The sequence below is a fragment of the uncultured Oscillibacter sp. genome (assembly GCF_950073225.1).
Taxonomy (GTDB): domain Bacteria; phylum Bacillota; class Clostridia; order Oscillospirales; family Oscillospiraceae; genus Oscillibacter.
The window spans coordinates 1-54,052 of record NZ_CATMPS010000012.1 but is presented as its reverse complement, the minus strand read 5'-3'; the positions used below and the strand labels follow the sequence as shown (position 1 = coordinate 54,052).

The following is a 54,052-nucleotide window of genomic DNA, read 5'->3' as shown; positions in this document are numbered from 1 at the left end:
CTCCGGGGCCTATGCCGGGAGGGGTATACGGAGCGTTACCAGGGGGAGACCTCCGGCGGCCCGGCGAGGAAGTACTACCGCCTGACGGAGGCGGGCAAAGCCCGCCATGCCGCCCTGTTGGAGACCTGGCGGGAGACCCGGGACGCTTTGACGGCCCTGGGCATCGAATAGGAAAAGCCCGCCCATATGGGCGGGCTTTTTAATCATGGGGGAAATACTTCTCTTGAAATGGCACATCCTCAACCATAAACTCCCGTCCCCGGAGATAGTTCAGCGCCCCCGCGTCCGTGGGGAACGGGAACCCCAGCTTATAGGCGTACAGCGCCTGCCGGGTCTCCAGGTACTTCCGGTTCACGGCCCCGTTTCCATATTTCCCGTCTCCCAGCAGCGGGCAGCCGATTTCCGCCATAGACGCCCGAATCTGGTGGGTCCGCCCCGTCAGCAGACGGCACTCCACCAGGGACAGCTCTCCCCGGGTTTCCAGGGTCCGGTACAGCGTGGCGGCGGACTTCCCCCCGGGGACGGGACGGCGGTAGAAGGCCACCTGCTTTTTCGCCTCGTCTTTTAATAGAAAGCCCTCGATCTTCCCCTCCGCCGGACGGGGGCGGCCCACCGTCACGCAGAGATAGGATTTCTCCAGCTCGTGGGCCCGGATTTTCTCGTTGAGTATCCGCAGGGTTTCCGCGTTTTTGGCGGCAATGACCATGCCTCCGGTGTTCCGGTCGATGCGGTTGCACAGGGCCGGAGCGAAGGCATGCTCGTCCCGGGGGCTCCACTCCCGCTTTTGATAGAGGTACGCCTGGATGTGGTTGATGAGGGTGTTGACCTTTTCCGTCTCGTCGGCGTGGACCACCAGGCCGGGGCGCTTGTCCACCAGGAGGAGGTTTTCATCCTCATAGACGATGCTCAGCCGGGGCTGGAAGATGGAGAGGAAGAGATTTTCCTCTTTGGGCTTGTCAAAGAACTCGTCGTTGATGTATAATTGCAGAATATCCCCCGCCTGGAGGCGGGCGTCCCTCTTGGAGCCCTTGCCGTTGACCTTCACCCGCTTGAGGCGGATGTATTTTTGCAGCAGGGCAGGGGGGAGGAGGGGCAGATTCTTGGCGACAAAACGGTCCAAACGCTGCCCGGCGTCGTTTTTTCCGATGGTGAGCTCCCGCATGGCGGACCTCCTGAAAGCGTTTTGTCCATCATACCCGTTTTGCGGGAAAATGTAAAGAATATTAAAGAGGAAAGCGGAGACGGAGAACCTGGGCGCGGCCCTTCCATGGCTTGCGCTGGGCTTGCCGGCGGGATGAGATAATCGATAGAAGACGGTAAGGCGGCGGGGGTCCCCGCCGGAGAAGGAGGAAGAACCATGAGGGAAGTGAGCGCGGAAACCCTGCTGGCCGCCATTCAGGATGGGAAGCCTTGGCTGGCCCGGTTTACCGGGAAGGAATTTGACAAGGCGTATCAGGAGTACCGGGAGCGGTACGCCGCCCTCTTCCGGGAGGCGGCGCTGGCGGACGGAGAGGAGGGCATCGAGGCTCTGGCGGAGGTTCTGCTGGACGGCCTGGCGGAGGGCTGGAAACGGCAGAAGCCCTGGAACCGCTCCTTGGCCATGCTGAACGACAAGCAGATGATTGTCTGCTTCCTGGGCCCCATGCTGATGGAGGACCCGGTCTGCGCCCCGCTGGAGGAAAAGCTCCGGGAGGGCTGGGCCGCCCGGTGGCCTAAGGAGGCGTATAAGACCCCCTCCCTGGCGAAGCTCCGCAAGGGCTTTCGGCCCACGTTCCTGGGGATCACCCTGCCCTTTGGGGGCAGAGACGAGGAAGAATAAAAAAGAGGGCAAAAAACGAAAAAATTGTTTGACATTGGCGGGACCATCCTTTATAATACGTAAGGTATCGTTGCGAGGTAGCTTATGGTAATTGATGTAAGACCCATACTCCACACCCCTGGCAAGCGGCTGGACTTCCGGTTTGAGCTGGACCTGTCCGGCCTGGAGTTCGACGGACGAAGGCCCGTTTCCCGTCCGGTGGCGGTGGAGGGAGAGATCCGCAACACGGCGGACCTGCTGGAGCTGGAGCTGACGGCCCGGACCACGCTGGACGCGGTCTGCGACCGCTGTGGGAAGGAGTTTTCCCTGGAAAAGGAGATCTCCTATGGCTGTATGCTGGCAGAGGAGCTCCAGAACGAGGAGAGCGACGAGATCGTCCTGCTGGAGGACGGAAAGACGGACGCGGGCGACCTGGCCCGGACGGCCTTCATCCTCGGCATGGACAGCAAAATTTTGTGTTCGGAAGATTGCAAGGGACTGTGCCCCCGGTGCGGCGCCGATTTGAATCTCGGCCCCTGCTCCTGTAAGAGGGAACCGGACCCCCGGCTGGCGGCCCTGGCAAGCCTTTTGGATAAGAAATAACGAGAAGCGCTCCGCGCCTTTTTGTATGAGTAGGAGGTGTCACAATGGCAGTACCCAAGGGTAAAGTATCCAAAGCGAGAAGGGACAAGCGGCGCAGCTCCACCTGGAAGCTGACGGCCCCCAATCTGGTCGTGTGCCCGAAATGCGGTGCGATGCACCTGCCCCACAGAATGTGCCAGGAGTGCGGTACTTACAACGGCCGGGAGATCAAGGTCGTGAAGTCCGTCGTCTCGAAGTAAGTTCTGTTGGATCAAGAGAGAGGAGTTTGTCTCCCCTCTCTTTTTTCTTAAAGGAGAAAGGAGAATGCCCTATGCGTTCCACCAAGCGTCCCCGGCGGCCGGTCCGCCGTTACCGCTCTTTGCTGTTCCCCGGCATCGCCCTGCTGGCGGTGTTCCTGTTTTGGGCGGCTTTCCTGCCGCCGGGGATTTGAACCCGGCATCCGGAGTGGAAAGGGGGGAAAGGCCCGCCCCGCGCAAGAATGCCGCTAAAAATGACCGTTCAGAGCGTTTAAAAACCATGATCTTCATTATTTGAGCCGCTTTTTTAGAGCCTGCCGGGCATGAGGGGAATATCTGAAGTCCAAAGAAGGACCGCCTCGGAACGATGTTCCGAGACGGTCCTTCCTGCTTGAAGAGAGGCGGGGAGACTGCGGCGGGATGAAGCCCTTCACGCCATCTGGGACACCGCCACGAATACATTGGAGATCTCATACCAGACGGCGAAGTCCACACTTCCCGTCTGGGGCAGGTGGAAGATTTTCTGGAACTCCGTCACCGCCGCCTGGGTGGCGGGGCCATAGACGCCGTCCGCCGGGATCTTGGGAATGGCGGGGAAATTGTCCGCGATGCGGTTGAGCTGGACTTGAATGGTCCGCACCGCTTCCCCCTCGCTGCCCAGGGTCAGCACCTCCCCGCCGTAGGACAGGGGGACGCCCTCCACCTTCTCCGCGCTTTTGAGGTAGATTTCCGAGCCGTAGTACTTTTTCAGGATGCTCACCGCGTCCCAGCCCTGCTCCCCAAGCGCTTGAGAGCCCCACTGGCTCAGACCGCTGCACTGTGTCCGCCGCCCGTCGCAGTACTGGGTGAACAGGGGCTGGGCGATGCCCTCCTTGGTGACGTAGGTGGTGAAGAGATCGTCCACCACCACGCCGATCTCCTCGAAGATGGTCCGCCCGTGGGAGTAGGACTGGTCGAAAGCCGTGGAGCTGGTGACGGTGAAGTCATAGCCTTTTCCCCGGTACCACTCTGTGTAGACCCGGTTTAGAGTAAAGGAAGTAATGGCCAGCACGTTGGCCTTAATGGCCTCCGTCCGCCAGGTGGAGTAGATTTCACTGCACGCCACGTTTTTCACGTAGTCCTTGAACCGGACCCAGTAATTCCGGGCGGACGCGTCCTCGGGCCGCCCGTCGTGGACCACCACAAACTCCGGGATCACCGGCTCCGGCAGGACGACCAGTCCCTCCGGCTCCGGCAGGGGCTTGACCTCTGCCTCCTCCGGGCGGCTGGAGGGCTCCCCCCACAGGGCGTGAGGGGCTAAGAGCACATTGTGTACATTGAAGCCCCCGGACCGGGCCGGGGCTAGGGGGGCCCGCTGGATGGACCGCCCGGCGGGCAGCAGTTCCACCCCGCCCAGGTGGAGGGTCTCCCGCTCCGGGGCGAAGACGGTGACGTTGTAGACGGCGTAGGGCCGCTGCTCCGCTGCCCCCTCCTCCACAGACCACTCCATGGGGGGCGCGGGCAGCTCGATAAAGGGCGTCTGGCCCGAGGCGTCGGTGGCCGCTTCCTCCAGCACCCTGCCGTCCGTGGGGTCCGTAATGCGGACCCGGGCCTCTGGGATAGGGTCCGGGGTCTCCCCGGCCGTGACAAAGATCTGCAAGCTGCCCTTGTCCGTATAAGTTGGATTCATAAGGCTGCTCCTCCTTTCCGTATACTATCCTATGCGGGCGGGGCATTCCGGACACCGCCCAAAGCATCGGGACAGGAGGGCTGTATGGAATACATCATCAAATACACGGGGGATATCCTCTCCCTGGGCTATCCCACGGAGCTGCTGGACGCCCAGTTTGCCATCATGGAGCTGGAGGAGGAGTCCCCGGAGCGGCTGCTGGCCCACTGGCAGGTCACCTGCTATGAGCCCGCCCGGCGGCTCAGCAGCCTGGCGGATCGGAGTCTGGAGGCATCCTGCATCCCTCCGGTCCAGCGGGAGACCGGCCTGGGGCTGACGGGGCAGGGGGTGCTCATCGGCTTTGTGGACTCCGGACTGGATCTGCGGCACCCGGAATTTCTGGCAGACGACGGCTCCAGCCGCATTGTGGGCCTCTGGGACATGACGGCCCAGGGCACGCCACCCAGAGGCTTCCTCCACGGAGCGGCCTATACCAAGGCGGAAATCGCCACCGGCTTGGTGGACTCCCCCGACGAGACCGGCCACGGCACCGCCGTCGCCGCCATTGCCGCCGGGCGGAGCGGAGCGGCCCCGGGGGCCTCCATCGCCGCCGTGAAGCTTTCAAGCTCCCGGACCACGGACATCATGCGGGCGGTGAAGTACCTGCTGGACCAGGCGGAGGAGCGGCGGATGCCCTGCGTGGTGAACCTGAGCTACGGCACCAACTGCGGTTCCCACCAGGGGCAGTCCCTCTTTGAGGCTTACATCGACCAATCTTCCCAGCGGGGGCGGAGCGTGGTGGTCTGCGCCGCCGGGAACGAGGGCAGCGGGGCCCACCACTTCCGGGGGCGGCTGGTGGAAAACGAGACCCTGGACGCGGAATTCACCGTCTCCACCCAGCGGCCCCAGATTTACCTCTCCCTTTGGAAGAACTTCGCCGACGAGGCGGTGTTCGAGCTGGTCCTTCCCAACGGCCAGACCACCGGCCCCCTGACGGAGGGGACCCGCTTCCTCCGCTTCGGCCCCATCCGGGCGGCGATTTTCTACGGCGTGCCTACCCACTACACCGCCACGCAGGAGGCCCTGTTCCTTCTGGACGCGCCGCCGGGAGGGCTGGACGGCCTCTGGAAGCTCCGGTGCCACGGCAAGAAGGTGGCCGACGGCCGCTTCGACGTGTGGCTGCCCACCATTGAGGAGGTCAGCGACCGCACCGCCTTCCTCCAGCCGGAGCCGGATCTGACCATCACCCTTCCCGCCACGGCGCTGTACCCCATCTCCGTGGGGGGCTTCCGGCCGGAGACGGAGACGGTGAGCCCCTTCTCCGGCCGGGGGGACCAGGACTGCGCGGGCCGGGTGCTCCTGGATCTGACGGCCCCGGCGGAGGCGGTCCGCTCCGCCAAGCCGGGGGGCGGCTACGACGTCTTCACCGGCACCAGCATGGCGGCCCCCTTTGTCTCCGGGTCGGCAGCGCTGATGATGGAGTGGGGCATCGTCCAGGGAAACGACCCGTTTCTCTACGGCCAGCGGGTGAAGGCGTTTTTATGCAAGGGGGCCCTCCGCAGCCCCTTCCTGTCGTACCCAAATCCTCTTTGGGGCTATGGGCGGCTGAACCTCTGCGGAACCATGAACGAACTGGTCAGTCATTTGGAAAGGGGGCTTTAACCATGGCCTTATCTCCCGAGGCGATGGCTTTCATTCAAGCGCCGGACACCGTGGACTTCGTCACCCGTGCTACGGACGCTTTTTTTGCCTACGTTCAGCGATCAAACGAGGTGGTCATCGGGCAGTTTCTCTCCGGGCGCTATGTCCTGGGCTACATCAAGCAGGAGAATTTCCACCACCTGGAGGAGGCCCTGGGCACCGCCTTCGTCAGCTCCGTCTCCGTGGTGCTGGGGCTTTTGGACCGTCCCGCCCTGGAGGCGGCGGGGATCTCCCAGGTCCAGAGCCAGCCCTACCTGAACCTGAAGGGGCGGGGGGTGCTCATCGGCTTCCTGGATACCGGCATCGACTACACCCAAAGCGTCTTCCGCTATGAGGACGGCAGCAGCCGGATTCAATCTATCTACGACCAGACCGTGGACGGTCCTCCGCCGGAGGGCTTCCTCCTGGGCCGGGAGTACTCCAACGCGGAGATCAACGCCGCCCTGGCCTCTCAGGACCCCTACGCCATCGTGCCCCAGCGGGACGAGGACGGCCACGGCACCTTCCTGGCCTCCGTGGCGGCGGGGCGGCAGACGGAGGACTTCTCCGGTGCGGCCCCGGACGCGGAGATCATCGCCGTGAAGCTGAAAAAGGCCCGGCCCTTTTACCGGGAGCGCTACTGCGTCCCGGTGGACCAGGAGCACGCCTATGAGTCCAGCGCCGTCATGGTGGGCGTGGAGTACATTCTCCACAAGGCCCGGCAGCTGGGCCGCCCGGTGGTCATCTGCATCGGCCTTGGCACCAACGCCGGGGGCCACGACGGGGTCAGCGTTTTTGAGGAGTACCTGGGTGGCGCGTCCCTTCAGGCGGGGGTGTGCCTCTGCGCCGCGGCGGGAAACGAGGCCGAGGCCCGGCACCACACCGGCGGCGTCCTCCTGCCCGGGGAGGCGCCGGGCACCGTGGATTTGAAGGTGGGGGAAAACGCCGGGGATGTGTATATGGCGGTGTGGAACACCGTGGCGGACCGGCTGTCCGTCTCCGTCCGGTCCCCCTCCGGGGAGCTGGTGGGCCGGGTGCCCGCCAAGCCGGGCATCGGCCCCGCCGCCGACGTGAAGCTGGTGCTGGAGGCGGCCCGGGTCCAGATCGAGTACCACTTCCCCGTGGAGGGCAGCGGGGGACAGCTGACGGTGATCCGCATTCTGGGGGCCACTCCGGGGGTGTGGACCATCCAGCTCCACGGGGATATTCTGCTCAACGGCAGATATCAGGTGTGGCTGCCCATGACGGGCTTCGTCTCCCCGACGGTAGAGTTCCTGGCGGCCACGCCGGACTACACCGTCACCAGCCCCGCCTCCGCCGTGGGGGTGATCTGCTGCGGGGCCTATGACAGCAACAACAAAAGCCTCTACGCCAAGAGCTCCCGGGGCCCCGCCTGGGACGGACGGATTCTTCCGGACCTGACAGCCCCCGGCGTGGGAGTCGGAGGCATCTACCCCTATGGGCCGGGCCTTATGAGCGGCACCAGCGCGGCGGCGGCGGTGCTGGCGGGGACCTGCGCCCTGCTGCTCCAGTGGGGCGTCCGGGAGGGAAACGAACCGGCCATGGGGACCTATCAGATTCGGGCGTATCTCATCCGGGGCTGTCTCCGGCGGCCGGATATGGAGTATCCCAACAACCAGTGGGGCTATGGGTCCATTCAATTGATGCAGACCTTCCATTTGATGCGGGAGCTGTGAGAGGAGGCACCGGCGGGAAATCTCAGTGTGATTCCCGCCGGGTGCTTTTCCAAATCATAGACGCCTCTATTAAGCCTTGTTTGGAAAATGGCAAAACGCCGTCTTGGGCACCTTTTTCCGCCAATTTTCAAACAAGGCCTAAGTGGAGGCCAAATTTTTTCTCTTTTTTCATATTCCCTCTTGACAAACGGCCTTCATGCGTCTATAGTGTACTTAACGAACCAGTACGCAAGGTACGGACAATACAAGGAGGCGATCCTATCGACATTCTCATCAGCAACAGCAGCGGCAAACCGATTTATGAGCAGATTTGCCAGCAGATCAAAACGCAGATTATGGACGGAACCTTAACCGCCGGGGAGGCCCTGCCCTCTATGCGGGCCCTGGCGAAGGAGCTCCACCTCAGCGTTATCACGGTCCAGCGGGCCTATGAGGACCTGACCCGGGACGGCTTCATCGAGACGGTCTCCGGCAAGGGCAGCTTTGTGGCGGCGCAAAATCAGGAGTTTATCCGGGAGGAGCGGCTCCGGGAGGCGGAGGGCCTGCTGCAAAGGGCGGCGGAGCTGGGCCGCTCCCACGGCATCCCGCTGGAGAAACTGACGGGCATCCTGACATTGTTTTATGAAGAAGGAGATTGAGCATGGAAAACAGCATTTTGGTCCGGGACCTCACCAAGCGCTTCCCGGGCTTCACCCTGGACCGCGTGTCTTTTCAGGTGCCCAAGGGCCGCATAGTGGGCTTTATCGGGGAAAACGGCGCGGGGAAGAGCACCACCATCCGCCTGATTTTAAACGACCTGAAAAAAGACGGCGGGACCGTGGAGCTTCTGGGCCGGGATCATACTGACCCCGCCGTGAAAAACGACCTGGGCGTGGTGTTCGACGCCTGTAATTTCCCGGAGGCCTTCACGCCTCTGGACGTGGAAAAAGTCCTCTCCGGGGTGTATTCCGTCTGGGACGGCCAGGCGTACCGAGGCTATTTGAAGCGCTTCGCCCTGCCGGAGCGGAAGCGGGTCAAAACCTTCTCCAAGGGCATGAAGATGAAGCTGTCCATTGCTGCCGCCTTGGCCCACCGGCCCCGGCTGCTGATTCTGGACGAGGCCACGGCGGGCCTGGACCCGGTGATCCGGGACGAGATTCTGGACATCCTGCTGGATTTTATCCAGGACGAGGAGCATTCCGTGTTCTTCTCCTCCCATATCACCTCGGATATCCAGAAGATCGCCGACTATGCGGTGCTGATCCACCAGGGGAAGATCGTCTTCGAGGAGGAGAAGGACGTGCTTCTGGACCAATACGGCATCCTCCGCTGCGGCAAGGGCACGGAGGTGGAGCGGCCGGACTACATTGTCCGCCGGGAGACGGGAGTCAGCGCGGAGTACCTGGTCCGGGACCGGGCCGAAGCCGGGAGGAAGTATCCCAAGGCCGTGGCGGACGCCGCGTCCCTGGAGGACATCATGCTGTTTTATATCAAGGGGGAAGCGTCATGCGAGGAATGATTTACAAGGACCTGTGCCTGTTTTTCAAGGGGTTCGACAAAGTGGTCCTGGCGGTGCTGGGGGGAATCCTGGCCGTGTTTTGGTTCGAGAGCGGCGTTTACGCCGGGATGCTGTTCTCGTTCGCCCTGGATATGATGGTGGGCGTACTGCACCTCACAGCCCTGGAGAAGGAGGAGAAGACGGCCTGGAGGAGCTATCAGCGGACCATGCCGGTGGGTGTGGGGAAGGTGATGGCGGGGAAGTACGCCGCCGTGCTGCTGACGGTGCCGGTCAGCGTGGCGGGGGCCGTGGTATCGAATCTGGCGTCCTTCGCCGTGTATGGGACCTTTTTGCCGGAGGCGCTGGAACTGTCCGTAGCGGCGGCTGTCATCGTTCCCCCGGTCTTCGCAATGTTCAGCCTGCCTTTTTACTACTGGTTTGGAAACCAGATTGCCCAGTTTACCAGTTTTCCCCTGGCCTTCCTGCTGTTTTTCGCCATCAAGAATTTTGAGGACGGCAAGTGGGCCGTGGCAGACCTGGAGGGCCTGGTGAGCCTGGCGGGGGACCCCGGCTTCCTCCTGCTGATGGGGGCGCTGGCCCTAGCGGGGATGTTCCTTCTCTCCCTGGCCCTCAGCGCTGCCGGGTACCGCTGGGGGAGGCGTTGAGATTAGGCGGAGGCGCTTGCCTCCGCCTTTTCCCATTCCCGGAAAGATTTTCCTTGCGCCTTTGGCCCATCCCGGTTATAATGAAACTGGATTTATATGTTTCAAAAAAACAAGGCGGCGCGCGCCGCCGGGAGGGAGCCCCCTTATGCCAAAGCCTATCATCGCCATCGTGGGCCGCCCCAACGTGGGCAAGTCCATGCTGTTCAATAAAATCATCGGGAAACGCCTGTCCATCGTGGAGGACACCCCCGGCGTCACCCGGGACCGCATCTACGGGGAGTCCGACTGGTGCGGGCGGGCCTTCACCCTGGTGGACACCGGCGGCATCGAGCCCCGGACGGACAGCCAGATTCTGGAGTTCATGCGGGACCAGGCCCAAACCGCCATCGAGACCGCCACGGTGATTGTCTTTTTGACGGATATTCGGACAGGCCTGACCGCCTCGGACCAGGAGGTGGCCGCCATGCTGCTGCGCAGCGGGAAGCCCATCGTCCTGGCGGTGAACAAAATGGACTCCACCGGGGCCCCGGACCCGGATTTCTATGAGTTCTATAACCTGGGGCTGGGGGACCCCATCGCCGTCTCCGCCGTCCACGGACACGGCACCGGGGACCTGCTGGACGCCTGCCTCCAGTACTTCCCGCCGGAGGACGGGGAGGAAGAGGAGGACGACGCCATCAAGGTGGCGGTTATCGGAAAGCCCAACGCGGGAAAGTCCTCCCTGGTGAACAAAATCCTGGGGGAGGAGCGGGTGATTGTCTCCGACATGGCAGGCACCACCAGGGACGCTATCGACTCCCAGTTTGAAAACGACAAGGGCAAATTCGTCTTCATCGACACGGCGGGCCTCCGGCGGAAGAGCAAGGTGGAGGAGGCCATTGAAAAGTACAGCGTCCTCCGGGCCACTATGGCCATTGAGCGCTCGGACGTGTGCCTGATTCTGATTGACGCCACGGAGGGAGTCACGGAGCAGGACACCAAGGTGGCGGGCCTGGCCCACGAGGCAGGGAAAGCCAGCATCATCGTGGTGAACAAGTGGGACCTGGTGGAGAAGGACGGCAAGACCATGGACCGCATGCGCAAGGAGGTCCAGGAGGGCCTGAGCTTCATGGCCTACGCCCCCATCCTCTTCATCTCCGCCAAGACGGGCCAGCGGGTGGACCGGCTTTTTGAGCTCATCGACTACGTCAGCAACCAGGCGGCCACCCGGATTACCACGGGTATGCTGAACGACGTGCTGGCGGACGCCCAGACCCGGGTTCAGCCCCCCACGGATAAGGGGCGGCGGCTGAAAATCTACTATATGACCCAGGTGGGGGTGAAGCCGCCCCACTACGTGATTTTCTGCAACGACACGAAGCTGTTCCACTTTTCCTATCAGCGGTATCTGGAGAACTGCATCCGCAATACCTTCGGCCTGGAGGGAACGCCCATCAAGATTTCCGTCCGGCAGCGAGGCGACAAGGAGGTTTGAGTATGGAGAACCTGTGGCTGGCGATGTTCCTGATCTATGGCGGAACGGCCGTAGCGTCCTATTTTCTGGGCTGTTTCAACGGCGCGGTGATTGTGTCCAAGTATATCCTCCGGGACGACATCCGGAACCACGGCAGCGGGAACGCGGGCTTGACGAATTTTCACCGTACCTTTGGCGGCGGGCTGACCTTTGTGGTGATACTCTGCGATGTGCTGAAAGCGGTGCTTGCCGTGCTGCTGGCCAGTACCGTGTTCGGCGGGGCCGTAACGGCCAAATACTGGGCGGGCCTGTTCTGCCTGCTGGGCCACATGTTCCCCTGCATGTTCCATTTCAAGGGCGGCAAGGGCATCCTCTCCGGCGGTACGATTGCGCTGATGATCGACTGGCGCGTTGCCCTGGTGGTCTGGGGCGGCTTCCTGATTTTGGTAATTGTTACACGGTATGTCTCCCTGGGCTCCCTGTGGGCCGGGGCCAGCTTCCCCTTTATCAGCTGGTACTGCTATCCGGAGATTCGAATCGTAGTGCTGGCCTTCCTCCTGGGGGGGCTGGTGGTCTGGCAGCACCGGGGCAACGCCCAGCGGCTGATCCACGGCAAGGAACGGAAGCTGAGCTTCCATAAGGAAAAGGAGGGCGGATCATGAAAGCGGCGGTAGTGGGCAGCGGCAGCTGGGGCACGGCCCTGGCGCTGGTGCTGTGCGGCAACGGGCACGATGTGACCCTCTGGTCCCGGACCCCCGCCGGAGCGGAGGAAATGGCCCGGACCCGGGAAAATCCCCGGCTGAAAGGCGTCCCCCTGCCGGAGGCGCTGCGCATCACCGGGGACCTGAGCTGCCTGGAGGGGGCGGATCTGGTGGTCAGCGCGCCGCCCTCCTTCGCGGTTCGGGAGACGGGGAAGAAAATGGCCCCCTACCTGCGGCCCGAGACCGTTCTGGTGACGGTTTCCAAGGGCATCGAGCGGGACACGAACCTGCGGCTGAGCCAGGTCCTCCGGGAGACCACCGGGGATGTCTGCCGGGGAATCGTGGCCCTTTCCGGCCCCTCCCACGCGGAGGAGGTGGGCCTTCGGCTGCCCACGGCCTGTGTGGCGGCGTGTCCGGAGCTGGAGGAGGCCCGCTTTGTCCAGGACGCCTTTATGAGCGATTATTTCCGGGTTTACACCAGCTACGACATTGTGGGCGTGGAGCTGGCGGCGGCGCTGAAAAACGTGATTGCGCTGAGCTGCGGCATCTGCGCGGGCCTGGGCTTCCAGGACAACACAAAGGCCCTGCTGATGACCCGGGCCATGGCGGAAATCACCCGGCTGGGGGAGCACCTGGGGGGCGTCCGGCGGACCTTCGGAGGGCTTGCGGGCATGGGGGATCTGATTGTCACCTGCACCTCCATGCACTCCCGGAACAACCGGGCGGGCATCCTCATCGGCCAGGGGAAAAGCGTTCAGGAGGCCATGGAGGAAGTGGGCGCGGTGGTGGAGGGTTATTATGCCGCCGAGAGCGTCCGCCAGCTGGCAGACCGGGAGGGTGTGGAAATGCCCATCTGCCGGTGCGCCTATGAGGTGCTGTACCAGGGCAAACAGGCCCGGGACGTGGTCCCGGAGCTGATGGGCCGTCCCGGGAAGGATGAGCTTCTGGGCACCGCGTGGCTGTGAGAAAAGACGGATCAAAAGGATTTGAGGACCCGCGTAAGGCGGGTCCTCTTCGTTTGCAGCAAAATTTTTGCGAGAAGCACAAAAATTTTGTTTGACAAAGGTCGACCTTTGTGCATATAATGAAAGCCAAGGGCCCGGCGCCTGTCCGGGCAAGTATGCGGAGAAAGGAAGCGATCACGATGAACCGGACAAAACAGGCCCCGGAATGCAGCATCAACAACATTTACCAATTGGATGGGAGGGTCCCCCTGGGGAAGGCCATCCCCTTCGGCCTCCAGCACATCCTGGCGATGTTCGTCTCCAACCTGGCCCCCATCACCCTCATCGCCGCCTCCGCCCAGCCGGCCCTCAGCCAGGCTGAGGTGGCCATCCTGCTGCAAAACGCCATGTTCGTGGCGGGCATCGCCACGCTGATCCAGCTCTATCCCATCTGGAAGGTAGGGTCCAAGCTGCCGGTAGTCATGGGCGTCAGCTTCACCTTCGTGGCGGTGCTCAGCTCCATCGCCGCCAACTACGGCTACCCTTCCCTGGTGGGCGCGGTCATCGTGGGCGGCCTGATGGAGGGCACCCTGGGCCTTTTGGCGAAGTACTGGCGGAAGATTATCACCCCCATCGTGGCGGCCTCCGTGGTGACGGCCATCGGCTTCTCCCTCTTCACCGTGGGCACCCGGTCCTTCGGCGGCGGCTACGCCGAGGACTTTGGTTCCGCCCAGAATCTGCTGCTGGGTGTTGTTACCCTGGCGGCGTGCCTCCTCTGGAACACCCTGGCCAAGGGCTACCTCAAGCAGCTCAGCGTTCTGGCGGGCTTGGTGGTGGGTTACATCGTGGCCATCTTCATGGGCAAGGTGGACCTGGGGACGCTGATGTCCGGCGGGCTTATAGCCCTGCCCCGGTTCCTTCCCTACATGCCGCAGTTCCATCCCGGCGCCGTGGCCTCCGCCTGCATCATCTTCCTGGTTTCCGCGGCGGAAACCATCGGGGACACCTCCGCCCTGGTTTCCGGCGGCCTGGGCCGGGAGATTACCAGCGAGGAAATCTCCGGCTCTCTGGCCTGCGATGGTTACGCCTCCACCATTGCCGCCCTGTTCGGCTGCCCGCCGGTAACCTCCTTCTCGCAGAACGTGGGCCTGGTGGCCATGACCAAGGTGGTGAACCGCTTCACCATCATGACCGGCGCGGCGTGCATGCTGCTGGCAGGCCTTCTGCCGCCGGTGGGCAACTTCTTTGCCTCCCTGCCGGAGTCCGTGCTGGGCGGATGCACCATCATGATGTTCGGCTCCATCGTTATTTCGGGCATGCAGATGATCGCCAACTGCGGCTTCTCCCAGCGGAACGTGACCATCGCGTCGCTGTCCCTGGCCATCGGCATCGGCTTTACCGCCACCAGCGAGGCGGATATCTGGCACATCTTCCCGGAGACCATCCAGTCCGTCTTCGCCTCCAACGTGGTGGCCGTGGTCTTCGTGGTCTCCATCATCCTGAGCCTGGTCCTGCCCAAGGACATGGACATCAAGAAGGTTGTGTCGGAGTAGTAAGTACATCGCCTGACGGAAAAAAGGGGTCCCCCTCCAGCGGAGGGGGACCCTTTCATTTTGGAAAATTTGCGGGTTATTTCGCGGCAATGGCCTCGATCTCGCAGAGGACGCCCTTGGGCAGGTCCTTCACGGCCACGCAGGAGCGGGCGGGCTTAGAGGTGAAGTACTTGGCGTAGACCTCGTTGAAGGCGGCGAAGTCGCCCATGTCCGCCAGGAAGCAGGTGGTCTTGAAGACCTTGTCGAAGCCGGCTCCGGCAGCCTCCAGAATGGCGCCCACGTTCTTGCAGCTCTGCTCCGCCTGGGCGGCGATGCCGGCGGGCACCTCGCCTGTGGCGGGGTCCACGGGGATCTGGCCGGAGGTGTAGACAAAGCCGTTCACTTCAAAACCCTGGGAGTAGGGGCCGATGGCGCCGGGGGCGTTCTTGGTTTCCAAAACTTTCATGATGACAGTCTCCTTTTTTGTATTTGATGCTTCTACTCTAATACAAGTACCGGAGAAAAGCAAGGGGCGGCGTGAGAAAATTTTGGAAAAGTGAAAAACTTTTTTTAGCGCCGGGGACAGGCGCTCATTTGAGGGCAGTGGTGTTGGACCGAATGCGGGCCTGGTCCTCTTCCGAAAACTCCGCCAGGGCGGCGGTGAAAGCGCCGGGGTCCGCCTGGGCCTGGGTCTGGAGAATTTCGTCCAAGGGAGTGCGGAAGTCCGTTCGGGCGTCTTTCGTTGCCAAAAGGAAGGACATGACCGCCCGGTTCCGGGTTTGCTGGTCCCCGCCCACGGCGGCTTCCGCCACGGCGTCCATCAGGGGATTGAACCAGTCAGAGCCGTACATGAACCGGCCCAGCGCACCCCAGTTGTCCCCCGTGGCCTCGCCCACGCAGTTTAGAAGGTCCATATCGCCCACGTCCTCCGGCCGGAATTCCAGATCCAGCACCAGCTGCTGGAGGCGCTGGTTCCGCTCCATGTAGCCCTGGTCCACCTCCGGGACCCGCTCAAAGCTGCCCTCGGCGGTCTCGTGGCCGGAGTAGTCTTTCACAAAGGCCTCCGCCGCCCCAACGGGGGTCAGCAGCTCGGGATGCTCCCCGGCGTCGCACGCCGCCTGGAGGTCCGCGTAATGCTCGGCGGCGGGCTTGCCGCTGTCGGGGAAGTAGAGGTACTGAGTGCCCCGCGCGTCCAGCCACTGCTCTACGGCCCACAGGCCCCCCTCGCCCTGCCGGGCGGGCTGGCGGAGGAGGAGCTGATTGTAGATGCGGGTATCGCCGTCCTTTAGGAAATAGGGGTAGTATTTCAGGACCACATGGCCCCCGCTTTCGTCCAGCCGGCACAGGAAGTCCTGAACGGAGAAGGACTGGAGGTTGTTTCGGGTGAGGAAGTCCTCCCGGACCTGGGGGCCCAGCTTGCAGAGCTTCTCCCACACAGGCCAGTCCGGGTGGTCCGGGACGCTTTCGGCATCCGGGCGGTAGAACTGCACGTCGGTGGGGTAGGTGTAGGCGTAGTACCGCTCCCCGTCGGTGGCGAAGACCTCGATGCCGGAGCCGTCGGAGCTGATGTGCTGCTCAAAGGCCGCCTGGTCCATCGCCAGAAAGCCGAAGAGGAAGCCCCCCTCGCCGCCGAAGTCCTCCATGGCCGCCTCGTAGGAGGCTTTTTCGTAAACGGAGATCAGGGGCCTCCAGCTCTCCTCAGCGTCGGGGAAGTCCGTATCTACCCGCAGGAGGTCCAGGTGTTCGGTGGGCAGGGCTACGCTCAGCCCGCCGCAGTCATAGACGGTCATATCCTCGCCGCCGTCCGGGGGAAGCGGGTCCCGCCTGGCGTCCGGCGCCTCCGCCCCGCCGCCGCAGGCGGTGAGCGTGAGCAGACAGGCCAGCGCCAGGGTGAAGACTTCTAATCGGCGCATGGACAGAACTCCTTTCCTTATATCAAATGCTTATTATAAAGTATGACAGCTTCCCTTCGGGAAGAAGTTACAAAAGAAAAACAAAAAGCGACAAACCGGAAACGAAAAAACAGGAGCTTCCGCTGTTGTGAATCCGGTTTAGACGTGGTATAATCATCCAGACTGTAATTTTTCCTTTTTGACAGGAGGTCTCCCTTATGAAGCTCATGGTCATCGACGGAAACAGCATCATCAACCGGGCCTACTACGGCATCCGGCCTCTGACGACCCGGGACGGGCTCTATACCCACGCCGTCTTCGGCTTTCTGACGACGCTGCTGCGCCTGGAGGGGGAGGAGTCCCCGGACGCGGTCTGCGTCACCTTCGACCTCCACGCCCCCACCTTCCGCCACAAGGCGGACGCGGCTTATAAAGCCACCCGGAAGCCCATGCCGGAGGAGCTGCGAGTGCAGGTGCCGGTCCTCAAGGAGGTGCTGGACGCGCTGAACATCCCCCGCTATGAGCTGGAGGGCTGGGAGGCGGACGATCTCCTGGGCACCATTTCCCGGAAATGCGCCAGGGCGGGCTGGGAGTGCGTCGTTGTCACCGGAGACAAGGACAGTCTCCAGCTGATTGATGAACACACGAAGGTGAAGCTGGTCTCCACCCGCATGGGCCAGACCACGACGAAGGACATGACGGAGGAGGCCTTTCGGGAGGAGTACGGCTTCGCCCCCGTCCACATGATTGATTTGAAGGCCCTGATGGGGGACAGCTCCGACAACATCCCCGGCGTGAAGGGCGTGGGGGAGAAGACCGCCATGGGCCTGGTTCAAATGTATGGCTCGATTGAACATCTCTATGCCCACATGCCGGAAATCGTGACCGCCCCGGACACCCCCGCCAAGCCCGGCATTATCAAAAAGCTGGCGGAGGGAGAGGCGGACGCCCGGCATTCTTACTGGCTGGCCACCATCGTCACCGACGCGCCCCTGGACTTCCGCCCGGAGGACAACCGGAGAAAAGCTCCGGGCCCCGGAGCATACCCCCTGTTTTTGAAGCTGGAGTTCACCAAGCTCATTGAGAAATTCGGCCTCAGCCCGGACAGCGCCCCGGTCCCGGAGGCCCGGGAGGCCGCTGCCGCCGTGGTGGAGACAGTGACGGACCCCGCCCGGGGAGAGGAGCTGCTGGCCCTCTGGAAAGAGGCGGATCACGTATCCCTGCTGGCCCGGCCGGACTGCTCCGCCGTGGGAGTCTATTGCGAGACGGGGGAGGGCCCCGCCGTCATGGCGGAGCTGTTTTTTGAACGGTATCAGGGGGACTGGAACCGCCTTCTCTCCGCCCTGTTTTCAGAGGAGATCAAGAAGGTTTCCCACAACGTCAAGGACCTGACCCGGATGCTGCTGGAGAGCGGCTTCCCGGCGGAGGACTTTGTTTTCGACACCGCCCTGGGGGCCTACCTGCTGGACGCGACGGCGGGGAGCTACGACCTCCAGAGGCTGTTTGTCGCCTATTTTAACGAGGAGTTGCCAAAGCCCCTCTATCTGGAGCCGGACGCTTTCTCCCTCCTGGGGGACGGAGAGGCCGCCGCTTCCCTGGACAGCTGCGTCACGGCGGTGGAGGCGATCTATGAGGCGCTGGTCCCCAGGCTCCGGGAGCGGGGCCAGTGGGGGTTGTTCCAGACCGCCGAGCTGCCCCTGTGCCGGGTGCTGGCGGAGATGGAGCGGACGGGCTGCGGCGTGGACGCCCGGGCTCTGGCGGAATTCGGCGAGAGCCTCTCCGCCCGGATGGCGGAGCGGGAGGCCGCCATTTACGAGATGGCCGGGGGCAAGTTCAACATCAACTCTCCCAAGCAGCTGGGGGAAGTGCTGTTCGATCGCCTGGGCCTGCCCCACGGGAAAAAGACGAAAACCGGCTGGTCCACCAATGCCGACGTGCTGGAAAAGCTCCAGCACCCCATTGTGGACGCGGTGCTGGAATACCGGCAGTACGCCAAGCTGAAATCCACATACGCCGACGGGCTTTTAAAGGCCATGGACCCCGACGGGCGGGTGCGGACAAACTTCCAGATGACCGTTACCGCCACGGGCCGCCTCAGTTCCACGGAGCCGAATTTGCAGAACATCCCCACAAGGACGGACCTTGGCAGCGAGTTTCGCCGGATGTTCACGGCGGCGGAGGGCTGCGTCCTGGTGGACGCGGACTATTCCCAGATTGAGCTGCGCATTCTGGCCCACATCGCCGGGGACGAGGCTATGCGGGAGGCCTTCCTGGCGGGAGGCGACTTCCACGCCGAGACGGCGGCTAAGGTCTTTCATGTGGCCCGGGAGGACGTGACCCACGAAATGCGCCGCCGGGCCAAGGCGGTGAACTTCGGCATTGTCTACGGCATCTCCGCTTTTTCCTTAAGCCAGGACCTGGGGGTCACCGTGGCGGAGGCCAGGGAATATATGGACGGCTACTTTGCCGCTTTCCCCGGCGTGCGCCATTATATGGATGAGGTGGTCAAAAAGGCCCGGGAGACGGGCTATGTGGAAACCCTCTTCCACCGCCGCCGGGACCTGCCGGAGCTGATTTCATCCAATAAAAATATGCAGTCCTTCGGCGAGCGGGTGGCGCTGAACATGCCCATCCAGGGAACGGCGGCGGACGTGATGAAGCTGGCCATGGCGGCGGTGTGGAAGCGCCTCCGGGCGGAGAAGCCCCAGGCCCGGCTGGTCCTCCAGGTTCACGACGAGCTGATTGTGGAGTGCTTCGAGGACGAGGCGGCGGACGTGGCGAGGCTGCTGGAAGAAGAGATGGAGAACGTGGTCCGCCTCAGCGTCCCCCTGACGGCGGAGGCCCACTGGGGAAAGAACTGGCTGGAGGCGAAGGGATGACGGAAGAAATCGGTTTTTCCTGGCTGGCGGGAGCCAGCCTGCCGGCAGCAGCCTTTTTTCTGCTGGGAATTTACGGCCGGGCGTGGCGGATGCTGCCGGGGAGCGCGGTTTTGGGCATTGGGCATACCGGCGTCCACCTGGGCTATAGAAGGGAGGCACCGGCATGAAGCGCCTCATCGTTCTTTTGGGCGTGGCGGGGGTGTCCCTCTCCGCCGTCTTTGTCCGTTGGTCCACAGCGCCGTCCCTGGTGCTGGCCTTTTACCGCATGGCCTTTTCCGTCCTGCTGCTGCTTCCCCTGGCCTTTGCCCGGCGGGGGGAGTTTCGGGCCCTCCGGCGGCGGGAGCTCTCTCTGAGCCTTCTCAGCGGGGCCTTTCTGGGGGTCCACTTCGCCTGTTACTTCGAGTCCCTCCGCTGGACCTCCATCGCCGCGGCGGTGGTGCTGGTGGACACGGAAGTGCTGTTTGTGGCCCTGGCCTCGGTGCTGGTTTTGCGGAAAAAGCTCAGCCGCCGGGCGTGGACGGCGGTGCTGCTGGCCTTCGGCGGCAGCGTGGCGGTGGCTCTGGCGGACTCCGGGGGAGGGGGGACGGCCCTCCGGGGGAACCTGTTCGCCCTGACGGGGTCCGTGTGCATGGCGGTCTATACCATGCTGGGGGCCGTCTGCCGGAGGACCCTCTCCACCACGGTGTACACAACCTTGGTCTATACCTCGGCGGCGGGGACGGTGCTGGCCGCTGCCCTGGCGGGAGGACAGGCCCTCATAGGCTGGGGCCCGGTCAATCTGCTGGCGGGCCTGGGGATGGCGGTATTCTGCACGCTGCTGGGCCACAGCGTATTCAGCTGGGGCCTGAAGTACCTGCCCCCGGCCTTTATTTCCACGGCGAATCTGCTGGAGCCGGTGCTGGCCTCCGTGTGGGGGCTGCTCCTCTTCGGGGAGCGGCCCGGCGTTCTGGTGGTGTTCGGCGGGACGCTGATTCTGCTGGGCATCGGGCTCTACAGCCGGGAGGAAGCGTAGGAAGGAGCGTTTATGGAACAGAGTATGAAGGTTCAAATCGTCCCCATGAACGGGGACCATCTGGACGAGGTGGCGGAGCTGGAACGGGTCTGCTTCCCGGACCCCTGGTCCCGGAACATGCTGAAAGAGGAGCTGGAAAACGACCTGGCGGCTTTCCTGGTGGCCCTGGACGGGCAGGGGGCCGTAGCGGGCTACGCGGGGCTCCAGGTGGTGCTGGACGAGGGCTATATCCTCAACGTGGCGGTCCGGCCGGACTGCCGCCGCCAGGGGGTGGCGGGACAGCTTTTGCAGGTCTTCCTGGACTTTGCCAAGGGCAATCAATTGGCCTTTTTGACCCTGGAGGTCCGGGCCTCCAACTATCCTGCCATCGCCCTGTACGGAAGCCGGGGCTTTCGGGGTGTGGGGCGGCGGAAGAATTACTATGAGCACCCAAAGGAGGACGCGGTCATCATGACCCTGGACCTGACGGGGGAAGAGGAGACGGACGAATGAAACTGAAACTGGCCTCGCCGGAGCAGGTGGCGATGGTTTACGAGCGGGACTTGAAGCCCTCCTTCCCCCCGTCGGAGCTGAAACCCCTGGCCAACATCCAGGCCATGTGCCGGGATGGCTGCTACCAGCCCTGGTGCCTCTTTGACGGGGAGGAGATCGCGGGGGAGTGCTTCCTCTGGCTGGGCCGCCCCGGCTGGGCGCTGCTGGACTACCTCTGCGTGGCGGAGGACCGCCGGAACAGCGGCGCGGGGGCCTTGATGCTGAAGCTTTTGCGCCAGGCGGAGGGGGACACGGTCATTTTGGTGGAGAGCGAGGCCCCCGTCCACGCCCCGGACCCGGCGATGGCGGAGCACCGCCTGGGGTTTTACGCCCGGAACGGGCTGCGCACCGCTGGGTACGACACGGACGTGTTCGGCGCCCACTACAAGACCCTGTACCTCTCCGAGGGGCCCGTGCCGGACGGGCGGCTGATGGAGGAGAACTGCTTTATCTACCGGGACCGCTTCCCCAAGGAGAAGTATGAGCGCTACGTCCGCATCCCCCGGGACCCGGCGGCGGGACCCATTCGCCAGGTTCCCTGGAATGAAGACTGAGGGAGGGACATGATGAAAATTCTTGGTTTTGAGTCCTCCTGTGACGAAACCGCCGTGGCGGTGGTGGAGGACGGACGGACCGTGCTGTCCGACGCCATCGCCTCCCAGGTGGAGATTCACGCCCTGTACGGCGGCGTGGTGCCGGAGATTGCCTCCCGGAAGCATGTGGAGGCCATCGCCGCCCTGACGGAAAAGGCCCTGGCGGACGCGGGCTGTACCCGCGGCGATATCGACGCGGTGGCGGTGACTTACGCGCCGGGGCTTATCGGCGCGGTGCTGGTGGGGCTGAGCTTTGCCAAGTCCGCCGCCCTGGGGCTGGGGGTTCCGTTGATTCCCGTTCACCATATCCGGGGCCATATTGCCGCCAACTACCTGGCCTTCCCTGAGCTGGAGCCCCCCTTTCTGGCCCTGGCCATCTCCGGGGGGAACACCCTGCTCATCGACGTGGCGGGCTATACGGATATGAAAATATTGGGAGGCACCCGGGACGACGCAGCGGGGGAGTGCTTTGACAAGGCGGCCCGGGTGCTGGGGCTGTCCTATCCTGGGGGGAAGCCCATCGATGAGCTGGCCCGGCAGTCGGCGGGCGGCGTGTATCACCTGCCCCACGCCCAGGTGGACGGCGCGCCCCTGGACATGAGCTTTTCCGGCCTGAAAACAGCGGTGGTGAACCTGGCCCACCACGCGGAGCAGGTGGGAGAGCCCCTGGACCGGGGGGCCCTGGCCCGGGACTTCACCCAGGCCGTCAGCGATACCCTGGTGCCCCGGGCCATGGAGGCGGTCCGGCTGGCGGGGCGGGGAACCCTTGTGGCCGCCGGAGGCGTAGCCGCCAATTCCATCGTGCGGGCGGATCTGGAGCGGGCCTGCCGGGAGGCGGGGATCAAGCTGTACCTGCCGCCCCTGCGCCTCTGCGGGGACAACGGGGCCATGATTGCCGCCCAGGGCTATTACGAGTTCCTGGCGGGCCATACGGCAGGAATGGAGCTGAACGCCTACGCCACCCGGGACATTTCCGAGGAGCTGAAAAACGCGTGAGGGGATACTCCCTTCACGCGCTTTTTCTACCCCTCCAGGGGGTCCCATTGGCACAGCGCCAAGTCCACCGTGCCGTCCGGCCGGAAGGCCGCGCCCTCCGCCTCCAGCAGGGCCCGCTGGGTTCCGGGGGCGTACAGGTCAAAGGCGGCCTTGGTGCCTCCCAGGCGGTCCACCACCCGGTGGCAGGGGACGGAGGGGTCCTGACAGCCCGCCATGGCGCAGCCCACCGCCCGGGCACAGCGTGGCCTCCCCGCCAGATGGGCAATCTGCCCATAGGTAGCCACCTTCCCGGCGGGAATCCGGCGGACAATCTCCCGGAAGGCGGCAAAGGTTTCCCCCCTCACCGCTCCCGCACCTCGTAGAGGTCCGTCCGCCGGGCGGAGAGAATGGGGAGCTGGCGGCGGACGGACTCCACCCGGCGGAGGTTCAGGTCGGCGTACAGCGTGGCCTCCCCGGACCCGGCCTGGCAGAGAATGCTGCCCCAGGGGTCCACGGCGATGGAATGCCCGTAGGCCACATAAGAGGCCGTCTCGTCCCGGGCGGGGGAGACCCCCACGGTGAAGCACTGGTTGTCCACCGCCCGCTGGCGGAAAAGGAGCTCCCAGTGGGCGGGGCCGGTGGTCATATTGAAGGCGGCGGGGACGAAGATGCACCTGGCCCCCCGGAGGCACATGCACCGGGCCAGCTCCGCAAACCGGAAGTCGAAGCAGACGCAAAGGCCCATGGGGCCGAACTCCGTCTCGAAGGTGGTGACGGCATTTCCCGGGGAAAGGACGTCGGACTCCCGGAAGCGCTGGCCCCCCTCCACGTCGATGTCGAAGAGGTGGGCCTTCCGGTGCTTTGCCAGAAGCTCTCCCTTCCGCCCGTAGACAAAGCTGGTGTTGTAAACCCGGTCCCCCTCCAGCTCCGGCAGGGAGCCGCCCACCACGTACAGCTCCAGCTCCGCCGCCAGGGCGGACAGGGCCCGCTGAACTTCTCCGCCCTCCGTTTCTCCGTAGGAGCGGAAGCAGGCGTTGTCATAGGGGCAGCAGAACATCTCCGGCAGGACGGCGATGTCCGCCCCCCGGGCCTTGGCCTCACGGAGGCGGAGGCAGGCGGTTTCCAGGTTTTCCGATTTGTCCGCCGTGACGGGCATTTGAATCAGCGCGGCGCGCATGGACAGCCCTCCCTTTCGGATTGATACAATATGGATTGTATCACAGGCCGAACCGTGATACAATACGAAAAACGAACAAGGAGGCCAAACCATGGCAGTCTATACGGAGAAGAAAACCTACCAGACCAAGGCCCACATGGGCATGATCGACGTGACGGAGGATTTCCAGCACGCGGTTTCGGCGGCGTGCCGGGAGCACGGCATTTCCGCCGGGACGGTGACGGGCTTCACCACCGGGGGCGTGGCGGGGCTGACCACCCTGGAGTTTGAGCCGGGGATGGTAAACCACGATTTGAAGGCGGCGCTGGATGTGTTTTCCCCTTACCTGGACGAGAAGGGACATGTGGTGCCCTACTGGCACCATGAGACCTGGCACGATGACAACGGCTCTTCCCATATCAAGGCGGCTCTGCTGTCCCCCTTCATCACCGTGCCCTTCGTGGACGGGAAGATCACCGTGGGGCCCTGGCAGAATTTAACCCTGGTGGAGTGCGACACGAGAAACCGGGTCCGGGACATCGTGTTTCAGGTGATGGGGGAGTAGGCCGTGGGACGGGAGAATCGTGGGCGGATTCCTTTGGCAATACGGTAAAGAGCGGCGGCGGGAATATTCCCGCCGCCGTCTTTTTTACAGTTCAGTCCGCCGCTTCATACCATTCGTACACGAAGTCATAGATAGAAGGGCCGTCCACTTTGGGCTGGACCCGGAACCAGAAGGTTTGGTTGTTCTGCCGGAGCCCTACAAGCGTATTGTGAGGGTTGAAAGTGAAACTCTGTCGGCGGTCCGAGGAGGACAGCTCCAGACCATCGGGGGAATGGGAGTAATAGCCCGGAGCCAGAGCCCATTCATAGTTTTCCGTAAAGGCTGCTGCATGGTCAAGCTGGTCGGCATTCACCGTGCGGGTCTTTACGTTTTCCTCCCCTTGGGTGAAGAGGGAAAAGAGCGCAGCGCCATCAGATAATATCTCATCCAGCGTCTCTTGAATGGGGATGCTCTGGCCCTCCGCGATCTCATACCAGGACTGCGCCAGATGGAAAATGGACGGCGTTCCAGGCGTGGGCTCCGCCCGAAGCCAGGCGTCCCTGTCCCAGGTGTGAAGCAGGACCAAATCGTTCTCCGGCCAGAAGCGGAGGCTCAGGTCCCCGCTCATCATCAGCAGGGACCCGGCGGGCATGCTGCCGGGGTCTTCGGCATAGCTCCAGTTGTAGCCGTCCGTAAATTCCCCGATCCAGTCCGCCAGGGCCTGGGGGGCTACGTCGTACCGCCCGCCCCCTTCGGAGGCCAGCAGGGTCATGTTGATGGTATCCCCCTCCATGAGACGGTCCATCACCGCCTGGGCTAGATTGGCGGCAGAGGCGATGGAAGTCTCCGCCTGGAGCGTGGCGGTGCCCAAGTAGATGATGTCCGAGGGCGGCATCTCCCGGAGCTTTTCCCGGACCAGCTCCTCGGAGAGGGTGAACCTGCCCTCATGCTGGAAGCTGTGGAGATACACGAAGTCCGCGTACGAAACCGTGTCCCCGGAGTGCCAGGAGGGAACATAGAACATCAGCCAGAGGTCCTGGGAGGAGGGGGCGGTCCAGTGGTCCTGTACCCCCTCGCCCAGCGCCGGGGCGTCCTGGAGCTCCGGCGTGTGGAACTCGTAGGAGACCTGCCGGAAGACATAGTATTTCCCGTCCACCTCCACCCCGTAGCCCGCGCCGATGCTGGTGATCCGCCAGTCGTCGTAGAAAAGGGCGCTGTCCAGGCGGGAGGCGTGGAACCGCTCCTCCACCGCCGTCAGGGCGGCGTCTATGATTGGGCTGGGCTCGTCCGGCCACTCGACAAAGTGACCGCTGAAATGCCGCTGGTCGTTGTAAATCAGAAGGTTTTCCCCGTCGAAGTACAGCGTCCGGTATTGGAAGACCGGGGTGGGGAAGTCCGCGTCGGAGGGATAGGAGTCGTCGGCCCGGAAGGGCATGGAGCGGGTGGCGGGGTCCCAGTTGTCAAAGCGGAAGAAGGTTCCCTCGGGCCAGACGGTCCACAGCAGGGACGGAAGGTCTGCCTTGTAATGCTTCCCGTCCCGGCGGAAGTAGAAGGTGTCGTTCTGGAAGCCCTGGGAGACCAGCTCGTTTTCCCCGTCCCCGTCCAGGTCCATGTGCTGGGTATCGTACTTCACTTGGGCCAGGAGAACGGGCCAGCCCTCCTCGTTCAAATAGTAGTATTCATTGGTGAGGGGCCATTCCCTGTCATTTGCGTTGTAGGTGATGCAAAAGCCGTCGTGGCCCAGAAGGTTGCGGAACAGGGAGGCGCTGTAGTTCCCGCCCGCCCCGGGGAGGAAGGACCAGAAGGGCGTGGGGAATGAGCTTCTGGCTATGTGCTGGACCCCGGCATAGACCCTGCCGCCGCCCTCGAAGAACATCAATCCGTACTCACCCAGAACGTGGTCCGGGTCGTCCAGGCCCCCCAGCATATTTGGGGAGCCGTGGGGGAAGGGAAGCGCCTCCGCCTCTTGGGGCTCATAGGGCTCCAGGCCGTCCAGGGGGATGGTGACGGCGGCGTTCCAGCCGGGGCGGTCCGCCGGTTTCAGGCTCTCGCAGGAAAGGACCGTCTCCCGGACACGGTCGATTACCTGATTCATCAGGGACATGCCGGTGGTCTCGCCCCGCTTCATCTCCGGGGCCCAGTCGGGGCGGCTGATGCCATATTGATACTGCCCGTCGCTGCCCAGAATCTCCATGTTTCTGGACAGATAATCCGGCTCCAAATCGAGCTGGTAGAGGGAACAGAGCCAGCCCATGGGGTCCGAGAGGCTGGCGGACAGGGAGTAGGACATCCCCCAGTAGACCCGCAGCAGCTCGCCGTCCTCCAGGTCGAAATGCTCCGGCGGGTTCTCCGGGGTGTAAACAATCAGCTTGGACATAATGCCGCCGTCCGGTCCGCCGTAGTTTTCCAGCTCCTCTGCCAGAGTGGACACGGCCTCGTCCACGTCGTGGAAGCGGGCCGGTTCGGGGGCCGGGGTTTTGGCCCCGGTGAAGGTGACGGCACACACCAGCGCCGCCAGGGTCACGGCGGCGAAGAGGGCCCGGCCCAGATAGACCGGGTTTTCCGCCACGCGGGTGATCCGGTCCTTGAGCTGGCGCTTTCCCGCCGTCATGGTGGTGGCGGAGAGAAGGGGATTCGCCGGGGCTTTCCGCACGGGGATGAGGGAGAGAAGCGTCCGGCCATAGGGCACCCGCTCCGCCTCCCCCAGCCGCCGGAGGGCCCCCTCGTCACAGGCCAGCTCGCAGTCCGTCCGGGAGGCCAGCGCCGCCCACCAGACCAGGGGGTCGAACCAGTAGACCGTCAGGCACACGGCCCGGAGCAGGGACCAGAGGGGGTCCAGGTGCCGGGCGTGGGTCTCCTCGTGGGCCAGGACGTGCCGGAGGCGGTCCGGGCTTTGGAGGGCGGCGGGGGTCAGGTAGATGGCGGGGCGGAACAGCCCGAAGAGGCAGGGGGAGGGGAGGCCCTCCTCCACCAGATAGACCCGGCGGGGGGAGCCCTCCACGGGATAGGGCCTCCGGGCCCTGCGGAGCTTTCTCCAGAACAGCAGATTGGAGAGGACCAGCCAGCAGGCCATGACCGCCATACCGCCGTACCAGATGGGGGGCAGCTGGTCCGCCAGGACGATCTGCCAGGCGTATTCCACCTCATGGACCACCTGCTGGCTGTTGGTATAGCTGTAAACGCTGTTTTCCGAGGGCGGGCCCAGCACGATTTTGGGGTCCTCTTCGGAACGGTACGAGGGAAGGGGCCCCTCTGGAGCGGTCAGAGTGACCCGGGAGGGGGACAGGTAGAGTGCCTGTCCCTCCAGGCCGGACACCACCGGCTCCGCCGCCGTCAGCAAGCTGAAATCTGCCGCCGGAAGGCTGGCCGGAACCAGCAGCCGCAGCAGCACCAGTCCCCAGAGGGTGTACTGGGCCCGGCGAGAGAGGACCTTCCGAAACAGCCGCCGGAGGGCCAGCAGCGCCAGGATCAGCGCCGAGGAGGTCAGAAGAATTTCCTTCATGTGTCGTCACCTCCCGCCTTATCCAGGATGGCGGACAGCTCGGCGATGTCCGATTCGGACAGCCGGCGGCTTTCCACCATGGCGCTCATCATCAGCCCCAGGCTGCCGCCGTAGACCTTGGAGAGGAAGCTCTCCGTCTCGTCCCTGGCGGCATCCTCCCGCCGGAGGGCGGGGTAGTAGCGCTTGGCCTTTCCGCCCTCCTCGTGGCGGACGGCCCCCTTGGCCTCCAGCCGGGAGAGCATGGTGATGACGGTGTTTTTGCTCCACCCGGTCTCCTCCCGGAGGGCCGCCGTCAGCTCTGTGATGGTGCTGGGAGCGCGGTCCCACAGGCGGCGCATCAGCTTCCACTCGCTGTTGGAAAGTTCAATTTTCATGAAAACACCTCCCTTGGTCAGGTATACGTCTGTCTACCTAAAGCGTAACAGGAAGGTAGACGTTTGTCAACCTCAAATTGGTTACAAAATGGAAACGCCTGCCGTCCAGGGACAGCGGGCGCCGATGCTTCAAGGGCCAGAGAAACTATTTCCACTTTTTGCCGAAATTTCCAGAGTTTTCTTATGGATTTCGACAAAAAGCCGAAGCGGGACGTGCTATCATCAAATTTGAAAAGCCCGTCCCATCCGGGGCCGGGGGCAAAAAATGGCGAATCAGATTTATTTTTGACAAAAGAGGGGAACGCTATGGAAATCCTGGCAAAGAGCGCGGACCGGAATCTGCTGCTGGAGCTCAGCGGGGAGCTGGACCACCACGGGGCCCGGACCGCCCTCCGGGAGATGGAGGAGGCCCTGGACGCGGCCCTGCCCCGGAAGCTGGTGCTGGACCTGTCGGGAGTGACCTTTATGGACAGCTCCGGCATCGCGGTAATTCTCCGGGCCCGGCAGAAGATGCAGCTTCTGGACGGGGGGCTGCTGGTGCGGGGGGTGCCGCCCCAGGCCCGGCGGGTGCTGGAGGCCGCCGGGGTGAACCGGCTGGTGACGATCAAATAAGGAGGTTTTACATACATGAGGACCAAGGCAGTCAATGAGGTCACGATGGACTTTCCCAGCCAGAGCCGGAACGAGAGCTTCGCCCGCTCCGCCGCGGCCTGCTTCGCCGCCCAGATGGACCCTACCCTCAACGAGCTGGAGGACATCAAAACCGCCGTCAGCGAGGCGGTGACCAACGCCATCGTCCACGGCTACCCGGACGCCATCGGCGGCGTGACGCTGAAGCTGCGGGTGCTGGCGGGGAACGTGCTGGAGCTGACGGTAAAGGACCACGGCCGGGGCATCCCCGATGTGGACAAGGCCCGCCAGCCCATGTTTACCACCGGCGGGGAGGAGCGCAGCGGCATGGGCTTTACCATCATGGAGAGCTTCATGGATAAGGTGACGGTGCGGTCCGCCGTGAACAAGGGGACCACGGTGGTGATGCGGAAAAAGCTGGTCCCCCGCGTGAAGAAATGAGCGCCGCGCTGGAGCTCCTCCGGGCGGCCCAGCAGGGGGACCGGGACGCCTGTGAACAGGCGGTCATTGAGAACAACGGCCTGATCTGGAGCGTGGTCCGGCGGTACTATGGCCGGGGCGTGGAGCCGGACGATTTATATCAACTGGGCTGCCTGGGTTTTTTGAAGGCGGTCCAGGGTTTCGACTTCGATTACGGCACCTGCTTTTCCACCTACGCCGTGCCGAAAATCGCAGGGGAGATCCGCCGCTTCCTGCGGGACGACGGGGCCGTGAAGGTGGGGCGGAGCATCCGGGAACAGGCCCAGACCCTCTACGCCGCCCGGGAACGTCTCCGCCACCAGCTGGGCCGGGAGCCGGCCCTGTCGGAGCTGTCGGAGGCCACGGGCCTGACGCCGGAGGAGATCGCCCGGACGGACCTGGCCACCGACGCGCCGGAGTCCCTCCAGCAGGAGACGGCGGACGGGCTGACCCTGGAGGGGGCCCTGGGCACCGAGGCCCCGGAGGAGGGACTGGTGGAGCGCATCGCCCTTCGGGAGGCCATCGACCGTCTGCCGGAAAAGGAGCGCATGACCATTCTCCTCCGCTATTTCAAGGGCCTGACCCAGGAGCAGACGGCCCGGGTGGTGGGGGTGTCCCAGGTGCAGATATCCCGGCTGGAGCGCCGGGGCCTGAAACGGCTCCGGGAGACGTTCGAGGAATGAAGTGCTCCGCCCCCTGGAACTCCGTCATGGTGCCCCAGTAGCGCTTGGGCATGTTGCTCATCCTCAGGCGGGGGTTCTCCCGCTCCTTGATGGCGATGGTGTCGTAGAACCGCTTCCACAGGAGGCGGTAGCGGGCTTCCGTTTTATCCGGCGGGGCCATCTGGAAATCCGCCAGGGGCCGGATGACCGACTGGCCGGGGACATGGAACAGGGCCTCTTTGTGGGTGCGGTCATAGAGGAAAAAGCGCTCGTTGTGAAACCGGGCGGAAAAGTGCCCGCCCAGCACGGGGAGCACTCGGTTTTTCGGCTCGATCTCGCCTCCCAGTACGCCCCCCAGGTCCGAAAAGCGGACGAAGCCCTTTAATAGATGGACCTCCCCGTTCAGGTGCTGAACGGCCCGGATGACCGGGTACAAGGTCTCGTCGGAGCGGTTGCGGAGGAAGCCGGGGCCCTCCCGGAGCAGCTTGGCGACCACCTGGAACAAATGCAGCTCCTTCTCCGAAAGGCAGGTGAGGAAGCCCCGCCGCAGCAGCACGGCGGCCTCCGGGGACAGGGCGGTGACCTTTTGCAGCACCCGGGCGGCGTGGTCCGGGTCCGTGAGTACCGTCCGGGAATTGAATAAGCTGAAAACACCATCCTCGCCGGAGCAGAATCCGGCGGGGATTTCCTTATGTGCGTAGCTGTCGAAGACGCAGGAGAGGAAGCCCTCGAAGCTGCCGTCGTAATGGTAGATCACGTCCATGGAACACCTCCGGGTGCGCCGTCACGCCGTCTCCGCCGGGTCGAAGAGGGACAACTGCACCGCCTCCTGCTGGGGCAGCAGGGGGCGCTCGGCGGCGATGAGCCCCCGGAGAACGCTGTCCGGCGTAAAGCGCAGTCCCTCCGCCATTTTGCCGGAGGCGGTGAGGAAGTACTGGGCCCGCTTCATGACCACACCCAGTTTTTTCAGATTGTCGATGTGGAGGGGCCCCACCCGCCGGGCGCTGAGAATCCGCCGGGCGGAGGTGACCCCCACGCCGGGAATCCGCAGCAGGGTCTCATAGGCGGCGGTGTTGACCTCCACCGGGAAGAAGTCCAAGTGGGCCAGGGCCCAGCTGCACTTGGGGTCCACCCGGGTGTCGAAGTCCTGGGTTCCCTCGTCCAGCAGCTCCTCCGCCCGGAAGCCATAGAACCGCAGCAGCCAGTCCGCCTGATAGAGCCGGTGCTCCCGCAGAAGAGGCGGCTTCACGTCCTTGGCGGGGAGGAGGGCGTGCTCCACCACGGGGACGTAGGCGGAATAGAACACACGTTTTAGACTGTAGCGGTCATAGAGCCCCTGGGTCAGCCGGAGGATGTGGAAATCCGTGTCCCGGGTGGCCCCCACGATGAGCTGTGTGCTCTGCCCGGCGGGGGCGAAGCGGGGGGCGTGCCGGTACTTTACCAGCTCTTCCCGGCTCTGCCGGTTCCGGGTCTGAATCTGCCGCATGGGGGCCAGGATGGCCCCCTTTGTCTTGTCCGGGGCCAGGGAATTCAGCCCCGCCTCCGAGGGCAGCTCAATGTTCACGCTGAGCCGGTCCGCCAGAAAGCCCAGCCGCTCCACCAGCTCCGGCGCCGTGCCGGGAATGGCCTTGGCGTGGATATAGCCGTTGAAGCGGTACTGCTCCCGAAGGAGGGCCAGGCAGCGGATCATCAGCTCCGTGGTGTAGTCCGGGCTGCGGAAGACCCCGGAGGAGAGAAAGAGCCCCTCGATATAATTCCGGCGGTAGAACTGGATGGTGAGGTCCGCCAGCTCCTCCGGGGTAAAGGCCGCCCGCCGGGTATCGTTGCTCCGGCGGTTGACGCAGTATTTGCAGTCGTACACGCAGCGGTTGGTCAGCAGCACCTTCAGCAGCGTGACGCAGCGCCCATCGGCGGAGAAGGTGTGGCAGCAGCCCGCCGAGGCGGTGGAGGTGTTGCCGATATACCCCTTTTTCGCGGTCCGGGTCCCGCCGCTGGAGGTACAGGCGGCGTCATACTTGGCGGCGTCGGTGAGGACGGTCAGCTTCTCCAGGACATCCATGTCTTCTTGCTCAGGCTGGCCCAAAGCCGCACATTCCAGGCCGCCGGGAGGCAGACCGCCTTGCGGGAGCGCCGGGCGGGCCGCTCGATCAAATCGATGAAGCGGAAAAGCTGGGCGGTGAGGATGGCGGCGCCCAAGAGCGTAAAGAATAAAGTCCAGCCGGTCATAGGAAACCCTCCGTATAGAAATTTTGTTCGATTGTTATTGTAACTCGAACAACCGTTCCTGTCAAGAGGGAAAACAAAAAACGGCCCGAATAAATGGGCCGTTTTCAAAAGGCGTATGGAGGTTGTCTCACGTTTAAGGAGCCGTCCAGGTAGACCGCCCCGCCGAAACCCAGGATGGGGAAGAAGAGGAAGGGCAGCAGGGTCAGCCCCAGGCCGAACCAGGCGCTCCGGTTGAAGGCGAGGGCCAGGTCGGCGCCGCATCGAAAGAGAATGTATACATTGTAAACGGGCAGGAGCAGCCGGAGTATCCGCCGCCCGCTGCCATAGAGCTCGTGGAAGAGCAGCCAAGTCCGGTAGACCGGCAACACCGCCTCCCAGCCCCGGCAGCCCATCTTCTGAAAGCAGCGCCACCGCCCCGCCGTCCCGGCCAGCCAGAGCACCGCCGCCGCGGTAAGCATTCCGGCCATGTTCGCCTCCCGTCTATTCTCATGGTGAATCCAAGATATTCCTGGGGAAAATAGTAACACATAAGTATTCAAATGTCAACATATGCGTTCGGAGGCCGTCCCGTTTTCGGATACACTTTTTAAGAGGTGATGAACATGAGCGAGATGCGCCTGGACCCTGTGGTGGTGGGCGAGGTGATTGCCGCCTACCGGCTTCGGAAGGGCGTGACCCAGGAGGTGCTGAGCGGCCTGGCGGACATCGGCAGAACCCACCTCAGCGCCATTGAGCGGGGCGGGCGGAAGCCCACGCTGGAAACGCTCTACCGGATCAGCCTGGCGCTGGACGTAAAAATGAGCGACATCGTCCTGGACATTGAACGGGCCCTGAAGACGCCCCGCTGAAAGGACTGGCGTTTTTCCGGCGGAGATGGTATGATGAGAACATGAAAAACGCCGCAAGGAGAGCTGAACATGAGACGCTGTTTTATCTTTGCCGCCGGGAGCTTTTATGGATTGCGGGAGCGCCCCGTTCCCGGCGACCTCGTCATCGCCGCCGACGCGGGCTATCGGATCTGCCGGGGGGAGGGAATTGTGCCGGACCTGCTCCTGGGGGATTTCGACTCCATGGAGCCCCCGGCGGGCTTCGCCCAGGTCCGCCGCCTGCCGGTGGAGAAGGACGACACGGATACCCTGGCGGCCCTCCGGGCGGGACTGGAACAAACGTGCGATATTTTTCATATTTACGGTGGCACCGGCGGCAAGCGGCTGGATCATACGCTGGCAAATCTCCAGTCTTTGCTGTTCCTCCGCCGGAGGGGGGCCAGGGGCTTCCTGTATGACGACGATTTCGTCTGGACCGTTCTGGAGGACGAGGCGCTGGTCATTCGGAAAACGGTGGAGTGGGGCCTGTTCTCCGCTTTCTGCCTGGGGGACCGGGCGGAGGGCGTGGACGAGGAGGGCTTCCAGTACCCCTTGAAAGACGCCGTCCTGACCCCGGAGTTTCCCCTGGGGGTCAGCAATCACATCCTGGAGCCATCGGCCTGCGTCAGCGTCCGAAAGGGAGCCCTGGCGGTGGGCTGGGAATTAGCGCCGTTAGACTAAACATAGAATAACGAAATGACAAAAGTGTCCTTGATTATGGGTTGACCTTCATGTATAATAGACAATAACGGAAAGGTCGACCTTTCCGAATACGACATAGCCGTGGGACCGGGATCGGGCACGGAAGCAAGGAGTTTTTTATGGCGGCATTTACCGTAAACGGCAAACTAGTCACCGTGGAGAAAAACCAGAAGCTGATCCGCTTCCTGCGGGACGATTTGGGGCTGACCTCCGTGAAGGACGGATGCAGCGAAGGGGCCTGCGGCACCTGCACGGTGCTGATCGACGGCAAGCCCACCCGGGCGTGCATTCCCCAGACGGACAAGCTGGAGGGGAAGAGCGTCCTCACCGTGGAGGGCCTGACGGACTTTGAAAAGCGGGTCTATACATACGCCTTCGGCCAGGCCGGGGCGGTTCAGTGCGGCTTCTGCATCCCGGGCATGGTGATGTGCGCCAAGGCCCTTCTGGACGGGAATCCAAACCCCGCCCGGGAGGAGGCGGCCTTCGCCATCCGGAACAACATCTGCCGTTGTACCGGCTATGTGAAGATCATCGACGCCATCCTGCTGGCGGCGGAGCTGCTCCGGGCCGGAGAGGTGCCGGAGATCCCCTCCGATTGGTCGCTGGGGGCCCGGGTGCCCCGGGTGGACGTGGAGGAGAAGGTCACCGGCACGGGGGTGTACCCTGACGATATTTATATGGACGGCATGCTTTACGCCTCCGCCGTCCGCTCTCAGTACCCCAGGGCCCGGGTGCTGGCGATTCATACGGAAGAGGCCAAGGCCCTGCCCGGCGTGGCGGGGATCTTCACCGCCGCCGATATTCCCGGGAGCAACAAGGTGGGGCACCTGAAAAAGGACTGGGACACCATGATCGCCGTGGGGGATATCACCCACTATTTAGGCGACGCCGTGTGCATTGTGGCCGCCGAGGACGCGGAGATACTGGCCAAGGCCAAGGCCCTGGTGAAGGTGGACTATGAGGAGCTGCCCATGGTGCGGAATCCCCAGGAGGCCATGGCGGAGAACGCCCCCCTGGTCCACCGGGAGGGAAACCTCCTGGCCCACAAGCACATCCAGCGGGGGGACCCGGCGGCGGCTATCGCGAAAGCCAAGCATGTGCTGACGGAGAAATTCTCCACCCCCTGGACGGAACACGCCTTCCTGGAGCCGGAGTGTGCCGTGGCCTATCCCGACGGGGACGGGGTCATGGTCCTCTCCACGGACCAGGGAACCTACGACACCCAGCACGAGACCATGGGGATGCTGGGCCTTCCGGCGGAGAAGGTGAAGGTCCAAAACTGCCTGGTGGGTGGCGGCTTCGGCGGCAAGGAGGACGTGACGGTCCAGCACCACGCCGCGTTGGTAGCCTACCTGACGAAGCGCCCGGTGAAGGTGAAGCTCAGCCGGGCGGAGAGCCTGCTGATTCACCCCAAGCGGCACCCCATGGAGATGGAGTTTACCCTGGGCTGTGACGAAAACGGCATCATCCAGGGCGTGAAGGCCAGTGTGGTGGCCGACACCGGGGCCTATGCCTCCCTGGGCGGGCCGGTGCTGGAGCGGGCCTGCACCCACGCCGCCGGGCCCTATAACTACCAGAACTTCGAGATTGACGGCTGGGCCTGGTACACCAACAATCCTCCCGCCGGGGCCTTCCGGGGCTTTGGCGTCACCCAGACCTGCTTTTGCATTGAGAGCCTTTTGAACCAGATGGCGGACCTGGTGGGCATCAGCCCCTGGGAAATCCGCTACCGCAACGCCATCCGCCCCGGCCAGGAGCTGCCAAACGGCCAGATTGTGGATGAGTCCACCGGCCTGGTGGAGACTCTGGAGGCGGTGAAGCCCTACTACGAAAAGGCCAAATACGCGGGCCTCGCCTGTGCCATGAAGAACGCGGGCGTGGGCGTGGGCATCCCGGACACGGGCCGGGTGCGGCTGACGGTGGAGGACGGCAAGGTCCACATCTTCGCCGGGGCCTCCTGCATCGGCCAGGGCCTGGGCACGGTGCTGACCCAGATGATCTGCGACCAGACGGGCCTTCCCCATGAGGACGTGGTCTATGAGAGGTCGAACACCTATTTCGCGCCGGATTCCGGCACCACCTCCGGCTCCCGGCAGACCCTGTTTACCGGCGAGGCGTGCCGCCGGGCCTGCGAGGGATTGAAAGCCGCCCTGGAAGAGGGGGGCCTTGGCTCCTTGAACGGCAAGGAGTATTACGGCGAGTACCTGGGCAAAACGGACCCCCTGGGGGCCGATGTGCCCAACCCCGTCAGCCATATCGCCTACGGCTACGCCACCCAGGTGTGCGTCCTGGACGAGGACGGGAAGCTGAAGCAGATCGTCGCCGCCCACGACGTGGGCAAGGCGGTAAATCCCCTCTCGGTGGAGGGCCAGATCGAGGGCGGCGTGGTCATGTCCATGGGCTACGCCCTGACAGAGCGCTATCCCCTGGAGGACTGCAAGCCCAATGTGAAGTTCGGCACCCTGGGCCTGTTCCGGGCCAGCCAGATCCCTGAAATCGTCCCCATTATCGTGGAGAAGCCGGGGCTGAATGTGGCCTGCGGGGCCATCGGCATCGGGGAGATTACCTCCATTCCCACCGCCCCCGCCATTGCCGGCGCCTTTTACCGCTACGACGGAAAGCGCCGCACGGCCCTGCCCCTGGAAGGGACCCCCTACAGCAAAAAATAAAGCTGATGGATGCAGAGCACCCCAAGAAGAGCAGGGAGTTCCATTGTGGGGCCTGAGCCCCCGCTCAGGCCATTTCCCCTCAAGCTGCCGGCCTCTTAAGGATTCAATCCTTTCAGGGCCTCCGGCGTGTCCACATCCGTCAGCTCCTCCTCCGGCACTTCCAGCAAAACAAGGTCTTCCTCGTGCCGCCGGATGACGGTGTTTCCCCCGTGGTCCTCCCGGAGCTCCAGCAGCTCCGGGAAGAACCGGGCGGGGAAGACGCAGGGATTCCCCCGGACCCCGCCGTGAGCCAGGGCGGCGATCTTCTCCGGCTGGGAGCGCCAGAGCTCCACCAGGGCCTTGACGCTCTCCCGCTTCAAAAGAGGCTGATCGCTGACCAGGAACATGGCGGCGGCGCAGCCTCCCAGGGATTCCAGTCCCAGGCGGATGGTGTGGCTGATACCCCAATCCGGGTGCTCGTTCCGGACGGCGGAGAAGCGAAACCGCTCCGCCAGGTCCAAAACCTCCGGGTATTGGGTTACCACCGCGACCTGTTCAAATTCCTCCCCGGGCACCGCCTCCAGCGCCCGGAGAATCAGGCTCCGGCCCCCCACTCCGGCGGCCAGCTTGTTCTCCCCAAACCGGCGGGCGTTTCCCGCCGCCATCACCACACAGCCCAATGTCTGTACCATATTCTGCAACCCCCATATTTAGCAAGTGTTTATAAAAGTAGTATATCCTCTTTTCTCCCGTCCAGTCAAGGGTCCCGTTTCCCCGGGAGCGAAGTTGTAATAGAAAAGGAGGGCACCCTATGAGCAAAAGCGTCGGCAAGAGCGTGATCCGGGTGGACGCCTACGAGAAGGCCACAGGCCGGGCCAAATACATGGACGACCTTTGTGACCGCAGCGCCCTGATCGCGAAAATCTGCCATTCCACCATCGCCCACGGCTTTGTGAAGTCCGTGGATACCTCGGCGGCGGAGGCCGTCCCGGGCGTGGTGAAGGTCCTGACCTGCTTCGACGCGCCGGACATCGAGTTTCCCACGGCGGGCCATCCCTGGTCCACGGACCCCCATCACCAGGACGTGGCGGACCGGAAGCTTTTAAACCGGCACGTCCGCTACTACGGCGACGAGGTAGCGGTGGTCATCGCTGAGGACGAGGTGGCCGCCGCCCAGGCTGTCCGGGCTTTGAAGGTGGAGTATGAGGAGCTGCCCTTTGTTCTGGATGCGCAGGAAGCCATGAAGGACGGCGCGCCTCAGATTCAGGAGCGGGCCCAAAACAACATCCTGGCCCACTCCGACGTCCGCCGGGGAGATTATGAAACCGCCCGGCGGGAGCCCGGCCTCATCAAGGTGGAGGGCTGGTACGACACCCCCACCGTCCAGCACTGCCACATTGAAAACCACGGCTGCTTCGCCTATGAGGAGGCGGGCCGGGTGGTGGTGGTCAGCTCCACCCAGATTCCCCACATCGTCCGCCGGGTGGTGGGCCAGGCCCTGGGCCTTCCCTGGGGCAAGGTCCGGATCATCAAGCCCTACATCGGCGGCGGCTTTGGCAATAAGCAGGACGCGCTGTACGAGCCCCTGTGCGCCTGGTGCTCCACGAAGGTCGGAGGACGCCTGGTGAAGCTGGAGTGCAGCCGGGAGGAGACCTTTGTCTCCAACCGGGTCCGCCACGCCATCCGCACCCACATTATTTCCTATGTCCGGCCCGACGGCACATTGGTCGCCCGGAAGCTGGAGGCGTTTTCCAACCAGGGGGCCTACGCCTCCCACGGCCACGGCATCGTGGCCAAGGGCATGAACGCCTTCCCTCAGCTCTACCCCTGCCCCAATGTGGAGTGCGACAGCTGGACGGTGTACACGAACCGGCCCTCCGCCGGGGCCATGCGGGGCTACGGCATCCCCCAGGCCATGTTCGCCGGGGAGAGCCACATCGACGACATCTGCAAGGCGATTCACATGTCCCCTCTGGAATTCCGCCGGAAAAACCTGATGCCCGTGGGCTATGTGGACGGCTTTTCCAAGAACGAGCTCTATTCCGACACCTTCAACCAGTGCATGGACAAGGCCTTGGAGCTGCTGGACTACCGGAAAAAGTTTGAGGAATACCAAAACCAGACCGGCCCGATCCGCAGGGGCGTGGGGCTGGCGGTGTTCTGGTACAATACCGCCGTTTGGCCCATCTCCCTGGAATCCTCCTCCTGCCGGATGGTGCTGAACCAGGACGGCTCCCTCCAGTTCCAGACCGGTGAGACGGAGATCGGTCAGGGCTGCGACACGGCCTATTCCCAGATGGTGGCGGACGCCGTGGGCATTCCCATTGGCGACGTCCATGTAGTCTCCACCCAGGACACGGATATTACCCCCTTCGGCACCGGGGCCTATGCCTCCCGGCAGACCTACATCGGCGGCTTTTCCATCATGCAGACGGCCCTGGCCCTGCGGGAGCGCATTTTGAACGTTGCCCATGAGCAGACCCGGATGCCTGTTTCCAACCTGGACCTGGTGGACGGGCAGATTGTCCGCAAGAGCGACGGGCGCGTTCTGAAATCCCTGGGGGACCTGGCGACGGAAAGCCTGTACTCCCTGGAGAGCAGCCGGCATATCACCGCCGAGACCACGGCGCAGATCAAGTCCAACGCCTATTCCTTCGGCTGCTCCTTCGCGGAGGTCGAAGTCGACATTCCCATGTGCAAGGTGAACCTCCTGCGGCTGGTGAACGTCCACGACTGCGGCACGCTGATTAACCCCGCCCTGGCGGAGGCCCAGGTCCACGGCGGTATGTCCATGGCCATCGGCTACGGCCTTTCCGAGGAATTGAAGTTCGACGAAAAGACCGGCAAACCCCTGAACAACAACCTGCTGGACTATAAGCTCTCCACCTTCATGGACCACCCCACGCTGGAGGCCGCTTTTGTGGAGAACCCGGAGCCCACCAGCCCCTACGGCACCAAGGCCCTGGGCGAGCCCCCGGCCTGCTCCGGCGCCCCGGCCATTCGCAACGCGATTTTGAACGCCACCGGCGTGGCCATCGATTCCTGCCCCATCACGCCCCATGTCCTCTATCGGAAGTTCAAAGAGGCGGGGCTCATCAACGACTAAAGGAGGGTCCAGCGTATGTATGACATGAAAGCCTTATACCAGGCCAAAAGTGTGAAGGACGCCGTGGCCCTGCGCCTTGCCCATCCCGAGGCTCAGATCATCGCCGGAGGGTCCGACGTGCTGGTCCAGATGCGGGAGGGCAAGCGGGCCGGGGCGGAGCTCATCTCCATCCAGACCCTGGACGAGATTCGGGGCGTGTCCCTGGACGCCGGCGGGACCCTTCGCATCGGCTCTCTTACCAGCTTCTCCCACATCACCCGGGACCCCTTGATTCAAAAATATATCAACGTCCTGGGGGAGGCGGTGGACCAGGTGGGCGGCCCCCAGATTCGGAACATCGGCACCATCGGCGGAAACACCTGCAACGGCGTCACCTCCGCCGACTCCGCTTCCACCCTCCACGCCTGGGAGGCCATTGTGGAGCTGACGGGTCCTAACGGCGTCCGCCGCCAGCCCATTCGGGACTTCTACATCAAGGCGGGCAAGGTGGACCTCCGGGAGGGCGAGATTCAAACCGCCATCCTGATTCCAAAAGAGAGTTATGAAAACTGCTTTGGCCACTATATCAAGTACGCCATGCGAAACGCCATGGACATCGCCACCCTGGGAACCTCCGTCAACGTCCGTCTCTCCGCCGATAAGAAAACGGTGGAGCGGGTAAGGGTCGCCTTCGGCGTGGCGGGCCCTGTGCCCCTGCGGGCCGAAACGGCGGAGAAACTGGCCGCCGGACAGCCCGTCAGCCTGGAGCTGGCGGAGCGCTTCGCCCAAGCCGTCAAGGAGGACATCAATCCCCGGGACTCCTGGCGGGCGGCCAGGGACTTCCGCCTCCACATCGCCGTGGAGAGCGCGAAGCGGGCCTTCATCGAGTCCGTGAAACTGGCGGGAGGTGACCTGTGATGGAGAAACACAACATTCAATATCAGACGGTCCGCTTCAACCTCAACGGCAAGGACGTGGAGCGGACGGTGGACGTCCGGGCCAGCCTCACGGACATGCTGCGGAACGACTTCCGCATGACCTCTGTCAAAAAGGGCTGCGAGGTGGGGGAGTGCGGAGCCTGCAACGTGCTGATTGACGGCGAGGCGTTCAACTCCTGCATCTACCTGGCCGTCTGGGCGGAGGGAAAGAAGGTCCGCACCCTGGAAGGCCTCCTGGGCCCCAACGGGGAGCTTTCCGACATCCAACAGGCCTTTGTGGACGAGGCGGCGATTCAGTGCGGCTTCTGCTCTCCGGGCTTCATCCTGACGGCGGTGGAGATTCTGGAGTCCGGCAAGGAGTACACGGATGCGGAGCTGCGCAAGCTCCTTTCCGGCCACCTCTGCCGGTGCACGGGGTATGAAAACATCCTCCGGGCGGTGAAGAAAACCATGTACAAGCGGCTGGGGAAGGAACTGCCCCGGTGATGGAAAACCGGCGGGACGCGCACAGCGTCCCGCCGGTTCGTGGTTTTTAGAGCAGTTCCCAGAAATCATGAGAAAAAAGGAAGCGAGGGCGGGGAGCGCAGGGCAAGGCGGAGGACGCAGGCGGGCTGACGCCCGTCAAGGACGACAACGCGGCCCTGCGATTCCTGGACCGCTGAACTTTTCTCATGATTTTTGGGTGCTGCTCTAATAACCTGTTTTCTTACCCTCCGGCTGCCCGTAGGATTTGAACCGCTCCATGACGTCCTCCATGGCCTCCTTGCCGAGGACGTTGGGCGTCCCGATGCACAGGGCCCGGTATTGAAGCTCCGCCACATATTCCATGTTCAGCGCCAGGCCGTAGGCCCCGGCGAGGTCCTTTCCGCAGGCCACCAGCCCGTGGTTTCCCAGCAGCACGGCGTCGCTGTCCCCGGCAGTCTCCACGGCGGCCTCCGCCAGCTCTAAGGTGCCGAAGGGGTAGTAGGGCGCACAGGGGACCTCCGCCGCCCCGGCGTCGGCGATGGCGTAGTGAACGGCCCGGAGGGGCCGGCCCAGTACGGCGAAGGTGGTGCAGTACATGGAATGGGTGTGGACCACGGCCCGGATGTGGGGCTTGTTCTTGTAAAAAAGGGTGTGGAGGGCCCACTCGCTGGAGGGCTTCCGGGTTCCATCCGCAATGTTGGCCTCCAGATCCGTCACCACCACGTCCTCGGGCCGGGTGTCGAAATAGCCGATGCCGGAGGGGCTGATGGCCATGAGGCCCCGCTCCGGGACATAGACGCTGATGTTTCCGCTGGTGCCGGTGCAAAGGCGGCCGGCGCTCATTTTCCTGCCGTACTCCACCACCAGCTCCCGTTCTTTTTGCAGCAGCATAGCCGAATCCTCCTCAGTAAAATTCCCGGACTTCCGAGTCAAAATATTGGTCCAGCAGATAGGGGACGTAGACCCCCTTGTCCGTCACCACCCCGGAAATCAGGTGCGGGGGCGTCACGTCAAAGGAGGGATAAACCCCTTTGACCTCCGGGACGGTGTTGGGAATGCCCCAGGAGGTCAGCACGGGACCGGGGTCCCGCTGTTCGATGACAATGTCTGCCGCCGACCGTTTGTCCCGGTCAGGGATGCCGGTGACATAGTAGGGAACGCCGAAGTACTTGGCCAGAATCGCAATCTGAAAGGTGCCGGTTTTGTTGGCGATGTGCCCGTCCCGGGCAATGGTGTCCGCGGCGGAGGTAAAGACATCGATTCCCTCCCGCTCCATGGCGTAGGCAATCATATTGTCCGTGAGCACCGTGGTGTCAAAGCCTGCCTGGGCAAAGCAGCTGGCGGTGAGCCGGGCCCCCTGGAGGAAAGGCCGGGTTTCCGCGCAGAACACCCGGAAGGACCTTCCCGTTCGCCTTGCGGCCCGGATAAGAGTTCCGATGATGGTTTCCCCGTAGCACTGTGTGAGAACCGTTCCGCCCTCCGGGACGAGGGCCTCCAAGCGGTCCCCCACCAGCTGCATCGTGCTGTAGCGCCGCCCCAGGGATTCCAGGGTGTCTTCCACAATGGCGGCGACGGGGTTTTGTCCCGCTTCCAGCGCCGCCTCCGCCACGTCCGCGCAGCGGAAGGTGATCTGGCCGTAGCGGTTGGCGGTGGTGGGCCGGGCGTGGGCCAGCTCCTGGGCCGCCTGGCGGAGAAAGGCAAGCTGTTCCGCCCGGCCTTTATCCCGGGCCTGGTGGGCCGCCAGGGCCATGCCCATGCCCACGGCGGTATAGGGCCCGGCGCTCTGGGTCACCATGTCCGCAATGGCCCGGACCACCTGCCGGTAGGTTTCGCAGACCTCGAACCGGACCTCCCTCGGGTAGACCCGGCGGTCTAAAATGCGGACCTTTCCATCCTCGTACCAGGCCACATGTTCGTATTGCAGGAGGAAGGGCATGCCCTCGTCCATCCGCTTCATATTGGCGCGCCTCCTTCACGGCGGGGTTCCGCCCGGTGTTTTCCACATCATACCCCATCGGGCGGGAAAATGCAAACGGAAAAATGATTGTCCTTTTCCTCTCCATCCGTTATACTGGAATACAACAAAAGGGAGGCGGCAAGCATGACGGAGCTTCGAAGGCACGCGGAACAAATTTACGGCGAGGCAATTCGCCGGGCGCTGCCGGATGTGGCGGTGAGGGAGGCCCTGAGGGACTTCCGTCCCGGCCCTGGCCGGACGCTGCTGGTTTCCGTGGGAAAGGCGGCGTGGCGGATGGCCTCCGCCGCCCTGGAAGCCGTAAGCGTGGACGGCGGTTTGGTGGTGACGAAATACGGCCACAGCCAAGGGCCCCTGCCGGGCCTGGAGATTTTAGAGGCGGGGCACCCGGTGGCGGACGCGGCTTCCTTCGCCGCATCGGAGCGGGCTTTGGAGCTGGTCCAGGGACTGGGGGAGGAGGATGACCTGCTGTTTCTCCTCTCCGGCGGGGGCTCCGCCCTCTTCGAGGCGTCGGACCTCTCCCTGGCGGAATTTCAGGACATCAACCGCCGGCTTCTTTCCTGCGGCGCGGACATCCAGGAGGTCAACCGGGTCCGCAAGCGGCTGTCCAACGTAAAGGGGGGCCGTTTCGGCGCGGCCTGCGCCCCGGCCCGGATGTTTTCCGTGGTGCTTTCCGACGTGCTGGGGGACCGGCTGGACATGATCGCCTCCGGCCCCGCCGCTGTGGACGGCTCTACGCTGGAAGAGACCTTGGCGGTGGCGGAGAAGTACGGCTTAGAGCTGTCTCCTCAGGCCCGGGCCCTGCTGGCCCGGCCCCTTCCGGCGGCGCTGCCCCATGTGGAGAGCCGGATCTGCGGCAGCGTCTCCCAGCTCTGCCAAACGGCGGCGGAGGTCTGCCGGGGACTTGGCTACGAGGCCCGGGTCCTCACAGACCGGGCGGCGGGGGAGGCCCGGGAGACCGGGGAAAATCTGGCCCGGACCCTCCTCCGGGAGCGGGAGGCGGGGAAGCCCCTGGCCCTCATCCTGGGCGGCGAGACCGTGGTGCGGATTACCGGAAAAGGAAAGGGAGGCCGGAACCAGGAGCTGGCCTTGGCGGCGGCCACCGTCCTGGCGGGGACGGAGGGAACGGCTCTGTTCTCCGTGGGCTCCGACGGCACCGACGGCCCCACAGACGCGGCGGGGGGCTATGTGGACGGCGGAACCCGGGACCGCCTCCGGGCGCTGGGGATAGAAGTCCCGGCGGTGCTGGCGGAGAACGACTCCTACCACGCCTTGAAGAAAATCGGGGGCCTGATCGTCACCGGGCCTACGGGCACCAATGTCAACGATTTGAGCGTGGGGCTGTACCGGCCTTCGGCAATGCCGTGATACTTGGAGGCGGTTTTTCCCATGATCTGAGAGGAACGGCGGAGAAGGGGACGCCCGGAGATGTCCCGGAGATGTCAGAGTTTGCCTTTTTCGGAATAATACTTGATCATTTTCCACAGGAATGATACAATATCAACCATTGAGTTTGAGAACGCGGGGGCGTAGGCTGCGAAGCGCGGGCGCCGCTGCGGGATTCAAGTAAAGGCAGGGGATGAGTATGTCAATCTTTGAGCGGTTTGTCTCAAAAGAGGCGGGCGGGCAGGAGAGAAAAGCGTTTCATCCCACTCCCTACAGGAGGATGTTCTCAGAGCTGGAAACGACGGGCGGCGAGCTGAAGGAGCAGTATCCTGATGACTTCAAAACGGTGGAGAGCTTTATCTGGGCTTTAAAGGAGGCGTGCAGGGCCCGGTACAAGAAAGCGGTGAACGGCGACCTGCAGCCCATGAAGGCGGAGGCTCGTTTTTTTCTTGCCGAGGACCGGATGAGCGCCTATGCGTGCCTACTTCGGCCGGAGAACGGCGGAGAAGAGATTACCTTGGAAGAATTCCTGGGGGATATGCACTATGAGGGCATACACTACGGGATTTTGCGGGAAGACATACAACGGGAGTTTGGCCTGGGATATTTCCGGATTTTTCCCGTGGCGCGGGGGAAGCCCCCCGTAGCGGGGGAAGACGGAAAGGTGACGGAGCTTCTCCAGCGCCGCAAAAATATGAGCCTGGAGGTACAAAGCGGAAGCCAGGTGGATTTTAATGAGGACGCCCAGCTCCAGCCCATTCGGAAGGGGACGGTCATCTGCCTGATACGGCCCCCAAGGGAGGGTGTGGACGGCATGGACGTAACGGGCCAGATTCTTCCCAGCCCTCCGCCAGAGGGCGCGTGCGTACCCCAGGGGAAGAACACGGTCATTGGCCGGGGCGGACAGGCACTGACTGCCGGCGTGGATGGGATTTTGTACATCGAGGACGACCGCTTCTGCATTCACGAGCAGAAAATCATTGACGGCGATGTGGATCAATTCCAGGGGACGCTCCGGGTTTCCGGCAACCTTTACATAGGGGGAAATGTGGACGGCGGCGTTGAAGTGGAGGCCTCCGGCGAAATTGTAATCAATGGAAAAATGGGGCAGGCCCGGGTAACGTCCACAAACGGAACCATCCGGGTGCAGAAGGGCGTTTATGGAACGGAGGGCAAAACCTTTTTGACGGCCGCCTGCCAGGTGCAGTCCCCTGTGATGGAGTGGGCGGAAATTGACGGCGGAACCAGCGTGATCGCGGAGACGATTTCCAACAGCGTCATTCGCTGCGGCGGCACGGTCTATGTGATGAGCGGGCGGGGAATGATTGTGAACAGTGTGATCCGGGCCGGAGACAGCATTTTGTGCCAGCGGGTCGGCAATCTGGCCGGAGGCCGGAGCAAGTTTTCCGTTGGTTACCCGCCCCATGTCCCCGAATCATGGGAACGAGTCAAGGCGGAACAGGCGGAGGTCCAGTCGACCCTGGAGAAGCTGTGGAATCCGATGATTGGCCTGAAAAGAAAAGGAAGCCGCATTTCGGAAGGAGAGAAGTCGCTGCTGGAGCAGCTTGTGGAGCAGCGGGAGCTTTATTTTAAAAAGCAGGAAGCCCTGATTGCGGAATTAAAGTCTTTGAATAAGGCGCTGGATAAAAAAAGCAAAGGGCGAATACGCTGTGAGAAGCTGTACCCCTTTCTGGATGTTCAGATTGGCAGATTGACGGAGGAAATCACCACCGTGGAGGAGGACTGCAATATTCATGTTGAGGAGAACAGGGTGCTCTTAAAATAGCAGCCGCCCGCTTTGCGCAGCAAAGCGCCGTCAGGAACCCAACGGTCCTGACGGCGCTGTTTTTTTGAAAGCCGCGCTGTTTTCGCGGCGTATTTTCAGTGAGGCAGAACCAGGCTGACGGCGCACAGGGCCAGGGCGGCGGCGCAGCCGATGTCCACAGCCTTTCGGTGGTTGGCAAAAAGCTTTTGCAGCGCCGCTCCGGCAAAGAGCCAGGCCAGATTGGCAGCCGGACCGGTGAAGGGGAGGAACAGCCCCACCGCCAGCAGGGCCCAGAAGGACCTGGTGTAGGGCAGGACAAAAGAGGTCATTGCCATCAGGCAAAAGACCATGATTTTCACATTCGTCAGCTGTACCAGCAGTCCCGTGAGAAAGCCCGGAGCCTCCGGGGCCTGGCCCTCCGGCCCGGCGGAGGAGCGGAGGGTGTGCCAGGCCATCCACAGCAGGTAAGCTGCTCCCACCCAGGACAAAAGCCCCACGTACTGATCCAAAACGGCGCCCAGGAAATAGGTGACCAGTACGGAAGCCAGGGACACCAGCGCGAAGCCGGTGAACAGCCCCCGCCACTGCCGCAGGGCGGGGCCCTTTCCATACCGCAGGGCGGTGGAGAGGGAACAGAGGTTGGCGGGGCCGGGGGTAATGGCGCCCACATAGCAGTAGAGCAGGAAGGAGGGGAGAAGGGACAGGGGCATGACGGACACCATCCTTTGGTTGAGATGGGCCCATCATAGCAGAAAAGAATCTATTTGAAAAGCGAAAGTTTTTAAAGTATACTATTGATAAAACCGATGAGTTGGGAGGGACCCCTATGGAACTGAAAAATCTTCGCACCTTCCAGACGGTGGTGGACCAGGGGAGCTATCAAAAGGCGGCGGAGCGGCTGGGGTATACCCAGTCCACCATTACCGTCCAAATCCAGCAGCTGGAGGAGGAGCTGGGGGTTCCCCTCTTTGAGCGGGTGGGCCGAAGAATGGTGCTGACGGAGGCGGGAGAGCGGGCGCTGCCCCAGGCCCGGGAACTGCTGGAAGCGGCGGAGCGGCTTTTGGAGTGCGGAAAAACCGGGAGCGTTCCCACGGGGACCCTCCGGGTGGACATGGCGGAGACCCTGCTGTGCTATCAGATGCAGCCGGTGATCCGGGCCTTCCGGGAGCGGGCTCCCCAGGTCCGGCTGATTGTGCGGAGCTGCAACTGCATGCAGATTCCCCAAGGGGTCCGCACCGGGGCCTGTGATTTGGGAGTGGGCTACGACATGGACTGGAACCGGGAGGCCCTGGAGGTGGAGTCCATGGGGAGCTATGACATCGTGCTCCTGGCCTCCCCGGATTTTACGGAGCCGGATTTCACCACCCCCGGCCAGCGGAAGGCCGCCTCCCTGGTCACCGACGAGCCGGACAGCATTTTCCGCCGCCGCCTGGAGGCGTACCTCTGCCGGCGGGAGATTGAACTGGACGTGACGCTGGAGCTGTGGAGCATCGAGACCATCAAGCGCTGCGTCATGAGCAACCTGGGCTTTACCTACCTGCCCCGCTTTGTGGCGGAGGAGGAACTGGCGGACGGACGGCTGGTGGAGCTGGAAGCGCCCATCTCCGGCGTCCCCGCCCCGGCCCTGTGCGCCTGGCGGAAGGGGAGGTGGGTTACCCCGGCCATGGAGCTCTTTCTTTCGCTGCTGCGGGAGGCCTTGGCGGAGGGGGAGCCCCTCAGTGCCGCCGCTTCCGCTCCGGCCCTGGGTCCCTTCTCTGGAAGGGCTTGTCGATTAAAATAATGTCGTCCCCTATGCGCTGGATGCAGTCCCAGGGGATGTAGAACTCCTCTCCCCGCCCGAAGAGCCCGAAGAACCGGGCGGGCCCGTAAACTACAATGGCAACCACCTGCCCCTCCGGGGCCCGGAGGTCCAGGTCCGCTACCAGTCCCAGGCGGGAGCCGTCGTTGATGTTGATGACCTCCTTCCGGCGGAGGTCCTGAAACCGGAACTGCATGGCCCTCAACTCCTTTCGTGAAAGCCTATGCGCCCCCTGGGCCGTCCTATTCTGACAAAAGGTCCCAGTATAGGAAAAATGGCCGCTGGAGATACTGACTTTGCGGCGGCAAGAGGGGGAAGACCTCCCGTCCGCCGTGTGGAAGTATACACAAGAGGGGGCTTCTTTCATGCAGGGAAAAGTCGAGATCGCGGGGGTCAACACCGCCAAGCTGAAGGTGCTGAAAAACGAGGAAACCATGGCGCTTCTCCGCCGGACCAAGGAGGGAGACCAGGAGGCCCGCCGCCAGCTCATTGAGGGAAACCTCCGGCTGGTGCTGTCCGTCATCCAGCGCTTTTCCAGCCGGGGGGAGAACGTGGACGACCTGTTTCAAGTGGGCTGCGTAGGGCTTATCAAGGCCATTGACAACTTCGACATCAACCAGCCGGTGAAATTTTCCACCTACGGCGTGCCCATGATCATCGGCGAGATCCGCCGCTATCTCCGGGACAACAGCGCCATCCGGGTTTCCCGGTCCATGCGGGACACGGCCTACCGGGTCCTCCAGGTCCGGGAGCGGCTGATTTCCGAGACCCAGCGGGAGCCCACCGTGGAGCAGATTGCCAAGGAGCTGGACATCCCCCGGGAAGACGTGGTCTTCGCCATGGACGCCATTGTGGACCCGGTGTCCCTCTATGAGCCGGTGTACTCCGACGGCGGGGACGCCCTGTGCGTCATGGACCAGGTCCGGGATACCCAGAATACCGACGAGCACTGGACGGACCGCATCGCCCTGAAGGACGCCTTGAAGCGCCTGGACGACCGGGAGCGGCGCATCCTGTCCCTGCGGTTTTATGAGGGCAAGACCCAGATGGAGGTCTCCGCCGAGGTGGGCATCTCCCAGGCCCAGGTCTCCCGGCTGGAGAAGGGGGCCATCAATACCATCAAAAAAAATATTTAGTCCAGGGCCCGCTGCTTCCGGCGGGCCTTTTTCGTGGTTTCCCTTGTATTTTCTTCCGGGAACTGCTATAATGATACAACTGTGAAAGGGGGAGGACTATGGATTTCGGCGGGCTTGTCCGCTCCATTGACTGGAATTTTCTGGAGAGCACCTTGACAAGAGTCCTGGCGGTCCTCCTCTGCCTGACGGTCCATGAGACCTGCCACGGCCTGGCGGCTTACGCGCTGGGGGACCCCACGGCCCGGGATCGCCGCCGTCTGAGCCTGAACCCCCTGCGGCATATCGACTGGCTGGGCCTTGCCATGATGCTGGCCGTGGGCTTTGGCTGGGCCAAGCCCGTTCCGGTGGACCCCCGGCATTTTAAAAGGCCCAAGCAGGGCATGGCCCTCACCGCCCTGGCGGGCCCGGCGTCCAATTTCCTGCTGGCCCTGCTGGTGATGGCCCTCAGCCGGGTGATTTACCAGTATTTCCCCTACAGCCGGGGCGGGGCCCTGGCCTTCGAGTTTTTGCTGTATACCCTGGCCCCCCTGTCCATTGGCTTGGGGCTGTTCAACCTGCTGCCCATTCCGCCTCTGGATGGGTCCAAGGTGCTGGGGGCCTTCCTGCCGGACACAACCTACTTTGGCCTGATGCGCTATGAGCGCTTCGGTATGTTTTTGCTGCTGGCCCTGAGCTGGTTCGGCGTCACCGGGGACCTTATCAGCGAGGCGATCCTTGGCGTTTACCGCTTCTTCTTCGAGCTGTTTTTCTAAATCCGCCCGGGGCCGTTCCGGCGCGGTGGGAGGTATTTTTGGAAAGTCCCGTATTCAAACTGGAAAAGGTGGTCCACTCCCGAACGGAGGAGTTACAGGACTTCGAGGGTCCCCTGGACCTGATTCTCTTCCTTCTGGGGAAGAATAAGATGGAGATTCAAGACATCTCCATTTCCCTAATCTGCGACCAATACTTAAGCTGGCTGGACCGGCGGAAGGAGCTGGACCTGGAGGTGGCCAGTGAATTCGCCGCCATGGCCTCCCATTTGGTGTACCTCAAAACCCGGATGCTCCTCTCCATTGAGGACGAGGAGGCCAAAAGCGAGATGGAAGCCCTCATCCAGTCCCTGGAGGAGCGCCGCCGGGGGGAGAGCTATGCCTACGTCAAGGCCATGGGGGAGAAGCTGGCCCCCCTGGGGGAGTTCGGCCGGAGTGTCTGCGTCCGGGGGCCGGAGCCCCTGGAGCCCGGAGAAATCCTTTATGACCACCGCCCCCGGGACCTTCTGCGGGCCATGCGGGAGCTCCAGGCCAGGGCGGAGCGGAAGCTGCCGCCGCCAAAAGCGGCCTTCCAGGAAATCGCCCGGCACGAGCCCTATCCGGTGGAGCGGAAAGCCCGGGACATCCTGCGCCGTTTGCGGGACGGAACCGTCACCCGCTTTCTCCAGCTCTTTCACGGCAGCCGGAGCCGCAGCGAGATTGTGGCCACCTTCCTGGCGGTGCTGGAGCTGTGCCGGTCCCATGTGCTGCAATTGACGGGCTCGGAAACCGAGTGCACCGTCCGGCAGGTGGGAGACCCGCCGGAGCATCTCGCCGCCCAGGCGGAAGAAATCTGAGGAGGCCCCATGGAGAGAAAGGAAATCGAATCCGCCGTGGAGGCGATCTTGTTCGCCTCCGGCGAACCCGTGCAAATCAAACGCCTCTGCGCCGCCCTGGAGCTGGCCCGCCCCGCCGTGGAGCGGGCGCTGAAGGACCTGGGCGACCACTATGCCTTCGACCAGCGGGGCATCCGCCTGGTGCAGATGGAGGACTGCTGGCAGCTTTGCTCCGCCCCGGAGTTTGGGGACGCGGTCCACCGGGCCCTGGAGGTCCGCAAGCCCGCCAAGCTCAGCCAGCCGGCCCTGGAGGCCCTGACCATCATCGCCTACTACCAGCCCACCACCCGGGCCTATGTGGACCAAATCCGGGGCGTGGACAGCTCGTATACCATGAGCCTGCTCCTCAACCGGGACCTTATTGAGGAGTGCGGGCGGCTCCAGGTGCCGGGGCGGCCCCGGCTGTACCGGACCACCAAGCAGTTTCTCCGGGCCTTTCACCTCAGCAGCTTGGAGGACCTTCCGGAACTGACGGAGCCCTCCGAGGAGGAGGACCCCCTGGACCCGGAGGCCGACGGCCAGATGCGCCTGGGGGAGAACGGAGAGATCGTGTCCTCTCAGGAGGAGGAAGAGACGGAATAAGGAAGGGAGGCGCCGCCTGTGGTATGTCTGTGGATTCTGGCGGTAATCATACTGCTGACTGCCTTGCTCTGCTGGACCCGGGTGGGCTTCTGGGTGGCCTTTGGCGGGGAGGCGCTCCGCCTGGACGTGAAATTTGGGCTGCTGCGGGTACATATTCTTCCCGCCAAGCCCCAAAAGCCCAGGGAGGAGAAGCCGAAAGAGGAGAAGAAAAAGCCCCCCAAAGAGCCGGAGGAGAAGGAACCGAAGCCTAAGCGCGCCTTCACCCTGGAGGACGGAAAGGACGCCCTCCGCACCCTGCTCCCGCCGCTGAAGCGGGCGCTGCGGCGGTTTGGCCGGGGCATCCGGGTAAAGCCCCTGCGGCTGTCCCTGGTGCTGGGGGGGCAGGAGGACCCCGCCGCCGCGGCCCAAGCTTATGGGGAGATCCAGGCCGCCGTCTGGACGGGGATGCCCCTGCTGGAGCGCCTGGTGGATGTCCGGGACGCATACATTCACACGGACGTGGACTTTATGGCCTCCGCCGCGGCGGTGGAGGGAGAGGCCGGCGCTACGATCCGCATCGGCACGCTGCTGGCCATGGGCTTCGGCTTGGCGTTCCCGGCCCTGGGCTGGTTCCTGCGCTGGCGGAAGCGTTGCAAGGCCCGGCCTCCCAAGCAGGAAAGGAAAACCAAGAAGCCCAAGGGCCATCCGCCGGAGGAGCCGCCAACCGAGAAGCCGGCCGCGTAAGGCGTGATGACCGCTATGATGATGGAATCCAACAGGAGAAAGGACGAAAAAGATGGACAACATGGATAAGAAGCACCCGGTCAGCGAGCTGATGCGTTCCACCATTGAAAAAATTCATGAGCTGGTGGATACCAACGTCATTGTGGGACAGCCCATCACCACCCCTGACGGCGTGACCCTGATTCCCATTTCCCGGGTCAACTTCGGCTTTGGCAGCGGCGGAGGGGATTACGGCAAATCCATGAAGGGCGAGAACTTCGGCGGCGGAGGCGGCGCGGGGGTGAAAATCGACCCCGTGGCCTTCCTGACCATCAAAGACGGCGTGACCCGGGTCCTGCCGGTGGCGGTGCCCCCGGTGTCCACCCTGGATCGCATTGTGGACATGGCGCCGGACCTGATGGACAAGGCGGAAAAATTCCTGGACAAGAAAAAGGCGGAGAAGGAGCAAGAATCCGTCTGAGCCGGGCATACTATCATCACTTGACTGTTGACGAACGGAGTGATGACGCTTGCTGAAAACTTTCCCTTTCCGAAGGGCCGGGGCGCTGGCCCTGGCCTTGGCCTGCCTGCTGGCGGGCCGGGTCCGGGCAGTGGAGGTCTCCGCCTCCGCCGCGGTCCTGATGGATATGGACAGCGGCCGGGTGCTCTACGAACGGAACGCCGGAGCCCGGATGCTCATCGCCAGCACCACGAAGATTCTGACGGCCCTGGTGGCCATCCGGGACGGGAATTTGTCCGACACGGTGAAGGTGAGCCGGGAGGCCGCCTATACGGAGGGTTCCTCCATGTATCTCAAGGAGGGGGAGGAGCTGACCCTGGAGACTCTGCTCTACGGTTTGCTCCTCTGCTCCGGGAACGACGCCGCCGTGGCGGTGGCGGAGCATGTGGGGGGCAGCGTGGAGGGCTTTGTGGAGCGGATGAACGAAACCGCCCTGGAGCTGGGGATGGAGGATTCCTCCTTCGCCAACCCCAACGGCCTGGACGACGAGGAGCACTATTCCACCGCCTACGACATGGCCCTGCTGGCCCGGGCGGCCATGGGAAACGAGACCCTGGTCCGCATTGCCTCCACCCGGACGGCGACCATCGGCGGGCGGACCATGACGAACCACAATAAGCTGCTTCGCTACATGGACGGCTGCCTGGGCCTGAAAACCGGCTACACCCGGGCGGCGGGCCGGACCCTGGTGAGCTGCGCGGAGCGAAACGGCCAGCGGCTCATTGCCGTGACCCTCCAGGACGGCAACGACTGGGCGGACCACCAGAGCCTCTATGACTACGGCTTTTCCGCCTACCCCGCCAAACGGATGGCCCAGCTGGGCCACAAGGTGGCGGAGGAGGCGGGGATTCCCCTCATCGCGGCGGACAGCTTCGCCTGGCCCCTGGCGCAGGGGGAAGCGCTGGAAACCTCCGTGAAGCTTGAGCGGGATCTGACCGGGCCCCTCCGGGCAGGAACCCGGGTGGGGAAGGCGGTGTTCTCCCTGAACGGGAAGGAAGTGGGCCGGGTGGGCCTTCTGATAGGAAGCGATATCAGCCCGCCTCCCGGCGAAGAGGCCGCAAGCTCCGGCTCCTGGAAGCCGGAGGTGGAGACTGCCATGACGGTACTGCGAAAGTATAGGTGAGGCAATGGAAGAACGGCTGCAAAAGCTCCTCTCCGCCGCCGGGGTCTGCTCCCGGCGGGCGGCGGAGGGCTACATAGAGGCGGGCCGGGTGACGGTGAACGGCGAGACGGCCCGGCTGGGGGCCAAGGCCGACTCGGACCGGGACGAGATCCGCCTGGACGGAAAGCCCCTGCCCGCCAGGGCGGAGCCGGTGTATCTCCTTTTGAACAAGCCCCGGGGTTACGTCACCACCCTCTCCGACGAAAAGGGGCGGAAGACCGTGGCGGAGCTGGTGGCGGACTGCGGCGTCCGGGTGTACCCGGTGGGCCGCCTGGATTTGGATTCCGAGGGGCTGCTGCTGCTGACCAACGACGGCTGTCTGGCCCGGCGGCTGACCCACCCCAGCTGTGAGGTGGAAAAGACCTACCACGTCTGGGTCCGGGGCCCGGTCGAACAGGCGGCGGAACGCCTTGCCCAAATCCGGGACCTGGAGGGGGAGCCCATCCGCCCCGCCCGGGTAGAGACTCTCCGGCAGGGGAAAGAGGCGGCTAAGCTGGCCGTCACCATCCACCAGGGGAAGAACCGGCAGGTCCGCCGGATGTGCGCTGCCTGCGGCCTGGAGGTGGAGCGCCTCCGCCGGGTGCGGGAGCACACGCTGGCGCTGGGAACCCTGCCGCCGGGGAAGTGGCGGCGCCTGACGGCGGAGGAGGTCCGGGAACTGCGGGGTGGAGGCCGCGAAAGGACCGTTTAGAAAAAATTCATAGCTGATGTAGTAAGTTAAATGCAGAAAAGGTTTTTCAACCTTTTTCTGCATTATTTTTTTACCCAAACGGGGGCAGAAACGGGTGAAAGGGGTGATTTAGGTGAGGACTTTGACGCTGGACGACCG

The 54,052-nt window shown here is 63.5% G+C and carries 57 protein-coding genes (1 of these 57 cut by a window edge); 40 read left to right on the top strand and 17 right to left on the bottom strand.

Annotated features, from left to right (window positions below):
• Positions 1-171 carry the 3' portion of a PadR family transcriptional regulator gene (locus Q1M04_RS08065; protein WP_297999482.1) on the top strand. 132 nt of this gene lie to the left of the window's left edge, so the window shows 171 of its 303 coding nt (coding positions 133-303); its start codon lies beyond the left edge, outside the window; the stop codon is at positions 169-171.
• Between the two features lie 28 nt (positions 172-199).
• On the opposite strand, the gene Q1M04_RS08060 is transcribed toward Q1M04_RS08065, so the two are convergent.
• The gene (locus Q1M04_RS08060; protein WP_295756490.1) at positions 200-1,162 is read right to left on the bottom strand and encodes an RluA family pseudouridine synthase; all 963 of its coding nucleotides are present in this window, start codon (positions 1,160-1,162) and stop codon (positions 200-202) included.
• 195 nt (positions 1,163-1,357) lie between these two features.
• Between Q1M04_RS08060 and Q1M04_RS08055 the strand changes: the two genes are divergently transcribed.
• The 3 genes from Q1M04_RS08055 to rpmF all read left to right on the top strand — a co-directional run bounded on the left by Q1M04_RS08055 (position 1,358) and on the right by rpmF (position 2,640).
• Positions 1,358-1,819 carry a hypothetical protein gene (locus Q1M04_RS08055; RefSeq protein ID WP_297999484.1) on the top strand — a complete coding sequence of 154 codons (462 nt, stop codon included), beginning with the start codon at positions 1,358-1,360 and terminating at the stop codon, positions 1,817-1,819.
• A gap of 84 nt (positions 1,820-1,903) precedes the next feature.
• Positions 1,904-2,401: a DUF177 domain-containing protein gene (locus tag Q1M04_RS08050; protein WP_293278380.1), complete on the top strand. Its 498-nt coding sequence runs from the start codon at positions 1,904-1,906 to the stop codon at positions 2,399-2,401.
• Between the two features lie 44 nt (positions 2,402-2,445).
• Complete coding sequence (gene rpmF / locus Q1M04_RS08045; protein WP_204789645.1) at positions 2,446-2,640, top strand: 50S ribosomal protein L32; 195 nt, start codon at positions 2,446-2,448, stop codon at positions 2,638-2,640.
• Between the two features lie 427 nt (positions 2,641-3,067).
• Here the strand turns inward: rpmF and Q1M04_RS08040 are convergent, their stop codons facing one another.
• Positions 3,068-4,306 (bottom strand): peptidoglycan-binding protein, encoded by a 1,239-nt coding sequence (locus tag Q1M04_RS08040; RefSeq protein WP_297999486.1) that lies wholly within the window; start codon positions 4,304-4,306, stop codon positions 3,068-3,070.
• 84 nt (positions 4,307-4,390) lie between these two features.
• Here Q1M04_RS08040 and Q1M04_RS08035 point away from each other — a divergent pair, with 84 nt between their 5' ends.
• From Q1M04_RS08035 to Q1M04_RS07995, 9 genes are all read left to right on the top strand, one after another.
• Positions 4,391-5,947, top strand: a complete 1,557-nt coding sequence (locus Q1M04_RS08035; protein WP_204789647.1) for a S8 family peptidase — start codon at positions 4,391-4,393, stop codon at positions 5,945-5,947.
• 2 nt (positions 5,948-5,949) lie between these two features.
• Positions 5,950-7,662 (top strand): S8 family peptidase, encoded by a 1,713-nt coding sequence (locus Q1M04_RS08030; protein WP_297999488.1) that lies wholly within the window; start codon positions 5,950-5,952, stop codon positions 7,660-7,662.
• Between the two features lie 260 nt (positions 7,663-7,922).
• The gene (locus Q1M04_RS08025; protein WP_204789665.1) at positions 7,923-8,300 is read left to right on the top strand and encodes a GntR family transcriptional regulator; all 378 of its coding nucleotides are present in this window, start codon (positions 7,923-7,925) and stop codon (positions 8,298-8,300) included.
• 2 nt (positions 8,301-8,302) lie between these two features.
• On the top strand, positions 8,303-9,160 hold the full coding sequence (locus Q1M04_RS08020; protein ID WP_297999489.1) for an ABC transporter ATP-binding protein: 858 nt from the start codon (positions 8,303-8,305) through the stop codon (positions 9,158-9,160).
• Positions 9,148-9,804, top strand: a complete 657-nt coding sequence (locus Q1M04_RS08015) for an ABC-2 transporter permease (RefSeq protein WP_297999492.1) — start codon at positions 9,148-9,150, stop codon at positions 9,802-9,804. Before Q1M04_RS08020 ends, Q1M04_RS08015 begins: the two co-directional genes overlap by 13 nt.
• 145 nt (positions 9,805-9,949) lie before the next feature.
• Positions 9,950-11,278, top strand: a complete 1,329-nt coding sequence (gene der / locus Q1M04_RS08010; RefSeq protein ID WP_300345704.1) for a ribosome biogenesis GTPase Der — start codon at positions 9,950-9,952, stop codon at positions 11,276-11,278.
• Between the two features lie 2 nt (positions 11,279-11,280).
• The gene (gene plsY / locus Q1M04_RS08005) at positions 11,281-11,919 is read left to right on the top strand and encodes a glycerol-3-phosphate 1-O-acyltransferase PlsY (protein WP_297998618.1); all 639 of its coding nucleotides are present in this window, start codon (positions 11,281-11,283) and stop codon (positions 11,917-11,919) included.
• Positions 11,916-12,923: an NAD(P)H-dependent glycerol-3-phosphate dehydrogenase gene (locus Q1M04_RS08000; protein WP_297998616.1), complete on the top strand. Its 1,008-nt coding sequence runs from the start codon at positions 11,916-11,918 to the stop codon at positions 12,921-12,923. The genes plsY and Q1M04_RS08000 overlap by 4 nt, the downstream gene beginning before the upstream one ends.
• Positions 12,924-13,102: 179 nt before the next feature.
• Positions 13,103-14,455, top strand: coding sequence for a uracil-xanthine permease family protein (locus Q1M04_RS07995; protein ID WP_295757521.1), 1,353 nt, complete (start codon positions 13,103-13,105; stop codon positions 14,453-14,455).
• 76 nt (positions 14,456-14,531) lie between these two features.
• Here the strand turns inward: Q1M04_RS07995 and Q1M04_RS07990 are convergent, their stop codons facing one another.
• Both Q1M04_RS07990 and Q1M04_RS07985 read right to left on the bottom strand, forming a co-directional pair.
• Entirely contained in the window at positions 14,532-14,900 is a 369-nt protein-coding gene (locus Q1M04_RS07990; protein WP_293278384.1) for a RidA family protein, read from the bottom strand.
• A gap of 124 nt (positions 14,901-15,024) precedes the next feature.
• Positions 15,025-16,347, bottom strand: coding sequence for a hypothetical protein (locus tag Q1M04_RS07985; protein ID WP_297998614.1), 1,323 nt, complete (start codon positions 16,345-16,347; stop codon positions 15,025-15,027).
• 197 nt (positions 16,348-16,544) lie between these two features.
• On the opposite strand from Q1M04_RS07985, the gene polA reads away from it, so the two are divergent.
• The 6 genes from polA to tsaD are packed head-to-tail and all read left to right on the top strand — an operon-like array spanning position 16,545 to position 22,337.
• A complete protein-coding gene (gene polA, locus Q1M04_RS07980; protein ID WP_297998612.1) occupies positions 16,545-19,205 on the top strand; it encodes a DNA polymerase I in 2,661 nt (886 codons plus the stop codon).
• On the top strand, positions 19,202-19,372 hold the full coding sequence (locus Q1M04_RS07975; protein ID WP_297998610.1) for a hypothetical protein: 171 nt from the start codon (positions 19,202-19,204) through the stop codon (positions 19,370-19,372). The genes polA and Q1M04_RS07975 overlap by 4 nt, the downstream gene beginning before the upstream one ends.
• Positions 19,369-20,217 (top strand): DMT family transporter, encoded by an 849-nt coding sequence (locus Q1M04_RS07970; RefSeq protein ID WP_297998608.1) that lies wholly within the window; start codon positions 19,369-19,371, stop codon positions 20,215-20,217. The genes Q1M04_RS07975 and Q1M04_RS07970 overlap by 4 nt, the downstream gene beginning before the upstream one ends.
• 12 nt (positions 20,218-20,229) lie before the next feature.
• On the top strand, positions 20,230-20,709 hold the full coding sequence (rimI, locus tag Q1M04_RS07965) for a ribosomal protein S18-alanine N-acetyltransferase (RefSeq protein ID WP_204789659.1): 480 nt from the start codon (positions 20,230-20,232) through the stop codon (positions 20,707-20,709).
• Positions 20,706-21,302: a GNAT family N-acetyltransferase gene (locus Q1M04_RS07960; RefSeq protein WP_297998606.1), complete on the top strand. Its 597-nt coding sequence runs from the start codon at positions 20,706-20,708 to the stop codon at positions 21,300-21,302. The genes rimI and Q1M04_RS07960 overlap by 4 nt, the downstream gene beginning before the upstream one ends.
• Before the next feature lie 12 nt (positions 21,303-21,314).
• Positions 21,315-22,337 (top strand): tRNA (adenosine(37)-N6)-threonylcarbamoyltransferase complex transferase subunit TsaD, encoded by a 1,023-nt coding sequence (gene tsaD, locus Q1M04_RS07955; protein WP_297294264.1) that lies wholly within the window; start codon positions 21,315-21,317, stop codon positions 22,335-22,337.
• Positions 22,338-22,363: 26 nt separating this feature from the next.
• Here the strand turns inward: tsaD and Q1M04_RS07950 are convergent, their stop codons facing one another.
• Both Q1M04_RS07950 and Q1M04_RS07945 read right to left on the bottom strand, forming a co-directional pair.
• Positions 22,364-22,681 (bottom strand): MGMT family protein, encoded by a 318-nt coding sequence (locus Q1M04_RS07950; protein WP_297294263.1) that lies wholly within the window; start codon positions 22,679-22,681, stop codon positions 22,364-22,366.
• On the bottom strand, positions 22,678-23,493 hold the full coding sequence (locus tag Q1M04_RS07945; protein WP_297998604.1) for a carbon-nitrogen hydrolase family protein: 816 nt from the start codon (positions 23,491-23,493) through the stop codon (positions 22,678-22,680). The genes Q1M04_RS07950 and Q1M04_RS07945 overlap by 4 nt, the downstream gene beginning before the upstream one ends.
• Positions 23,494-23,584: 91 nt before the next feature.
• On the opposite strand from Q1M04_RS07945, the gene Q1M04_RS07940 reads away from it, so the two are divergent.
• Complete coding sequence (locus tag Q1M04_RS07940; RefSeq protein WP_295757501.1) at positions 23,585-24,037, top strand: YjbQ family protein; 453 nt, start codon at positions 23,585-23,587, stop codon at positions 24,035-24,037.
• A 91-nt stretch (positions 24,038-24,128) separates the two neighbouring features.
• On the opposite strand, the gene Q1M04_RS07935 is transcribed toward Q1M04_RS07940, so the two are convergent.
• Both Q1M04_RS07935 and Q1M04_RS07930 read right to left on the bottom strand, forming a co-directional pair.
• Positions 24,129-27,518 carry a M56 family metallopeptidase gene (locus tag Q1M04_RS07935; RefSeq protein ID WP_297998602.1) on the bottom strand — a complete coding sequence of 1,130 codons (3,390 nt, stop codon included), beginning with the start codon at positions 27,516-27,518 and terminating at the stop codon, positions 24,129-24,131.
• On the bottom strand, positions 27,515-27,892 hold the full coding sequence (locus Q1M04_RS07930) for a BlaI/MecI/CopY family transcriptional regulator (RefSeq protein ID WP_204790103.1): 378 nt from the start codon (positions 27,890-27,892) through the stop codon (positions 27,515-27,517). The genes Q1M04_RS07935 and Q1M04_RS07930 overlap by 4 nt, the downstream gene beginning before the upstream one ends.
• A gap of 306 nt (positions 27,893-28,198) precedes the next feature.
• Between Q1M04_RS07930 and Q1M04_RS07925 the strand changes: the two genes are divergently transcribed.
• From Q1M04_RS07925 to Q1M04_RS07915, 3 genes are read left to right on the top strand one after another with little or no spacing between them, the layout of a single operon-like run.
• Positions 28,199-28,504: an STAS domain-containing protein gene (locus Q1M04_RS07925; RefSeq protein ID WP_204790102.1), complete on the top strand. Its 306-nt coding sequence runs from the start codon at positions 28,199-28,201 to the stop codon at positions 28,502-28,504.
• Positions 28,505-28,519: 15 nt separating this feature from the next.
• Positions 28,520-28,963, top strand: a complete 444-nt coding sequence (gene spoIIAB / locus Q1M04_RS07920; RefSeq protein ID WP_293278404.1) for an anti-sigma F factor — start codon at positions 28,520-28,522, stop codon at positions 28,961-28,963.
• Complete coding sequence (locus tag Q1M04_RS07915) at positions 28,960-29,664, top strand: sigma-70 family RNA polymerase sigma factor (protein WP_293278406.1); 705 nt, start codon at positions 28,960-28,962, stop codon at positions 29,662-29,664. Before spoIIAB ends, Q1M04_RS07915 begins: the two co-directional genes overlap by 4 nt.
• Here Q1M04_RS07915 and Q1M04_RS07910 read toward each other — a convergent pair.
• The 4 genes from Q1M04_RS07910 to Q1M04_RS07895 all read right to left on the bottom strand — a co-directional run bounded on the left by Q1M04_RS07910 (position 29,552) and on the right by Q1M04_RS07895 (position 32,336).
• Positions 29,552-30,406, bottom strand: coding sequence for a TIGR03915 family putative DNA repair protein (locus tag Q1M04_RS07910; protein WP_297998600.1), 855 nt, complete (start codon positions 30,404-30,406; stop codon positions 29,552-29,554). The genes Q1M04_RS07915 and Q1M04_RS07910 overlap by 113 nt on opposite strands.
• A 21-nt stretch (positions 30,407-30,427) precedes the next feature.
• Positions 30,428-31,702, bottom strand: coding sequence for a putative DNA modification/repair radical SAM protein (locus Q1M04_RS07905; RefSeq protein WP_295757496.1), 1,275 nt, complete (start codon positions 31,700-31,702; stop codon positions 30,428-30,430).
• Positions 31,681-31,869, bottom strand: a complete 189-nt coding sequence (locus Q1M04_RS07900) for a hypothetical protein (protein ID WP_204790097.1) — start codon at positions 31,867-31,869, stop codon at positions 31,681-31,683. The genes Q1M04_RS07905 and Q1M04_RS07900 overlap by 22 nt, the downstream gene beginning before the upstream one ends.
• Positions 31,870-31,973: 104 nt before the next feature.
• Entirely contained in the window at positions 31,974-32,336 is a 363-nt protein-coding gene (locus Q1M04_RS07895; protein ID WP_297998598.1) for a DUF5684 domain-containing protein, read from the bottom strand.
• Positions 32,337-32,471: 135 nt separating this feature from the next.
• Between Q1M04_RS07895 and Q1M04_RS07890 the strand changes: the two genes are divergently transcribed.
• The 3 genes from Q1M04_RS07890 to xdh all read left to right on the top strand — a co-directional run bounded on the left by Q1M04_RS07890 (position 32,472) and on the right by xdh (position 36,106).
• Positions 32,472-32,717 carry a helix-turn-helix domain-containing protein gene (locus Q1M04_RS07890; RefSeq protein WP_243413934.1) on the top strand — a complete coding sequence of 82 codons (246 nt, stop codon included), beginning with the start codon at positions 32,472-32,474 and terminating at the stop codon, positions 32,715-32,717.
• Positions 32,718-32,786: 69 nt separating this feature from the next.
• Positions 32,787-33,416 carry a thiamine diphosphokinase gene (locus tag Q1M04_RS07885; RefSeq protein WP_297998595.1) on the top strand — a complete coding sequence of 210 codons (630 nt, stop codon included), beginning with the start codon at positions 32,787-32,789 and terminating at the stop codon, positions 33,414-33,416.
• A gap of 140 nt (positions 33,417-33,556) precedes the next feature.
• Positions 33,557-36,106, top strand: coding sequence for a selenium-dependent xanthine dehydrogenase (gene xdh, locus Q1M04_RS07880; protein WP_297998593.1), 2,550 nt, complete (start codon positions 33,557-33,559; stop codon positions 36,104-36,106).
• 95 nt (positions 36,107-36,201) lie between these two features.
• Here the strand turns inward: xdh and Q1M04_RS07875 are convergent, their stop codons facing one another.
• Positions 36,202-36,777: a nucleotidyltransferase family protein gene (locus Q1M04_RS07875; protein WP_297998591.1), complete on the bottom strand. Its 576-nt coding sequence runs from the start codon at positions 36,775-36,777 to the stop codon at positions 36,202-36,204.
• A 119-nt stretch (positions 36,778-36,896) separates the two neighbouring features.
• Here Q1M04_RS07875 and xdhA point away from each other — a divergent pair, with 119 nt between their 5' ends.
• From xdhA to xdhC, 3 genes are read left to right on the top strand one after another with little or no spacing between them, the layout of a single operon-like run.
• Complete coding sequence (gene xdhA / locus Q1M04_RS07870) at positions 36,897-39,191, top strand: xanthine dehydrogenase subunit XdhA (RefSeq protein ID WP_297998589.1); 2,295 nt, start codon at positions 36,897-36,899, stop codon at positions 39,189-39,191.
• 15 nt (positions 39,192-39,206) lie between these two features.
• On the top strand, positions 39,207-40,088 hold the full coding sequence (xdhB, locus tag Q1M04_RS07865) for a xanthine dehydrogenase subunit XdhB (RefSeq protein ID WP_297998588.1): 882 nt from the start codon (positions 39,207-39,209) through the stop codon (positions 40,086-40,088).
• Complete coding sequence (gene xdhC, locus Q1M04_RS07860) at positions 40,088-40,594, top strand: xanthine dehydrogenase subunit XdhC (protein ID WP_297998586.1); 507 nt, start codon at positions 40,088-40,090, stop codon at positions 40,592-40,594. Before xdhB ends, xdhC begins: the two co-directional genes overlap by 1 nt.
• A gap of 204 nt (positions 40,595-40,798) precedes the next feature.
• Here the strand turns inward: xdhC and Q1M04_RS07855 are convergent, their stop codons facing one another.
• Positions 40,799-41,464, bottom strand: coding sequence for a class II aldolase/adducin family protein (locus Q1M04_RS07855; RefSeq protein ID WP_297998584.1), 666 nt, complete (start codon positions 41,462-41,464; stop codon positions 40,799-40,801).
• 13 nt (positions 41,465-41,477) lie between these two features.
• Positions 41,478-42,530 (bottom strand): s-methyl-5-thioribose-1-phosphate isomerase, encoded by a 1,053-nt coding sequence (locus Q1M04_RS07850; RefSeq protein ID WP_297998582.1) that lies wholly within the window; start codon positions 42,528-42,530, stop codon positions 41,478-41,480.
• A 144-nt stretch (positions 42,531-42,674) separates the two neighbouring features.
• Here Q1M04_RS07850 and Q1M04_RS07845 point away from each other — a divergent pair, with 144 nt between their 5' ends.
• Positions 42,675-43,916, top strand: coding sequence for a glycerate kinase (locus Q1M04_RS07845; protein ID WP_297998579.1), 1,242 nt, complete (start codon positions 42,675-42,677; stop codon positions 43,914-43,916).
• 217 nt (positions 43,917-44,133) lie between these two features.
• Positions 44,134-45,720, top strand: coding sequence for a DUF342 domain-containing protein (locus Q1M04_RS07840; RefSeq protein WP_297998577.1), 1,587 nt, complete (start codon positions 44,134-44,136; stop codon positions 45,718-45,720).
• A gap of 95 nt (positions 45,721-45,815) precedes the next feature.
• On the opposite strand, the gene Q1M04_RS07835 is transcribed toward Q1M04_RS07840, so the two are convergent.
• A complete protein-coding gene (locus Q1M04_RS07835) occupies positions 45,816-46,409 on the bottom strand; it encodes a LysE family transporter (protein WP_297998576.1) in 594 nt (197 codons plus the stop codon).
• Positions 46,410-46,525: 116 nt separating this feature from the next.
• Here Q1M04_RS07835 and Q1M04_RS07830 point away from each other — a divergent pair, with 116 nt between their 5' ends.
• Positions 46,526-47,479, top strand: a complete 954-nt coding sequence (locus tag Q1M04_RS07830) for a LysR family transcriptional regulator (RefSeq protein WP_293278438.1) — start codon at positions 46,526-46,528, stop codon at positions 47,477-47,479.
• Here the strand turns inward: Q1M04_RS07830 and Q1M04_RS07825 are convergent.
• Positions 47,415-47,693: a YlmC/YmxH family sporulation protein gene (locus Q1M04_RS07825; protein WP_204790796.1), complete on the bottom strand. Its 279-nt coding sequence runs from the start codon at positions 47,691-47,693 to the stop codon at positions 47,415-47,417. The genes Q1M04_RS07830 and Q1M04_RS07825 overlap by 65 nt on opposite strands.
• Before the next feature lie 169 nt (positions 47,694-47,862).
• Between Q1M04_RS07825 and sigG the strand changes: the two genes are divergently transcribed.
• From sigG to Q1M04_RS07785, 8 genes are all read left to right on the top strand, one after another.
• Positions 47,863-48,633, top strand: a complete 771-nt coding sequence (gene sigG, locus Q1M04_RS07820) for an RNA polymerase sporulation sigma factor SigG (RefSeq protein WP_204790795.1) — start codon at positions 47,863-47,865, stop codon at positions 48,631-48,633.
• A gap of 98 nt (positions 48,634-48,731) precedes the next feature.
• A complete protein-coding gene (locus tag Q1M04_RS07815; RefSeq protein ID WP_297998573.1) occupies positions 48,732-49,385 on the top strand; it encodes a site-2 protease family protein in 654 nt (217 codons plus the stop codon).
• Positions 49,386-49,423: 38 nt separating this feature from the next.
• Entirely contained in the window at positions 49,424-50,218 is a 795-nt protein-coding gene (locus Q1M04_RS07810) for a ScpA family protein (RefSeq protein WP_293280104.1), read from the top strand.
• Positions 50,219-50,227: 9 nt separating this feature from the next.
• Positions 50,228-50,839, top strand: coding sequence for an SMC-Scp complex subunit ScpB (scpB, locus tag Q1M04_RS07805; protein WP_293280105.1), 612 nt, complete (start codon positions 50,228-50,230; stop codon positions 50,837-50,839).
• 18 nt (positions 50,840-50,857) lie between these two features.
• Entirely contained in the window at positions 50,858-51,562 is a 705-nt protein-coding gene (locus Q1M04_RS07800; protein WP_297998570.1) for a hypothetical protein, read from the top strand.
• A 52-nt stretch (positions 51,563-51,614) separates the two neighbouring features.
• Positions 51,615-52,022 carry a GerW family sporulation protein gene (ytfJ, locus tag Q1M04_RS07795; RefSeq protein ID WP_204790791.1) on the top strand — a complete coding sequence of 136 codons (408 nt, stop codon included), beginning with the start codon at positions 51,615-51,617 and terminating at the stop codon, positions 52,020-52,022.
• A 49-nt stretch (positions 52,023-52,071) separates the two neighbouring features.
• Positions 52,072-53,184 (top strand): D-alanyl-D-alanine carboxypeptidase family protein, encoded by a 1,113-nt coding sequence (locus Q1M04_RS07790; protein ID WP_297998568.1) that lies wholly within the window; start codon positions 52,072-52,074, stop codon positions 53,182-53,184.
• Positions 53,185-53,188: 4 nt separating this feature from the next.
• Positions 53,189-53,914, top strand: a complete 726-nt coding sequence (locus Q1M04_RS07785) for a pseudouridine synthase (RefSeq protein WP_297998567.1) — start codon at positions 53,189-53,191, stop codon at positions 53,912-53,914.
• Positions 53,915-54,052 lie beyond the last annotated feature (138 nt).

Bases quoted from the DNA above. Each gene is read 5' to 3' on its own strand.
- Q1M04_RS07930 (WP_204790103.1), bottom strand. From the start codon at position 27,892: ATGAAAATTGAACTTTCCAACAGCGAGTGGAAGCTGATGCGCCGCCTG.
- der (WP_300345704.1), top strand. From the start codon at position 9,950: ATGCCAAAGCCTATCATCGCCATCGTGGGCCGCCCCAACGTGGGCAAG.
- Q1M04_RS07905 (WP_295757496.1), bottom strand. From the start codon at position 31,702: ATGGATGTCCTGGAGAAGCTGACCGTCCTCACCGACGCCGCCAAGTAT.
- Q1M04_RS07840 (WP_297998577.1), top strand. From the start codon at position 44,134: ATGTCAATCTTTGAGCGGTTTGTCTCAAAAGAGGCGGGCGGGCAGGAG.
- Q1M04_RS07985 (WP_297998614.1), bottom strand. From the start codon at position 16,347: ATGCGCCGATTAGAAGTCTTCACCCTGGCGCTGGCCTGTCTGCTCACG.
- rpmF (WP_204789645.1), top strand. From the start codon at position 2,446: ATGGCAGTACCCAAGGGTAAAGTATCCAAAGCGAGAAGGGACAAGCGG.
- Q1M04_RS08050 (WP_293278380.1), top strand. From the start codon at position 1,904: ATGGTAATTGATGTAAGACCCATACTCCACACCCCTGGCAAGCGGCTG.
- xdh (WP_297998593.1), top strand. From the start codon at position 33,557: ATGGCGGCATTTACCGTAAACGGCAAACTAGTCACCGTGGAGAAAAAC.
- Q1M04_RS07910 (WP_297998600.1), bottom strand. From the start codon at position 30,406: ATGGACGTGATCTACCATTACGACGGCAGCTTCGAGGGCTTCCTCTCC.
- Q1M04_RS07815 (WP_297998573.1), top strand. From the start codon at position 48,732: ATGGATTTCGGCGGGCTTGTCCGCTCCATTGACTGGAATTTTCTGGAG.
- Q1M04_RS07855 (WP_297998584.1), bottom strand. From the start codon at position 41,464: ATGCTGCTGCAAAAAGAACGGGAGCTGGTGGTGGAGTACGGCAGGAAA.
- Q1M04_RS07895 (WP_297998598.1), bottom strand. From the start codon at position 32,336: ATGGCCGGAATGCTTACCGCGGCGGCGGTGCTCTGGCTGGCCGGGACG.
- Q1M04_RS07970 (WP_297998608.1), top strand. From the start codon at position 19,369: ATGAAGCGCCTCATCGTTCTTTTGGGCGTGGCGGGGGTGTCCCTCTCC.
- Q1M04_RS07830 (WP_293278438.1), top strand. From the start codon at position 46,526: ATGGAACTGAAAAATCTTCGCACCTTCCAGACGGTGGTGGACCAGGGG.
- Q1M04_RS07915 (WP_293278406.1), top strand. From the start codon at position 28,960: ATGAGCGCCGCGCTGGAGCTCCTCCGGGCGGCCCAGCAGGGGGACCGG.
- Q1M04_RS08060 (WP_295756490.1), bottom strand. From the start codon at position 1,162: ATGCGGGAGCTCACCATCGGAAAAAACGACGCCGGGCAGCGTTTGGAC.
- Q1M04_RS07785 (WP_297998567.1), top strand. From the start codon at position 53,189: ATGGAAGAACGGCTGCAAAAGCTCCTCTCCGCCGCCGGGGTCTGCTCC.
- spoIIAB (WP_293278404.1), top strand. From the start codon at position 28,520: ATGAGGACCAAGGCAGTCAATGAGGTCACGATGGACTTTCCCAGCCAG.
- Q1M04_RS07975 (WP_297998610.1), top strand. From the start codon at position 19,202: ATGACGGAAGAAATCGGTTTTTCCTGGCTGGCGGGAGCCAGCCTGCCG.
- Q1M04_RS07890 (WP_243413934.1), top strand. From the start codon at position 32,472: ATGAGCGAGATGCGCCTGGACCCTGTGGTGGTGGGCGAGGTGATTGCC.
- Q1M04_RS08015 (WP_297999492.1), top strand. From the start codon at position 9,148: ATGCGAGGAATGATTTACAAGGACCTGTGCCTGTTTTTCAAGGGGTTC.
- tsaD (WP_297294264.1), top strand. From the start codon at position 21,315: ATGAAAATTCTTGGTTTTGAGTCCTCCTGTGACGAAACCGCCGTGGCG.
- Q1M04_RS07995 (WP_295757521.1), top strand. From the start codon at position 13,103: ATGAACCGGACAAAACAGGCCCCGGAATGCAGCATCAACAACATTTAC.
- xdhC (WP_297998586.1), top strand. From the start codon at position 40,088: ATGGAGAAACACAACATTCAATATCAGACGGTCCGCTTCAACCTCAAC.
- Q1M04_RS08035 (WP_204789647.1), top strand. From the start codon at position 4,391: ATGGAATACATCATCAAATACACGGGGGATATCCTCTCCCTGGGCTAT.
- Q1M04_RS07940 (WP_295757501.1), top strand. From the start codon at position 23,585: ATGGCAGTCTATACGGAGAAGAAAACCTACCAGACCAAGGCCCACATG.
- Q1M04_RS08000 (WP_297998616.1), top strand. From the start codon at position 11,916: ATGAAAGCGGCGGTAGTGGGCAGCGGCAGCTGGGGCACGGCCCTGGCG.
- ytfJ (WP_204790791.1), top strand. From the start codon at position 51,615: ATGGACAACATGGATAAGAAGCACCCGGTCAGCGAGCTGATGCGTTCC.
- polA (WP_297998612.1), top strand. From the start codon at position 16,545: ATGAAGCTCATGGTCATCGACGGAAACAGCATCATCAACCGGGCCTAC.
- Q1M04_RS08055 (WP_297999484.1), top strand. From the start codon at position 1,358: ATGAGGGAAGTGAGCGCGGAAACCCTGCTGGCCGCCATTCAGGATGGG.
- Q1M04_RS08020 (WP_297999489.1), top strand. From the start codon at position 8,303: ATGGAAAACAGCATTTTGGTCCGGGACCTCACCAAGCGCTTCCCGGGC.
- Q1M04_RS07875 (WP_297998591.1), bottom strand. From the start codon at position 36,777: ATGGTACAGACATTGGGCTGTGTGGTGATGGCGGCGGGAAACGCCCGC.
- Q1M04_RS07900 (WP_204790097.1), bottom strand. From the start codon at position 31,869: ATGACCGGCTGGACTTTATTCTTTACGCTCTTGGGCGCCGCCATCCTC.
- xdhB (WP_297998588.1), top strand. From the start codon at position 39,207: ATGTATGACATGAAAGCCTTATACCAGGCCAAAAGTGTGAAGGACGCC.
- Q1M04_RS07845 (WP_297998579.1), top strand. From the start codon at position 42,675: ATGACGGAGCTTCGAAGGCACGCGGAACAAATTTACGGCGAGGCAATT.
- Q1M04_RS07935 (WP_297998602.1), bottom strand. From the start codon at position 27,518: ATGAAGGAAATTCTTCTGACCTCCTCGGCGCTGATCCTGGCGCTGCTG.
- Q1M04_RS07925 (WP_204790102.1), top strand. From the start codon at position 28,199: ATGGAAATCCTGGCAAAGAGCGCGGACCGGAATCTGCTGCTGGAGCTC.
- Q1M04_RS07990 (WP_293278384.1), bottom strand. From the start codon at position 14,900: ATGAAAGTTTTGGAAACCAAGAACGCCCCCGGCGCCATCGGCCCCTAC.
- Q1M04_RS07835 (WP_297998576.1), bottom strand. From the start codon at position 46,409: ATGCCCCTGTCCCTTCTCCCCTCCTTCCTGCTCTACTGCTATGTGGGC.
- rimI (WP_204789659.1), top strand. From the start codon at position 20,230: ATGGAACAGAGTATGAAGGTTCAAATCGTCCCCATGAACGGGGACCAT.
- Q1M04_RS07850 (WP_297998582.1), bottom strand. From the start codon at position 42,530: ATGAAGCGGATGGACGAGGGCATGCCCTTCCTCCTGCAATACGAACAT.
- Q1M04_RS08030 (WP_297999488.1), top strand. From the start codon at position 5,950: ATGGCCTTATCTCCCGAGGCGATGGCTTTCATTCAAGCGCCGGACACC.
- Q1M04_RS07825 (WP_204790796.1), bottom strand. From the start codon at position 47,693: ATGCAGTTCCGGTTTCAGGACCTCCGCCGGAAGGAGGTCATCAACATC.
- Q1M04_RS07885 (WP_297998595.1), top strand. From the start codon at position 32,787: ATGAGACGCTGTTTTATCTTTGCCGCCGGGAGCTTTTATGGATTGCGG.
- xdhA (WP_297998589.1), top strand. From the start codon at position 36,897: ATGAGCAAAAGCGTCGGCAAGAGCGTGATCCGGGTGGACGCCTACGAG.
- plsY (WP_297998618.1), top strand. From the start codon at position 11,281: ATGGAGAACCTGTGGCTGGCGATGTTCCTGATCTATGGCGGAACGGCC.
- Q1M04_RS07960 (WP_297998606.1), top strand. From the start codon at position 20,706: ATGAAACTGAAACTGGCCTCGCCGGAGCAGGTGGCGATGGTTTACGAG.
- scpB (WP_293280105.1), top strand. From the start codon at position 50,228: ATGGAGAGAAAGGAAATCGAATCCGCCGTGGAGGCGATCTTGTTCGCC.
- sigG (WP_204790795.1), top strand. From the start codon at position 47,863: ATGCAGGGAAAAGTCGAGATCGCGGGGGTCAACACCGCCAAGCTGAAG.
- Q1M04_RS08040 (WP_297999486.1), bottom strand. From the start codon at position 4,306: ATGAATCCAACTTATACGGACAAGGGCAGCTTGCAGATCTTTGTCACG.
- Q1M04_RS07945 (WP_297998604.1), bottom strand. From the start codon at position 23,493: ATGCGCGCCGCGCTGATTCAAATGCCCGTCACGGCGGACAAATCGGAA.